The following is a 57,671-nucleotide window of genomic DNA, read 5'->3' as shown; positions in this document are numbered from 1 at the left end:
GTTTCCGTCACCTGATCGAGAAAATCGTCAACCTCGTCGACATCATAGCCTTCCTTGAAACGCACGGTCTGGAAGGTATGCTCCCGTATATCTTTAGGCGTCAAAAGAGCCATAAAACTTACACCTCGCTTTGGGCACGATGCCTCGCTGTGTTGGTATCACCTTCCGATGCTAGCACGAACCCTGAAAGAACTCTCGCCGTATGCGTGATTACGGCGCGATTTACACCAATATTCTCAAGGCGGCAAGTGCGGTGTACAGCACGATGAAGCTGACGTCCATCGCTATAGGCCCCATCGGTATGGGCCGGATGTAGCGTCGCAGCCAGCGCAACGGCGGCTCGGTGAGCTGGTAGACGACATTGATCAGCGATGCGACGACGCCCTTGGGATACCAACGCGGCGCAAGCACCGACACCCAATCCAGGATCATACGGACGAACAGCACCGTGATATAAGCGTCGATAATCCAGTCAATCACCAGACGCACTATTGTGAACACCATGCCTTCCAGCCTATCAAAGCGGCATACAGCTTCATTGCCGTCAGCTGAACGTCAACTGGGCATTACCGCCGCCGCTGTTATGACGACGAATCGTCTACAGCCGCCAATCCGGCCGACCGCCGGCAGATCAGTCGGCGAACAGGTCGTGCGCCGAGGACGGCGCCTGCGGCTCCTCCACCTTGATGTTCACCTGGGCCGGGCTGAGCAGGAACACGCGCGGAGTGACACGCTCGATGGACCCGCGCACGCCGAAGACGACGCCCGCGGAAAAGTCCACGATGCGGTACGCCACGGCCTCAGAGACACCGGTCAGGTTGAGCACGACGGGCACGCCGTCGCGGATAGCACGCCCCACCAGCTGCGCGTCCTCGTAGGACTTCGGATGAATCGTGGTGATGCGGCTCACGCGACCCTGGAACGGATTCGACTCACGGCTGGGCGCGGATGTCGGCGACGATGGCGCAGCCTGGGACACCGGAGTGACCGAATGATCGTCGTCGAATCCGGGATCCTCATCCTGGATGTCCATCGGCTCATCGTCTTCGGCAACATCCGCCATGCCCAGATACTGCATCGCGTTCTTCATAAACCCAGCCATGACTGTTCAGTTCCTTTCGGCTCAGCGCAGAAAATCAGGGATATCGAGGTCGCCCAGGTCACCGGAGGAGACGATATCGTGCTCGGAGGTCTCGTCATCGATCGGCATCGACGCGGGGCCGCCCTTGCGCAGCGCGAAATCCGGCACCTGACGCGCCGCCGGATTGGTGGTGGTCATGGGCGTGTTCGCGGACGGCTGCGTGCGCACGGGGATGCTCGGCGCGACCGGCTGCTGCTGGTCGTGCGCGTGCGTCGGCGTGACGGGGTCCGTGGTGTGGGAAGCCGGGATGGATGCGGCGGTCGTGGTGCCCTTCATCGAGGGCACGTTGGTGTTCTTGGAATCGGCGTCGAAACCGGCCGCGATGACCGTGACGCGGACCTCGTCGCCGTAGGCGTCGTCGAGCGCGAGACCCCAGATGATCTGGGCTTCGGGGTGGATGGCCTTGCGCACCAGCTCGGTGGCCGCAGAGGCCTCCTGCAGCTTGAGGTCGGTCGGGCCGGCGATGTTGATGAGGGCTCCGTGAGCCCCTTCGACGCTGGATTCCAGCAGCGGCGAGCTGATGGCGATCTCGGCGGCCTGCGTGGCGCGGTCCTCGCCCCGCGCGGAGCCGATGCCGAACAGCGCGGTGCCGGCGCCGCGAAGGATGGCGGTGACGTCGGAGAAGTCGACATGGATGTACGAGTTCATCGTGATCAGGTCGGTGATGCCCTGCACACCGGCGAGCAACGCCGAATCGGCGGTCTTGAAGGCGTCGACGATGCCGATCGTGCGGTCGGACAGCTCAAGCAGCCGGTCGTTGGGGATGACGATCAGGGCATCGACCTCCTTGCGCAGGTTCTCGATGCCCAGATCGGCGGAGGCGGAACGCTGCGGTCCCTCGAACGTGAACGGCCGGGTGACCACGGCGATGGTCAGCGCCCCCTGCTGATGCGCCGCGCGGGCGACGATGGGGCTCGCGCCGGTGCCGGTGCCGCCGCCCTCGCCACAGGTCACGAAGACCATGTCGGCGCCCTTGAGCGCCTCCTCGATGTCGGACTGGTGATCCTGCGCGGCCTTGCTGCCCCGCTCGGGATCGGCGCCGGCACCCAATCCACGGCTTGAAGCGTCATTCAACGAGATCTTCACATCGGCGTCGGAGCGCAGCAAATCCTTGGCATCGGTGTTGATGGCCACGAACTGCACGTTCTGCAGGCCTTCGGCGATCATGCGGTTGACGGCATTACCGCCGGCTCCACCGACACCGACGACTTTGATGTTGGTCCTGTCGTTGAAATTGTCAGTCTGGGCAATCTCGCTCACCATTGTCTCCTGTCACTCACGGTTACGCATAACTCTATCGCAGAACCATTGATTATAAAGCTATTTTCTCGGCGTGTATCAACGTTTTTCCATCTCATTTGCACAAAACGACACACCATGGCCGCATTCGGCCCATGACCCGGATGCCGTCTCAGTATCCGGCGTCCATCGGATCGTCGCCGAACAGCGTCTCGCGCTCCTCGTGCGTGGTGAACCGAGAGTCGAGCCAACCGTACGGCAGATGCACTTTTTTTGCAAAGCGAACACGGCCGCGCGGCTTGTCCTTCACCCGTTCGGGGAAGGTGATGGCGGGATCGAGACGCGAGGTCTCGCGCTCCACGTCGGCGAGGTTCTCGCACTCCATGAACGCCCTGCGCGTCGTCCCTCCGACGGGGAATCCCTTGAGATACCAGGCGATGTGCTTGCGCAGGTCGTGCACGGCCATGCGCTCGTCACCGTCATAGAACTCGACGAGCAGCCGGGCGTGGCGCATGATCACGTCGCATACGGCCCCCAGCGTAGGGTTGACGCGCTCGTCGCTGCCCGCGAAGGCGTTCCTGATATCGGCGAACAGCCACGGCCGGCCCTGGCATCCGCGCCCGATGGCGACCCCGGCGCATCCCGTCTCGCGGACCATCTCCAGGGCATCGTCGGCGCCCCAGATGTCGCCGTTGCCGAACACCGGGATGTCCAGCGCGCCGACCAGTTCGCCTATGCGGCTCCAGTCCGAATGGCCGCCATAGTATTCCGCCGTGGTGCGGGCGTGCAGCGTGACGGCCGCGCACCCCTCCTCCTGCGCGATGTGGCCGGCTTCCATGAACGTCTCATGGCTGTGATCGATGCCGACGCGGATCTTGGCGGTAACGGGGATGTTCGCCGCCGAGCACACCTTCACCACGCGCTGAATGATCTCGCGGAACAGGTCGGTCTTCCACGGCAGCGCGGACCCGCCGCCACGACGGGTGACCTTGGGAACCGGGCAGCCGAAGTTCAGGTCCACATGGTCGGCCATGTCCTCATCGACGACGATGCGCGCGGCCTGCTCGACGATGGCCGGGTTCACGCCATACAGCTGCAGCGACCGGATGCGCTCGCTCGGCGCGAACCGGCACAGGCGCAGCGCCTTCGGATTGCGGGCGACCAACGCGCGCGCCGTAATCATCTCGGCCACGTACAGGCCGTCCGGGCCGTATTCCTCACACAGCACGCGGAACGGCCAGTTCGTGACGCCCGCCATCGGGGAGAGCACCACCGGCGTCGGCACGTGGATCGGCCCGAGATCGACTGGTGCCATCGTGACCGGTTCCTTCCCGGCCGGTGCGTCGGTGCGCGGGTCGAGCACGTCGGTCTCATGCGCGTCGACGGCGATGGTCTGTTCAACGGTGTCTGTCACGGCTCTCCCCCACGAATCGGCACGGCTCATGCCATACATGTCTTGAATGTACAAGAGCCCCCTTGGTGAAAAGGGGGCTGTCCGAATGATGTTCAGCACCCGGCCCGGTGTAGTCGGGCCGGGTATCGATCAGTACAGGCCACCGGCCTCGGCGACCTTGACCGGGGCGGACTCGTCCACGCCGGTCTCCTTGGCGACGTCGGTGCCGCCGTCGGCGGCCTTGGTGCCGGTGATGCTGACGGGGCCCTCGGGGTAGCGCACGCGCTTCTCGGACACGCGGGCGGCCACGTAGTCGGCGACCTTGTCGAGCGCGACGCGCTCCTGCTGCATCGTGTCACGTTCGCGGATGGTGACGGCCTGGTCGTCGATCGTGTCGAAATCGACGGTGATGCACAGCGGCGTTCCGATCTCGTCCTCACGACGGTAACGGCGGCCGATGGCACCGGCCTCGTCGTAGTCGATCATCCACTCGTGCTGACGCAGGTCGGCGGCCAGATCGTGGGCGATGGACTGCAGCTCGGGCTTCTTGCTCAGCGGCAGCACGGCGGCCTTGACCGGAGCAAGTCGCGGGTCGAGACGCAGCACGGTGCGCTTGTCGACGCCGCCCTTGGTGTTCGGCGCCTCGTCGACGTCGTAGGCGTCAACGAGGAACGCCATCAGGGAACGGGTCAGGCCGGCGGCCGGCTCGATGACGTACGGCACGAACTTCTCGCCGGTGGCCTGGTTGAAGTAGCTCAGATCCTCGCCGGAGTGCTTGGAATGCGCGCTCAGGTCGTAGTTGGTGCGGTTAGCGATGCCTTCGAGCTCACCCCAGTCGGAGCCCTGGAAACCGAACTTGTATTCGATGTCGACCGTGCGCTTCGAGTAGTGGGAGAGCTTCTCCTTCGGGTGCTCGTAGTGACGCAGGTTCTCGGGGTTGATGCCCAGGTCGGTGTACCAGCGGGTGCGGGTGTCGATCCAGTACTGGTGCCATTCCTCGTCGGTGCCGGGCACCACGAAGAACTCCATCTCCATCTGCTCGAACTCACGGGTGCGGAAGATGAAGTTGCCGGGCGTGATCTCGTTGCGGAAGGACTTGCCCATGTTGGCGATGCCGAACGGCGGCTTGGAACGCGAGGAGGTCATCACGTTCTTGAAGTCGACGAAGATGCCCTGCGCGGTCTCGGGGCGCAGGTAGTGCAGGCTGTTCTCGTCCTCGACCGGCCCGAGGTGGGTGCGCAGCATCATGTTGAAGTCACGCGGTTCGGTCCACTCGCCGCGGGTGCCGCACTCGGGGCAGACGATGTCCTTGAGACCGTTCTCGGGCAGCTTGTCGCCGTGCTTTTCGGCGTAGGACTCCTCCAGCTTGTCGGAACGCTGGCGCTTGTGGCACTTGAGGCATTCGATCAGCGGATCGTTGAACACTGAGACGTGACCCGAAGCGACCCATACGGCCGGCGGCAGGATGATGGATGTGTCCACGCCCACCACGTCGCCGCGGGTGACGACCATGGAGCGCCACCATTCACGCTTGATATTGTCTTTCAGGGCGACGCCGAGGGGGCCGTAATCCCATGCGGAACGGGTGCCGCCATAGATTTCGCCGGCGGGGAACACGAATCCGCGCCGCTTGGCGAGGGATACGACTTCATCGAGTTTAGAAACAGCCACAATGCACCTTCTGGTTTGAACGGTTTGGGGACTTAGTATGCTCGCACGAGTCTAACGGCAGACGGTGACAGCATGCCGCCTTGTTCGGCAGCATCCAACCTGCGGATATGCGGGTGCCCCGCCGGCATGATCGTCGACGGGGCACCCGGGGAGACTCGCGAGAGTCTCGTGTGGGTCAGGAGCGCTTGCGGCGCAACGCCATGACGCCGGCACCGACCGCCAGCATCGCGGCCGCGACGGAGGCGATGATGGCGACGGATGCGCCGGTCTTGCTCAGTGCGCTGCCATCGATGATGGCGATGATGCGGCCGGGCTTCTCCTTGAGCGCGGCGCGGGCGTCGTTGAGCATCGACAGCGCGTTGTCGATGTCGAACTGCGTGGAGTTGGCGTTGCCGATGACGGCCTTGGCATGCGCCAGGGCGGTCTCGAACGCCTTCCACGACTCGGCCGTGTACTTCGACCCGTCCAGCTTCTCGGCCTCGACCTTCTTGACCGCCTTATCCAGCGCCGTCTTGTCGACGGTGCCCGGTTCGGGCTTCGGGTCGGGCTTGACCTCGCCCTTCTCGGTCAGTCCGTCGCGAGCGGAGGTCAGGGCGCCAAGGGCCGCGTCCACATCCTGCTGGGTGGCGGAATCGCTGGCGATGACGGCCTTGGCATGCGCCAGGGCGGTCTCGAACGCCTTCCACGACTCGGCCGTGTACTTCGACCCGTCCAGCTTCTCGGCCTCGATCGCCTTGATCTTCTTGTCCAGCTCGGACTTGCTGACGGGGGCGGGTTCGGGCGTCTTCTCGGTCAGCCCGGCGTAGGCGTCGGTCAGCGCCTTGAGCGCGTTATCGACGTCCTGCTGGGTGGCGGAATCATCCGCGATGACGGCCTTGGCATGCGCCATGGCGTCCGCGAAGGTCTTCCACGAGTCGGCCGTGTACTTGGACGAATCCGGGTTCTTGGCCTCGATCGCCTTGATGGCCTTGTCCAGATCCGTCTTGCTGACGGTCGGGGCGGGCTGCGAGACGGTGATGTCGATGACCGCGGACTTGCCCTGGTAGGTGACGGTGACGGTCTTGTCGGTGACCTTGAGCTTCGCGTCGAGCGCAGGCTTGAACGTGAAGTCGCCGGCCGTCTGCGTGTTCCAGGTCACGGTGCCGGTGCTGTCGTCGTCATAGTTGAGCTGCAGCACCAGTCCTGCCGGGTCGAACTTGTCGTCGACCACATAGGTCAGCTTGGAAGGCTTGGTCTTGACGCTCACCGAGGTCAGCGTCGGTTCCGGCGCCGGGGCGTTCTTCAGTTCGATGGTGAACGTCTTGGCGACGGTGCCGGAGTACTTGTCGATGCCGCGCACGGTCACCGTGGCCTTGCCGACGGCGGTGTTGCCCGCGTAGTCGAGCAGGTAGTCCACGCCGTAGCGCAGCGTGGCGTCGCCCAACGTCACCGTCACGTCCTTCGTGGCGAAGGTGGCGGGATGGTCGGTGTCCACCCGGTCGACGGTCAGCTTGGCGGGCACGGTCACGGTCGCGCCGCTGATGTCGGTGGTGTCGAAGGCCTTGCGCAGGCGGATTTCGGAGGCGGACATGAACTTGTCGTTGCCGGAATCCGCATAGGTGTGGACGGCCTTGAGCCGCACGTGCTTGGTGGTCACCGGCTGATTGAACTCGGCGAGCTTCCAGCCGTAATCGGTGGTCCATGTGCCGGAGCCCGCGTCGGTCCAGTTGGTGCCGTCATCGCTGACCTGAACCTTGTATTCGGTGACGGAACCGTTCTTGCTGCCCGCGGGGCGCGGCAGGTAGCGCAGCGCGTCGAGCTTGGTGGGTTTCTGGAGCTCGAAGGCGATCCACAGGTCGTTCACGGTGGTGGGCGTCCAGTTGGAATGCCAGTACGTGCTGGTGTTGCCGTCGACCGCGAATTTCTTCGGGCCTTCGGTCGCGGTGCCGGACGTCTGCTCGCTGCCCGCGGTGACCGTCATGTCGGCGGCCGGGTAGTCGCGCTCATCGGAGTCTGCGGGGAATTCCTGCTCCGTGCCCAGGTTGATGGTGAAGGTCTTGCGCGTGACGTGGTCCTCGGACTCGGTGATCACGCGGATCACGTTGTCGTGCGCGGGCAGCACGGTGACGCTGGCGTTGCCTTCGCCCTCGGCTTTGACGTCCGCGATGATCGCGGGCGTGTTGTAGGAGCCGGCGGCGAGCACGGAGTCGGAGACCTTCGTGCCGTTCACTGTCAGCGACGAGAGCGCGGCGGACGTGTTCGTGACGAACTTGCTGGTCGCGGTCTTCAGCTCGATCTCGGTCAGGCCGGCGCAGACCACGCCGCTGGGGGTTGTGGTGTCGGCGTTGGTGACCGTGACCTTGACGAACGTGGCTCCCACCGGAGCGAAGTCATAGGTGTACGGCTTGACTCGGTCGGACGACTCCTGGGCCGCGATGGTCTCCGTGGCAGCGAGATCCGTCCAGTTCTTGCCGTCCGCGGAGATCTGGATCTTCGTCTTGCCGGCGTCGGGGAACCTCACCGCGTTGCTGTCGCGGAAGAAGTACATGACAATCTGGCCGAGCTGCTGCTCGGTCGCGTACTCGAAGGTGATCTCGGCGGTGTTGTGGCCGGCCTTCGAGTACGCCCAGTTGGTCCATGCTGACGGGTTCGCGCCGCCGCCGGTATTGGCGTCGACGGTCGTGGAGCCGTCCTTGATGGCGTCCAGCGTGTCGGACTGCTTGTCGGCGGGGATGTTCTGAGTCAGGCGCAGCGCATTGCCGGAGACGCTGCTGCCGATGGTGACCTGCGACCGCTGCACGCGGATCGTCGCGGTGACCTTGAACTCCTTGCCGAAGACGGTGGCGGTGCCGGGGACCTTGACGGTGCCGGCCGTGTTGTACACGGTGTCGGCGGGCTTGGTCCAGTGGACGGCGAAGTTCGCGCTGGTCACGGTGCCGTCGGGCAGCACGGCCGGACGCGAGCCAGGCAGCACGGCGGGCGTGCCGACCGGTGTGCTGGCCGAATAGTTGAGCAGCGCACCGATCTCGTCGATCATCGTCACGCGCACGGAGATCTTCTGCCCGGCGACCGTGCCGGCCACGCTGAACGAACCGGCCTTGGCGATCTGGTCGTCGCTGACTGCGTCCCATGTGACGTTCTGACGGTCCGACGTGCCGTCGGAGTAGCGCACCTCGACATCACTCGGCAGAATCGGCTTGTTACCGGTCTTGACGTAGTAGTTGCGCGAGTAGTAGAAGCTGCGGACCGTCTTCTCGGTGCTGGTGCCGGGGACGGCGGTGGTGGCGATCTTCACTGTGGATGATTGCAGACCGTCGGCCTTGGCGGTGACGGTGATCTCGCCCGCCTCCTTGGTGGACTGGACGATGGCGAGCACCTTGCCGCTGAACGCCTTGCGGTTGTCGGCCTGATAGGAGTCGTGATCCGGCGAGCTGCCGTTGTCGACGCCGACCAGTTTGCCGGCGCCCTTGACGTCGAAGGTGACGCGGTTGGCGGCATCGGGGACGATATGGCCGTTGGCGTCGGTCACGTCGACCTCGATGTACGACAGGTCCTTGCCGTCCGCGGTGATCGTCTTGCGGTCGGCATCGGCTTTAAGCTTCGCGGCCTTGCCGGTGGTGGTCACCGACGCGTTGCCCTCGGTGGACCCCTCGGGGATCAGCCTGTTGTTCTCGTCGTATGCTTCGGCGGAGATGGTGCCCTCGGCCCACGGCACGTTCCAGGTCAGGTACATGTTCTTGTGGGCGGTGGAGTCCTTGTCGGTGCCCTCGTAGACCTGATAGGTGTATCCGGCCGCGGTGGTCTTCTTGGTGAAGGACTTCTCTCCGATCAGTCGCTTTTCGGTACTGCCCTTCGGTGTGAAGTACAGCTTGACCTTGGCCGCGTCGGTGTAGACGACGACCGGCACCTTGTTGCCGGAGCCCTTGGCGACGACGTTCTCGTTCCATGCGGGGAGGATGTGCAGCGTGTGCACGTCGTCGTTCCACTGGCTCTGATAGAAGTAATAGGTGTCCTTCGGGAATCCTGCGGTGTCGACGATGCCGAAGTACGAGTTCTTCGGCGACGGCCAGGAGCCCACGGCGCCGGAGCCGGTGCCGTTCCACGGGGTGGGTTCGCCGAGATAGTCGAAGCCAGTCCACACGTATGTGCCGGCGACGAAATCGCGCTGGACCACGTCGTACCAGGCGGAGCTGGCGACGGCACCCCAGCCGACTGCGGAATTGTCATAGCTGGTCAGCTGCTTGTCGCTTGACTGGGCGCCGCCGGTGGTGCGGTTGTAGATGCCTCGGCTGTTGATGGCGGACGCCGTCTCAGAACCGTAGATGGCCCATGAGGGGTGGGTCGTGCGGATCTTGTCGTAGTTCGCGCCGTCGGAGTAGTTGGTGCCGACCACGCCGCCGTTGGCGGTCAGGTTGTCGCCCATGGTGTTCGACTCGTTCCAGTTGGCCTTGATCTTGTTGTCGCCGTAGGTCATCGGGCGGGTGCTGTCCGCGGCCTTCGTCCATGCGACCAGCTTGGCGGAGGTAGCCGGAAAGTCCGAGACGCTGCCGCTGATGCCTTCCATCATCTCGTTGCCGAGCGACCACATGATGACGGACGGGGCGTTCCTGTCGCGGTTGATGGTGCTGGTCAGGTCGAACTTGGCCCAGGTCTCGTCCTTGTCGCCACCCAGGACGGCGTTGTCACCGGCGATGGTCTGGCCGAACCACTTGCCGTAATCCTCGGTGTTGCCGTTCTTCGACCGGTTCCACATGTCGAAGACCTCTTCGACCACGAGGACGCCCTTCTCGTTGCAGACGTCAATCAGCGCCTTGGCTGCGGGGTTGTGCGTGGTGCGGATCGAGTTGACGCCCATCTTCTGGAGAATCTCGACCTGGCGCTCGATGGCGCGGCGGTTGGCGACCGCGCCGAGCGATCCCTGGTCATGATGCATTGAGACGCCCTTGAGCTTGACTTTCTCGCCGTTGAGCGAGAAACCGCTGGTCGCATCGAAGCCGGTCCAGCGGAAGCCATATTCGGTGTCGTAAGTGTCGAGCACCGTGTCGCCGTTGAGCACTTCGGTGCGCACGGTGTACAGGTTCGGGTTCTTGATGCTCCACAGCTTGGGCGAAGCGGCGGTGATCGTGGAGGTCACGTCCGCGCTGGCACCGGCCGCGATGGACTTGGATGCGGTGGTGACGGTGCCGATGGCGGCGTCGGTCTTGCCTCCCTTGGGGAACACGGTCTGCTTGAGGGTGATGTTCGCCGCGGCCTCGGTGTCGTTGGCGACCTTGGTGGTGAGGTTCATCGTCACGTTGCCGCCGTTTTGGGTGGCGAGGCTCGGGGTCTTGATGGCCACGCCGTTATTGCCGACGTGCACGCCGTCGGTGACGGTGAGGGTGACGTCGCGGTAGATGCCGGAGCCGGAGTACCAGCGGCTGGACGGCAGCCTGTTCTCGACCTTGACGACGATGGTGTTCTCCCCACCGAACTTGGCGTTGCCGGTCAGGTCGAAGGAGAACGGCGAGTAGCCGTACGGATGGGTGCCGAGCTTGACGCCGTTGAACCAGACGGTGGCGTTCATGTACACGCCGTCGAAGTTGATGGCGATGCGCTTGCCGGCGAGGTCCCGGTCGATGGTGAAGGACTTGCGGTACCAGCCGGTGCCGCCGGGAAGGTATGCGCTTTCGGCCTCGTTGCTCTGCGAATACTTCTGCGTGATGCTGTAGTCATGCGGCAGGTCGACCTGCTGCCAGGCCGAATCGTCGAACGCCGGATCCTGCGCCTGCACGGAATCGGACAGCATGAACTTCCAGTTGGCGTCGAAATCCGAGGTGCGATTCTGCTTGGAATCCACGGCGCTGGAGTAGACCACCTCCGGCGTGGAGCTCATCTGCGTGGTGGAGTCGGATCGGGTGGCGTCCTCGACCGCCCACGCTGAATTTGTTAACAACCCTAACGGTATTGACAAGGCCACTGTGGCGGCGAAAGCCACGATGCGGCCACCAAGTCTGCGAACTGCCATAAACGTTCCTTCTTCATTGAATCCACGAGCGCCTGCCGCGCCGCTCTGTTGCTGTTAGTGTATACGCACCAATGCGATATCCACACGGTGATCATGAGAATGATATCTCATTACCTGTATTTCATGTAAATGCCATTAACAAAAACGGCGTGTCGCCATCGCCAATCCTGTATCCCCCATACAGGGCCGGAAAAATCGCAACGCAACGCATGCCGGCAACGAAAGGGCGCCACTACCACGTACCTTCAAGAAACGCAAGACACAATGTCCATATTGGGCCATAGCGTTGAAGGGCACAATGCAGGGGAACCCGCAGCAGTACGCGAGTTGAGAAAGGCCACACGCCTGACCCTTTGAACCTGTTGGTCAAGACCATCGTAGGGAGCAATGATTATGAGCGAGGAATCGCCGAACACGCGGATATCGCCGCAAACACAGCCATCACTGCGTGAGCAGATAGCGGACGCGGTGCGCACGGTACGCGAGACTACGCCGCTGGCGCAGTCCTTCACCAATTTCGTCACCATCAACCTTGTCGCCAACGCGCAGCTCGCCGCCGGCGGCGCGGCGGCCATGAGCTTCCTGCCGGACGACATCATCGACACCGCCACGATCAGCGGCGCCGACTACATCAACGTCGGCACCCTGCTGCCGTTCTACAAGGACGCGCTGCCGCAAGTGGCGAGGGCGTTCCACAACACTGGCCATCCCTGGGTGCTCGACCCCGTCGCCGCCGGCATTGGAGAGACCAGAACCGCCATATTGCAGTCATTCAAGCGCTATCCGCCGACCGTGATCCGAGGCAACGCCTCGGAGATCATCGCGCTCGACGCCATGTGGGGGCTGAACGAGGAATCCGCGACCGCTACCGCATCCAAGCCCGCCGGCGTGGAATCCGTCGACGACGTGGAATCCGCCATCGCACCGGCGCAGCGGCTCGCACGGTTCATGGCGAGGCACGGCGCCAACGGCACGGCGGCGGTGGCCGTCTCCGGTGCGACGGACATGGTGACCGACGGCGAACACGTGTACCGGCTGGCGGGTGGCAGCGCCATGATGACGAAAATCACCGGCGCCGGATGCTCGCTCGGCGGCGTCACCGCCGTGTATCTCGCCGTCGCGCAGCCGCTGATCGCCGCGCTCGCCGCCACATCGCTGTACAACACGGCCGGCGAGATAGCCGAGAAACGAAGCAACGGCCCCGGTTCGTTCCAGGTGGCGCTGCTGGACGCGCTGTGGAACGTTACCGCCGAGGAGGTGGCAGACCGCGCGATCGACATGCGATAGCCGCCCCTCCCGGTGCTCCCGATGAGTGGCGCCGGCATCATATTCTTCCAATAGGCATCATATTCTTCCAATAACACAATTAAAGGAACAACAGATGAGCAATGAATACCCATTCGCGTCCATGCGCGATTCGTTCGACCTGAGCGCGTACTTCGTGGTCGGCCCCCAGGACTGCAAGGACCGGCCGCTGACCGAGGTGATCGATCAGGCCTTGCATGGCGGCGCCACCTTCATTCAATTGCGAGCCAAGGGCGCCGACGCCTCTGAGCTGACCGAGATGGCCCGCGACATCGCGCAGATCATCGAGGACAACGAGAAGTCCGACTCCGTGGCCTTCGTGATCGACGACCGCGCCGACGTGGTGTGGCAGGCCCGCCGCAAGGGCATCAAGGTCGACGGCGTGCACATCGGCCAGAGCGATATGGAGCCGCGCGAGGCCCGCGCCCTGCTGGGCGACGAAGCGATCGTGGGACTGTCGGCTGAGACCGAGTCCCTGGTCCGACTCATCAATGAGCTGCCCGACGGCTGCATCGACTACATCGGCGCCGGACCTCTGCACGTCTCCTCCACCAAGCCGGAAGCCTCGGTGGGCGGCAACGACGGCTCCGGCAAGACCCTGGATGCCGCGCAGATCAACACGATCTGCTCCGCCAGCGAGTTCCCGGTCGTCGTCGGCGGCGGCGTGACCGCGGCTGACATGGCCATGCTGGCCGGCACGAAGGCCGCCGGCTGGTTCGCGGTCTCCGCCATCGCAGGCGCCGAAGACCCCGAGGCCGCCACCCGCGAGATGGTCTCCGGCTGGAAGGCCGTGCGCGCAGACGAGCGCCACGGATACGCCCCGCGCATCGTGACCCACACCCCCGCCACCGACACGCAGGCCGCGCAGGAAGGCAGCGCCGCCGCCGGAGCCGAGGCCACCGAAAAGAAGTTCACCAACGCCAAGGACGCCAAGGACGCGCAGAAGCTCGCCAAGCAGCAGCGCGTCGACATCGCCGCCCGTGGGTCCAAGCAGCGCGACAAGGCGCACATCCGCAAGACCAAGTCTGTGCCGTTCTCCTACGAGTACGGCTCCTACGACCTTGAGGTACCCTACACCGAGATCAAGCTCTCCGACACCCCCGGAGTGGGCCCGAACGCCCCGTTCCACGACTACAACACCGAAGGCCCCAAGTGCGACCCGAAGGAGGGCCTGAAGCCCCTGCGCCTCGACTGGATCCGCGACCGCGGCGACATCGAGGACTACGAGGGCCGCCGCCGCAACCTGCAGGACGACGGCAAGCGCGCCATCAAGCGCGGCCGCGCCACCAAGGAATGGCGTGGACGCACGCACCAGCCGATGCGCGCCAAGGACCACCCGGTGACCCAGATGTGGTACGCCCGTCACGGCATCATCACCCCGGAGATGCAGTACGTCGCCACCCGCGAGAACTGCGACGTGGAGCTCGTGCGCTCCGAGCTGGCCGCCGGCCGCGCCGTGATGCCCTGCAACATCAACCACCCCGAAGCCGAGCCGATGATCATCGGATCCGCCTTCCTCACCAAGCTCAACGCCAACATGGGCAATTCGGCCGTCACCTCCTCCATCGATGAAGAAGTGGAGAAGCTCACCTGGGCCACCAAGTGGGGCGCCGACACCGTGATGGATCTGTCGACCGGCAACGACATCCACACCACCCGCGAGTGGATCCTGCGCAACTCCCCCGTGCCGATCGGCACCGTGCCGATGTACCAGGCGCTCGAAAAGGTCGAGGATGACGCTTCCAAGCTGTCTTGGGAGCTGTTCCGCGACACCGTGATCGAGCAGTGCGAGCAGGGCGTGGACTACATGACCATCCACGCCGGCGTGCTGCTGCGCTACGTGCCGCTGACCGCCAACCGCGTCACCGGCATCGTCTCCCGTGGTGGTTCCATCATGGCCGACTGGTGCCTACGTCACCATCAGGAGAGCTTCCTGTACACGCACTTCGACGAACTGTGCGACATCTTCGCCAAGTACGACGTGGCGTTCTCGCTCGGCGATGGTCTGCGCCCCGGCTCGCTGGCCGACGCGAACGACGCGGCCCAGCTGAGCGAGCTGATGACCCTGGGCGAGCTCACCGAACGCGCGTGGGCCAAGGACGTGCAGGTCATGATCGAGGGACCGGGCCACGTGCCCTTCGACACGGTGCGCATGAACATCGAGCTGGAGAAGGCCGTGTGCCACGGCGCCCCGTTCTACACGCTGGGACCGCTGACGACCGACACCGCGCCGGGCTACGACCACATCACCTCCGCCATCGGCGCCACCGAAATCGGCCGTTACGGCACCGCCATGCTGTGCTACGTGACGCCCAAGGAGCACCTGGGCCTGCCGAACAAGGATGACGTCAAGCAGGGCGTGATCGCCTACAAGATCGCCTGCCACGCCGCCGACATCGCCAAGCACCACCCGCACGCAATGGACCGCGACAACGCGATCTCGAAGGCCCGCTTCGAGTTCCGCTGGCTCGACCAGTTCAACCTGAGCTACGATCCGGATACCGCCATCGCCTTCCACGACGACACGCTGCCCGCCGAGCCGGCCAAGATGGCGCACTTCTGCTCGATGTGCGGCCCGAAGTTCTGCTCGATGGCCATCTCGCAGAACATCCGCAAGGCGTTCGGCGGCGAGGCCGCCCAGCAGCAGATCGTCGCGGACGCCGTCGCCGGCAAGATCCCGGAGGGCGTCGAGACCCCGGCGAACACGGTCACCGACGACACCGTCGTGTCCGCCAACGTCCTAAGCCCCGAGGAGATCCTTGCCGGTATGGACGCCATGGGTGAAAAGTACCGCGCCCAGGGCGGCAAGCTCTACTCCAAGGCCAGCGAGTAAGCTCCAGCCTTCATCGGTAATGCCCCCCGCTAGCGGGGGGCATTCGTATTTGCGGCTCTTCCTCTGACGGGCGCCATCCCGTATCATGGATATACGTTGCTCAATGTCGAGAAAGGGATTCCATGAGTACGACGAACAACAGCCTTTCCATACTGTCGAAATCCGGTTCGTGGATACGCGGCAATCCCGGACGATTCGCCTGCATGCTGATCGTAGCCGTCCTTTACGGCCTGCTTCTGGCCTGTATAGTTCAGCCCGATTATGAGGGCTTCATGGCCGCTGCACTGATGATCAACTTCCTTGTTCCTCCAGTATTGCTTATCATCAATATCGCGGCTGCCTGCTTCAGGAAAAGCACTTGGAAATTCCCTCTCGGATGCGTAGCGGTCTCACTCCCGCTGCTGTTCGCTCTGATCCACGGGTTCGAAGGCGGTCCTTGCGCGAAGGCCGACGTCTGCACCTCGATTGGCGGATGGCAGCTTTCATGGGGCTGCATGGAGCAAATCGGATACTTCATGCTGGTATTCACCGTATTCTCATTCGTGGGATTCGCCTTGGTGCGACTCATCAAGCACTTCCTGCGGGCGCATCGGTAGCGCATCAGGTCGTCGCTCTCCCGCCGGTCGGTGACGGTTATGCGGGTGCGGCTGTGCGGATGAGGCTGTGCGGGTGCAGCCATGACGGCGAAGTCGCTGCCACACCAGGACGAAAAACACGTTTTTGACCGTGGTGTGGTACACGCCCGATACGGGAGGATTCGCACCGGACAGCGGAATCGGCCATTTTTCAAGGATTGCCGATATTCCTCTTGTACCACGGCAGCGCATGTAACCGGTTAAAACCGATTCCGCAGCAAGGTCCTGTGCCACACCACGCGCAAAACCGGCGTTTTCGACGTGGTGTGGCACAAAATCCTCGACTTGTCTCACACTTTGGAACAAAAGACTCCACATCCCAATCAGACCAGCAGACAAGACCCATCCCCTCCCGCTGGCGGGAGGTGGCACGCAGCACCGGAGGGTGGACAAACGGCAGAACGGATGCAAAACCGACGAAACACAAGACCACACCATCGCCCGCTACGCGGGAGCCCTCCGGGCCCTGCAATCAAGGACGGCCTGCGGCCGCCAGCGAGGGCAAGAACCAACCCTTACCGCAAGCAGGAGCCGAGAATCGAGCTCGCACCTAGTGCCGGCGTGCGCGGAACTCGGGCCGATGCTCGACGCGCTCGAATGCGGTCATGAGGTCACCGGCGCGGATCGCGGCACGCTTGTCCTTGGCGGCCACCAGTGCGGCTTCGGTCCAGATGGCGCACACTTCGGCGCCGCTCCAGCCCTCGGTGCGCTCGGCGACGTCGGTCAACGGCAGCTCGCCCTCGCATGACAGCGATGCGGCCTGCACCTGCAGGATACGCAGACGGTCATGCTCGCTCGGCATCGGGAACGGAATCTGCCAATCGAAACGCCCCGGGCGCAGCAGGGCCGGATCCACGTCCTCTATGCGGTTCGTCGCGGCGACCACCACCACATTGCCCTTGGACTCGAAACCGTCCATCAATGTGAGCAGCTGCGCCACCAGGCGCTTGCCGACGCCGTTCGTGTCGGTCTCGCGCGAGGAGGCGATCGAATCGATCTCGTCGAAGAAGATGATCGCGCGCTTGTCGGACTGCGCCGCGGCGAAGATCATGCGCAGCGTCTCCTCACTGTCGCCGACGTACTTGCTGACGATCGTCGGGCCGGAGACAAGGTAGAACTGGGCGTCAGCCACGTTCGCGATGATGCGGGCCAGGTGCGTCTTGCCGGTACCCGGCGCGCCGGTGAAGATCACGCCCTTGATGGGCTTCGCGCCGATCGCCCGCATCTGGGCGCTGTTGCCCAGCTGCGTCTCGATCAGCTCCTTCGCGCGGGCGATCACCCGCTCATACCCACCGAACGCCGCGAACGTGAGCGACGGATCGGCGCTCGGCGTGAGGCGGTACTGCTTGATGTCGTCATCATGGTCGGACTCCCCCGGCCGGATCGCGGTCGGCCACAGCACCCGTTCGATGCCGAACAGATCGGTGAACTCCACCGTGTTTCCGGGCGCGATGTCGACCGGATATTCGCCTTCCAGCAATTCCAGACCATCCGAGGTCTCGATGACCACGCAATCCTCCAGCGCACGGCGGATTACGCCGACACGCGGCTTGACCGGCCACACCGAGGGCGGCACCTTCGTATAGAAGTCCTTGCCGACCAGCAGCACGTCGCCGATGTCGAAGATCTCCTGGCTGGGGAACGTCAGCTGCGTGCTGTGGCCGTTCGGCATCACCGCATAATATGCGGTGCGTCCTTCATCGAAGCCGGTGATACGCGCCAGAACACCATCACGCCGAAGGATATCGTCATTCGCCATCTCGCCGCAGCTCTCCTTTATCCGTGGTCGCCGATCCATGGTCGGCGATTGCAAAACGACTCCATCTCACCATAGAAACAGCGCAATTTCAAGACCATCCGGCTACAATGAACGGCATGACAGAGCAACTTGACACAACGGCGGCGCAATCCACGCTGCCTCCGGTGCTGACCATCGCCGGCAGTGATTCGTCCGGCGGCGCAGGCATTCAGGCCGACCTGAAGACCATGCTCGCCAACGGGGTGTTCGGCATGAGCGCGATCACCGCGATCACCGCACAGAACACGATGGGCGTGACGGATGTGCAGAATATCACACCGGACATGGTCGCCGCACAGATCGACGCGGTGTACACGGACATTCCACCGGCCGCGGTCAAGATCGGCATGGTATCGTCGGCGGAACTCATCTGCACGATAGCGGACCGGCTGGAGGCCCATCACGCACGTCATATCGTGCTCGATCCGGTGATGGTCGCCACGTCCGGCGCCAAGCTCATTGATGACGACGCCATCACTGCACTCACCGAGCGCCTGTTCCCCCTGGCCGAGGTGATCACGCCGAACATCCCCGAAACCGAGGTGCTGCTTGACCTGATCGCCCACCGGGGAGCCTCGCTGGACCCTGCGAAATGGGCTGAGGACACCGACCGTGAGAGCACGCGTATCGTGAGCGATACGGCGATGGAGGACGCCGGCCGCACCGTGTCGGAGCATTACGGCTGCGCGGTGCTCGTCAAGGGCGGGCATGGCGTGGCCGATGCGAGCGACCTGCTGTATGCCGATGGCGTCGCGACATGGATTCACGGCGTGCGCGTGGACAATCCGAACACGCATGGCACAGGATGCACGCTGTCGTCGGCGATCGCCTCGAATCTGGCCAAAGGCGAGGCACTGCCCGACGCGATCCGTCATGCCAAGGACTATCTGACCGGAGCGCTCGGCGCGCAGCTGAACCTCGGCCACGGTTCCGGGCCGATGGACCACGCATGGCACTGGCGCTGACCTGCACGCGGCAGGCGGATCCCTTATGGCGACGCCGGCCGGAACATACCGTATATACAGACCATCCAACACAGCAACAACCAACCAATCAGGGGGCATTCATATGACCATCGACCGCAACGCCGTCACGCAGGAAGTGCCGATCGACCCGGAAACCGGCAAGCCGTATCTCAACACCGTGGCGGCTATACAGGTCTCCGCGAACGGCGTCGGCTCCGAGGTGTCGCCATATGTGGCGCAGGCCGTCGAGGTGATTCGCGAATCCGGCCTGCCGCAGGAGACCAATGCGCTGTTCACCAATGTGGAAGGCGACCTGGACGAGGTGCTCAAAGTGGCCGGCGAGGCCGCCAAGAAGCTCGCCGAGCAGGGCTACCGCACGAGCCTCGTGCTACACATGGACATCCGCCCTGGATTCACCGGTCAGCTCACCGAGAAGCCGAAGATCGTCGACGCCATCCTCTCCGGCAAAAGCGAGTGACCGGCGACGAATAACCGCCGCCCTGCCTGTGCCCGCGACCGCCGCCAGATGACCGCCACCGAGCGATTGCATGGCACCGGCAGGCGGATGTCAATAGCGTGAACAATCCTGCGAAACCCGCGGATTGCGTGTATCGTTCTGCCTATGACGACGATGAAGGAGGTCGCCGAGAGAACGGGGGTGTCGGTCTCTACCGTTTCCTTGGTATTGAACGATCGCGACGAGGGCCGGGTCAAACCCGCCATCGCCGAACAGGTGCGCGCCACCGCCAAGCGGCTCGGCTACCGGCCTAATCCGCTTGCACGCTCGCTGCGCACCAGCAAGACGCGCATCCTGGGTTTCATCAGCGAGGAGATCGCCGCCACGCCCTATGCGGGCGGAATCATCCTCGGCGCGCAGGACGCGGCCAGCAAGTTGGGGTATATGCTGCTGACCGTGAACACCGACGGCAACAGCGACGAGGCGAGGGAGATCGCCACGCTGAAACGCTATGGGGTGGACGGGTTCCTTTACGCGAAGATGTCGAACCGTTTCACCGACGTGCCGAAACCGTTGCACGATTATCCGCTGGTGCTCGTCGACGCCACGGATCGCACCGGCCGGTATGCCAGCATCGAACCGGATGAAACGCTCATCGGCTACGACGCGACCAAGCGGCTGATCGACGCCTGCTGCGCGAGCATCGCCTATATCGGCTGCTCGGAGCCGATGCTCGCGCAGCAGGGACGGCTGGAGGGGTATCGCCGTGCACTGTTGGAGGCGGGCATGCCGTTCGACGAGTCGCTGGTGGTCGCCGTGCCGAACAACGGGCCTGCGTTGCAGACCGTGACCGACCTGTTCGAGCGGAGGCGGCCCGACGGGTACTTCTGCTTCAATGACGCCCGCGCATGGTACGTGTACGAGAACGCGGCGAGACGTGGCCTGGTCGTCGGCCGGGACGTGTCCGTGGTCGGTGTGGACAACCACCGGGTGTTCGCCGAGACGCTGGAGCCGCAGCTGACGACCGTGGAGCTGCCGCATTATGAGATGGGGTATTGGGCGACGCGCAAATTGGTATCGCTGATCGAGGGTCGGGAGCCGGACGATGACGAACCGGAGACGACCGCTCCCCTGCCGCCGTTGGACGCCTCAATACCGGCGAAGATTCATTGCACGCTGATTGACAAGCAATCCGTGGCGCAGCGCTGATTCGCGGGGCCCGCTTCACGGCGTGCACGGCTCATTCCATGTGCGGCGGTTCGCGCCCCGGGCATGTTGGCTGTGACGGCGGCGGCATGCATGATGCCGCCGTCGATATCGTCCGCTGGTATCGTGCCGGCGGACAGGCCGGATCAGCGTCCCTTGCCGAACGCCCGAAGCCGGATGCCGTTCCAGTCGGGGCTTACGGTGAGCGGTGTGGCCGCGTTCATGCCGGCGGTCTTGGCGGCGGACTGGACCGTGCTGGAACTCGCCGCGCCGGTCCTGCCGGGCTTGGGGGTCAGCACCCAGAAAGGGCCATCATCACCGACGACCGAATAGGCGTCCACGATGGTGTCGGACAGCTCGTCCTCGTCATCACCGTCCCGCCACCAGACAATGGCTCCGTCGACTGCGGAATCATAGTCCTCGTCGACCAGATCCTCGCCGGTCAGATCCTCAATCTTGGCGCGCACCGAGTCATCGACGTCGTCATCCCACAGCCATTCCTGCACGATGTCGCCGGACTGGAAACCAAATTCTTCACCGTTCTGTGATGCCGTTTCATTCACGGTGAACACATTACCAAAACGCTGGGAACAGCGACGTTAACACTCCGAAAAACCGGATGTTTTTTGGGATTTTCTCGCAATTGATACGGGACATGCCGATGGACGCGTCCGTCTCATGGCCGATTCCCGGCCGTCCCGCTGCCGCATGGACAGGCCGGTTCCGTGCCTCGTCCGGACGCGTTCCGGCGGGCCGGGATGGGCGACTCACGATGCGGTGCAGCCGGCCAATCCGTCGGTGTGCCCCTGACCGATCGCCACCAGAGCCTGATACGCCTCATCGAGCGTTGACACCTTGACGACACGCAGGCCCTGCGGCACGTGCCCTACCACCTCATTGCAGTTCGACTCGGGAGCGAGGAACCATGTCGCGCCGTCACGCAGGGCGCCCAGCATCTTGAGTCGAATGCCGCCGATGGCCCCGACCTTGCCCTTCGCGTCGATCGTGCCGGTGCCAGCGATGGTCTTGCCGCCGGTCTCATCGGCTTCGGTGAGCTTGTCGATGACGCCCAGCGCATACATCATGCCTGCGGACGGGCCGCCGATGTCGTCGACATGCATCGACACCTTCACGCCGGAGACGTCCATGCCCTTGCCCTTAAGATACGAGAGCGCGGCATTGGTCGCCGACGACTGGGATGAGTCCATCTCATGGGAGGATTCCTCGGCGTACTCCTCGCTGGTCTGCCCGACCGGGAACACGACCTCCTGCGGCATCACGGTCTGCTTCGGATCAAGCCATGCGACCAGCGCCTGAGCGTTGGTGACGGGATACCCGGGCACGCCGGCGGCGTTGACGGTGACGAGCAGCAGCTTGCCGGAATCCTTGTGGGTTTCAGCGCCGGAGATGCTGATCACATCGGAGCCTGACGACGAGCCGAGCACATCCTGCGTCGGCCCCGGGCCCTCTACCGTATACGCGGACGGCAGCATCATCGTCACCACTGCCAGTATCACGGCGATGGCGCCGGCGAAATACCTGAGCGAGTGCGAGCCGAGGTAGTTGCGGATGCGCGAAAGTGCGCTGTGCGCGTGAAGTTGGTTGTTTTCATGCATATTCGCCATACCTCCCATAATATGGAATCAACTGACGTTAACACATAAGGCGGGAAACACCATGGATGAGAACGCGATGCGGCAATGGTTCATCGATTGCTTCGGACCGGTGCAGGGCGAAATGGCATGGAACCAGCTTTCGCAGCTGCCCGACGAGATCCGCGAGCAGCTGATGAGCCAGGATATCGGCAAGCTCCCCAAGCCCGAGGAAGTGCAATCGCTCATGCAGGCGTTCACCGCCGGCGGACTGAACACGTTCGGAGACATGAAGCAGACCGTGGAATCCGGGCCGATCAACGTGAAACTCGCCAAGTCCATCGCATTGCAGAAGGCGAACGCCGACGGCTCGCAGGGAACGGTGAGCGCGCAGTCGGCCGACATCGCGCGGCGGGCGCTCAGCGAGGCCAACCTGTGGCTGGACACGGCCTGCACGTTCGACCCGACCTCAGGAGAGACGCAGATGCTCACACGGGCCGGCTGGGTCGAGGACACGCTGGAATCGTGGGCGAAATTCGCCGGGCCGGTCGCGCAGTCGATGAACGACGCGCTCGCCTCGGTGATCTCCGAGCGTCTCGGCAACTCGTTCAACGGCGAGATCGCGGGCATGTTTGCCGGACCGGTGCCGATTCCCGTCCCCGATGGCATGAAGGATCCCGGGCAGCTTATCAAGCTGCTGGGCAACACGTCATTCGCCATGCAGCTGGGGCACGCCGCTGGAGACCTGTCGCACGAGGTCAACGGCAGCTTCGACCAGGGCATCGCGCTGCTCAAGAACCCCGCGGGCGGACTGATCATGCAGAACATCGAGGAATACGCGACGTCGCTCGACATCCCCGTCGCGGAGGTGACGGCGTTCCTGGCGCTGCGCGAAGTCGCGCACGCCCGTCTGTTCGCAGGAGTGCCGTGGCTGATGCCGCGGTTCGAGGCGCTGATCGGCAAATACGCGCGTGGCATCACCATCGATCTCGACGCGATGGAGGAGCAGCTTCGCGATGCGGGCGCGATGGATCCGGAGTCGATCTCCGGCGCGGTGAACCTGACCAAGGTGGGCATCCCCGATACGCCCGAGCAGCGTGAGGCACTGGTCTCGCTGGAGACGCTGATGGCGCTTGTCGAGGGCTGGGTGGATTGCGTGACGTGGCGCGCCGGCATGGCGCACATTCCGCATATCGAGCAGCTTCGTGAGATGATGAGGCGCAAGCGCGCGGTGGGCGGCCCGGCGGAACGCACCTTCGAGTCGCTGCTGGGCATGCAGCTGCGCCCCAAGCGCATGCGCGAGGCGGCAGCCCTCTGGGAGCAGATCACCGCGGAGCGTGGTGTCGAAGGGCGCGACGGCGCCTGGTCCCACCCCGATCTGCTGCCGGCATTGCCCGATGAGGCCAAGACCGTCGACTCCGGAGCCGCGGGGGACACGGCCTCAGGCGTTACGAGGGCCGGAACGGATGACGGAGCTTCCGTCGCAGGTGACGCGAAGGACAGCACAAAGGACGACGCGAACGGAGCCGAGGCGCAGAACGATGGCGGCGCCATCGACTGGGACGCCGAACTGAGCAAACTGCTCGGCGAGGACGGCGGCGAAAACGACGAAAACGATTCCGCCAAGTAACATCACCACACACAAGCGTGCCCCCGCCAGCGGGGGCACGCGACATGCGCCTTGGGTCAGCTGAGGAAGCGGCTGGGGAAGCGATTGGGACGGGAGCCCTCGTCCTTGGCCCGCGCGTACGACATGTGCAATCCGTCCTCGGCGCGGGTGACACCGACATACAGCAGCCTCCGCTCCTCCTCCAAAGCCTCGCCCGCAATCGATGCGCCGTAGGGAATCAGCCCCTCCGAGCAACCGACGATGAACACGTACGGGAACTCCAGACCCTTGGACGCGTGAATCGTCGAAACGGTCACCGATGAGGCTGCGGCGCTCAATCCCTTGGCCTCCAGCAGGGCCAGACGGCTCTGAGCATCATCCGCGAGCGCCGAGTTCTGCCATCCGGAGTCACGCCTCACCCGGTATCGCAATCCCTCGGCCCGAAGCGCGGTGCAGATCGCGGGCTGCTGTGCGTTGATGCGCGTCAGCACCGCGCAATCGCCGGGATCCACACCGCCGGCGACCAGACGCGCTATCCGCGCGGCGATGCCCCGCGCCTCCTCCTCATCGGTGTCATAGCATGTGTGGCCCACGCGCGGCCCGCCCGAACGCGCCGAACGCAGCACCAGATACTGTTCCCGTTCTGGCGCGGCGGCCAACACCCGGTTCGCATACCGCACCACCTGCGGCGTCGAGCGGTAATCCGTGTTCAGAGTGACGTCGGCGGTCAGCGGGCGGAACTCGTCCGCGAAATGCAGCAGGTCATAGCTGCTCGCCCCGGCGAACGAGTAGATCGTCTGCGCCGGATCGCCGACCACGCACACGTTGCGGTTGTTTCCGAGCCACAGCGTCATCAGCCGATGCTGCAACGGCGACACGTCCTGATACTCGTCGACCGTCAGCCAGCCAATCGACGAGCGGATCGAGGCGGCCAACTCTTCGTAATCATCCATGACATGGCACACGAGCAGCAGAATGTCATCGAAATCGATCTGTCCGCGGACCGTCTTCTCCCACTCGTACGCCGTGATGACGTCGGCGAAACGCTGCGGATCGAGCTCCGCCGGCGGCTGACGGCGCGTCGCCGAGCACACGCGCGGATAGTCGTCGGGCGCCACCAGCGACACCTTCGTCCAGTTGATCTCCGCCCTGACGTCACGCACCTGCTGCGCATCGATGTCCGCGGCATTGGTGACCCGTCTGATCGCCCTCTCCACGTTCTCGCGCTGGTCGGAGGTCACGTGCGGCAGCGGCGTCTCGAAGATGTCGTCCCACACACGCCTCAGCTGCTGCAATGCCGCAGAATGGAACGTCGCAGCGGTCACGTCGTCGCCGACCCCCAGCGTCTGCAGCCGCGCGCGCATCTCCGCGGCCGCCTTCACCGAGAACGTCACGGCGAGCACCTTGCGGGCATCCCAATCCCCCCGCGCGCACGCATAGGCGATGCGACGGGTCACCGTGCGGGTCTTGCCCGCTCCGGCCCCCGCGATGATGCGCACCGGGCCGTCCAACGCGGTAACGGCCGACATCTGCGCATCATCCAGCCCCTCAAGAATCGTCTCGCTCGATGCACTCATATCCTCCATTGTGGCGCATGCCCGGCCGATGCGCTGCCAGCATAGTGGGCAAACCGTGATTTTCCGCGAGTCATACGGCCAATTGCCTCCCGCGAGGCGCGACATTGTATTAGTGTGGGAGTGTGACTCAACGAAGCAAGCTTATGTTGGCGGCACTCGCCTCGGCGGCGATGCCCAGCATCGTCATGGCCGGCGTGCGAGACAGCGAACGGGCCAACGACACCGACGACGCCGCGGGCATCGATCAGGCCGTGCTGCAGGATGCCGCAGGCAGGATGTATGACATATACGCATGCGACACCGAAGACGGCCGCAAGCGCCTGACCGGGCGCGTGCAGGCCGCCAGGACGCTGGAGCGCGCCAAGGATCCGGGCGGTCTCGGATTCGCCCTGGATACGGTGCTTGCATTCGTTGACGGCAAGGAGAAAAGCACGCTCACCGGCGGCGCGACCGTGATGGTGGCGGCGCACAACGATGGCGTCGCAAGACCCCTCGATCTGCTTACTTTGGATGATTGCGCGGCGATGGGCACGGCCATCGGCGCCATTCACCGGCTGCGGCCAAATTTCCTGCAGGCCGAATCGTATCCGGTATTCTCCACCGGGCAGATTCGCGCCCAGCTGACCGCCTGGATCAAGCGGCTGCGGCAGGCGGGCCATGTGCCGCCGGAAATCACGTCGAGCTGGGGCCGGATCATCGAGACGGAGGGCCTGTGGTCGTTCGTCACCTGCCCGGTGCATGGCGGGTTCTCGGATGGCGACGTGCTGTTTTCCGGCGCGACCATCACCGCGGTGACGAACTGGCAGAACATGCAGGTCAACGATCCGGCACGCGATCTCGCGTGGATTTTCGGCAAGCTTGACGAAGATCACCGCAATGCGGTGCTTGCGGCGTATGGCCGCATGATGGGTTCTCGTCTGGACGATCTGATCATGCTGCGCGCGAACCTGTGGCTGCAAATGGAGCAGGTCGGCGAGTTCATCGATGCGTTGAACCGGGCCGATAGTCAGAAAATCATCCAGTTCAAGGCGCAGGTGGAGCGGCTGGCCCACCAGCTCGGCGCATTCACGCGTAAGACCGCGCCCGCGACGACGTCGGGTGCCCAGTCGTCCAAGCCGCCATCGACCATCACCGTCGGCACGCTGCTCAATGACGCCGACCGGCGCAAGGCCGCGGCCGCGACACAGGCCGGAGCGCGTGTGCCCGACGACATCGCCGACCCGAACGACAACACCGACGAGACCGACCGCACCGGTTCCGCGGACATCAAGGCGGCCGGGGAGTTCGATCCGCAGACCATGGGAATTCGGTACAGCGCTGAGACGGAACATGTCACGGCAACGGCGGGCACGACATCGGAAACGATGACGCTGAGCCGCGGGGACAGCGACGACACGGGCGATGCAGACGCAACAGGCGCCACGGACGATACAGACGACCGCACGCCGAACGCGACGCCGGCCGCCCATATCGAAGACGCCCCGTCCCAAGCAACGCCGGACCGACAGGACGGCGCGTCGGCGGCGCGCGACACCCCGACCATCGTCATCCCGCTGCTCGAACGTGAGGAACGCGCCATGCGCGACGCCCAGTCCGAGCTGCAGTCATCGCAAGGCAAGTAGCCTACAGCGAAAACCGTCACGCACGTCGATGGGAGCAATGCACAATGGCTTTCATCGGCACGCGTGCATGCGACTGAAAGCCCGTGGCGCAAACGGGCGTCGGACACATCATCCACCCAGCGCCTTCAACAGCGCATCATCCCGAGAGGAGCAAACATGGACATCGAATTGGGCATCGCCAATGTGGCGCGACCCGTCACCTTCAGCACCGAGGAGGACGCGGCCAGCGTCACCGAGGCCATCGAATCGGCGCTGTCGGCCGGAACCCCGATCAAGCTGACGGACGACAAGGGCCGTCGCATCATCGTGCCGGCGAACGCGCTCGGATACGCGCTCATCGGCTCCGAGACCAAGCACGCCGTGGGCTTCGGGGCGCTCTGACCGAACGCCGGGCTCAGCTGGCTCCCCTCTCCCGCCTTTGTGCGTAGGCGGGAGTCGGCCGGATATGCAGTGACGACCGGGAGCGACCGGAGGGTTTGAACGCCCTGCGGCCGCTCCCGGTTTTGTGTTTTCTCTACAGCCGGGGTCGGTGGTCGGTGTCAGACCAGCGGAATCGCCCCTCGCCGCACGATCTCGGCCACGGTCTCGTCATCAGTCAGGTTCTCGCCCAGATGGTTCGGCTTGCCGGCGCCATGCCAGTCCGATCCGCCGGTGACCAGCAGCTGATGCGCCTGCGCGATGGCATACAGCCGTTCCCGCTGCTGCGGCGGATTGTCCCGATGCCATACCTCCAGCCCGTCAAGCCCCTCTTCGATCAGCGTCTCGATCTGGCTGTCGGACAGCAGTGTCACGTTGCGATTCACCGCGCCCGGATGCGCGATGATCACCACGCCGCCGGCTGCGGCCACGGCGGCGAGCACCTCGTGCGTGGTCGGGGAGGGCGTGGGGATGTAATACTTCGATGTGGCGCTCACCGCGTCGGCGAACGCCTCGGACCGCGTGCGGTACACGCCCGCGGCGACCAGCGCATCGGCGATGTGCGGACGTCCGATCGTGGTCCGCTCCCCCTCGTGCACCTGCTCCAGCACGGACTGCCAGCTGATCGGATAATCCTCGCCCAGTCGCGCCACCATGGCCTTGGTTCGCTTCAGCCTCGCCTGACGTGTGCGCAAGAACAGGTCCGACGTATGACGGTCGTTGGGATTGTACTGATACGCGAGCATGTGCACCGACACCGGCCCATCGCACGCCGTGATCTCCGTGCCGCGCAGCAGGCGCATGCCCTCCTCACGCGCCGCGGCCTCGGCATCCGCCCATCCGCTGGTCGTGTCATGGTCGCTGATCGAGGCCCCGTGCAGGCCGATATGGCGGCTCAGTTCGACCAGGGACGCCGGGGTCTGCGTCCCGTCCGAATACACCGTATGGCAGTGGATGTCCCAGCCCGACTTCGGCGGCGCGGCGGCAAGTGCTAAACGAGTCATGTATCCATCGTAAGCTGTGTGCTGTCGGTTATTGCACAAGGCGCGTCATAACCCCGCGAAAATTTAAGAACCACCGTGATATCGCCGCGTTGTCAGCCACCCTCATCACGGTCTCCTCGAACGTAAGGATGATGTATGACTCACAACAGCGATGCAGTCAAACAGGCTGACATCAGCGTCGACGCCGGGCTCACCGGCTGGCGTCATGGCGCGGTCTGGACGTATCTGGTCATGTTGGCCGCCTCCGCGGCGGCATTGTTCGTCTCCCTCATGCTGTCGGCGGAGACGCTGCAGCTCGCTCGCAATCCCGGCGTCAAGCTCGGCTGCGACGTGAATGCCGTGGTCTCCTGCTCGACCGTGGCGGAATCATGGCAGGCGGAGTTCATCAGATTCGCCGGATTGAGCTTCCCGAACGCCTTCTTCGGCATCGCCGCCGAATCCGTGTTCGTCACGATTGCGGTGATAGGCCTGTCCAAGGTCGTCGTACCGCGCTGGTTCGCGCTTTGCACATGGCTGGGCGGGCTCGCGGCCTTGGCGTACGCCTACTGGCTGTTCGCCCAATCGATGTTCGTGATCCGCGCCCTGTGCCCGTGGTGCCTGGGCCTGATGTTCGCCACGACGATCCAGTTCATGGCGCTGTCGCACGCTACGGTGAGCGTGCAACGGATGCCGGCGAAATCCAACGGCCTGCGCAAGTACTACCGGCTGAATTTCGATCTGATGGTGGACGTGGTCTGGATCATTGCGCTGATCGTGCTGATTATCGTCGTGGATGGGCCGGCGATTTTCGCCTGATACGAAAACGAGGCTCTCAAAACTCGAAGATAGGGAACCGCCATTGTTGGAAAATGGCGGTTCCTTTTTTGTATCTTCGAGTTTTGAGAGCCTCGATCGATCAGATCAACGTCACGTCCGCGACCAGAGTGGCCGAACCGGTGAGCGCGACGGTCTCATCGGCGACATCCACCCGCACCGTGCCTCCCCGCACGGTGATGTCCCAGTGATCTATGCCGGTTTTGGCGCGCAGCGTGATCGCGGTGGCGCACAGACCGGTGCCGCAGGACAGCGTCTCGCCGCAACCGCGCTCATTGACGCGCATGGTCGCCTCTCCCGTCCCTGCGGCAGCGTCGATCTCGTCGACGCGCACGAACTCCGCGTTCTGGTCGGATTCCAGCACCGGTGAGACCTCCGGCTTGGTCACAAGATCCAGATCCTCGACCCTTGGCAGCGTGGATATCGCGTCTTCGATCACGCAGACCACATGCGGATTGCCCATGTCCACGAACGTGCCGCGGACGGCTCCCGGCGTGCCGGGAATGGTCACCGTGAAGGTGTCAAGGTCGCCGCGCCGCCATGAGCCCATGTCCACGCGGAACACATCCCTGCCGTATGGCGCCACGTCGCCGAGCGGGCGCAGCGTCTTGACGCCGGCGCGAGTTCCCAGGCGGAACGGCTCCCCCACCTGCGTCGACGCCACGCCGCACCGCTGGGCGAACAGCGTGATCGCCCTCGTGCCGTTGCCGCACATCTCTGCGAGCGATCCGTCGGCGTTGCGATAGTCCATGAACCACTCGGCGTCTCCGTCATCGCACGCCGCGACCTGCGCCTCGCTCAGATCGGCGACGTACTGCGGTTTCGTGAGCCTGAGCAGGCCGTCGGCGCCGATGCCGAAATGCCTGTCGCACAATTGCCGCACCTCATCGGCGGTCGGCTCGAAACGGCCGTCAGAATCCAGATACGCGATGAAATCATTGCCGGTCGCATGCGCCTTGGTGACGCTTTTCGGGATACTCATGACTGCCAGAGTACTCCCAGCCCGCGAATGGGCTGACCGTCCGATGCATGGCTGCACAGCCGATGCGTTGCTGCACGACTGCTGCGCTTGCGGCCGTGCGACGACATCGTGCGCTGCGGCCGCAAACGCATGCGCCGGATAACAGTGTGCGATAGTATGGGGGCGTTCGATGACACGGCCTCCCGGCAGGAAGGCTTGGCCGCTAGACGTTGGAAAGGCGATGGGACATGACTTCGACGGCACCGATCGGCGTATTCGATTCCGGCTTGGGCGGTATTTCGGTGGTGCGACAGATCGTGCAGGACATGCCTCACGAGCGGGTCCTGTATTTCGGGGATTCCGCGAACGCGCCATACGGCACGAAGACCCCGCAGGAGGTGCGTCGGCTGAGCTTCGACATCATGGAGAGGTTCATGAGTCAGGGGGTCAAGGCGGTGGTCATCGCCTGCAACACCGCCACGTCCGCGGCGGTGAACGCGTTGCGCGACCATTACGACATTCCGATCATCGGCATGGAGCCCGCGCTGAAGGTCGCCTGCGATCGGGGCGACACCGCCGCGGGAGACGGGACCGCGCCTGCACGGCACATGCCGCAGCACGTCATCGTCGCGGCCACGCCGCTGACGCTGCGCGAGCACAAGTTCGCCGCACTGATGGACCGTTTCAAGGCGAACAACATGATTTCGCCCCAGCCGTGCCCCGATCTGGTGGAAATCGTCGAAAGCGGAAGGCTTTGCGACCATGACCTGGTGATGCGCACCCTGCACCGGTATTTTGACGGCTATGACCTTCCGTCCATCGACTCGGTGGTACTCGGCTGCACGCATTTCGTGTTCTACCGCAACTACTTCCGTGAGCTGCTGCCGTCGACGACCGCGATTATCGACGGCAATCGCGGAACGGTCCGGCATCTGGGCATGGTTCTGGAATCGTTGGGGAAGCTTGCTCCCGAGGAGATGGACGGCGGCGTCGAGATCGCGAATTCCGATAGCGGCGAACGCATCGCCGCGCTGTCACGAGAACTGCTGCACAGCTAGATCGGGCGACCCTGGCAGACACCGTAATTGTCTGCATAACGGGCGTACACTTGGACGACACTACGAAAGGGGACGACGATGACGGTGAAGGCGACGGACAACGGTCACAAGGCCACGGCACACGCGGATACGGGCGCACGGGACGCGGGTGCAGCCGAGACGGTCGAATCGCAACGCACCGACACACAGCGCAGTGATGTATCCGCACAATCGAAACCCTCGCACAGGACGGCGCTGATCGATGTCGGCGGAGGCTTCCGCGCGATATTCGGAGCCGGCGTGATGGACCGCTGCCAGGAGGAAGGCATCACGTTCGACCACTGCTATGGCGTCTCCGCAGGCAGCGCCAACATGGTGTCGTTCCTCGCCGGCCAGCACGGCCGCAACCACAAGTTCTACACCGAATACGCCTTCCGCAAGGAATACGCCAGCTTCGACAGCTATGTCAAGCACCACAATTTCGCGAATCTGGATTACGTATACAGCACGCTGAGCAATCACGACGGCGAATATCCGGTGGATTATGAGGCGTTCGCGGCGAACCCCACCGGGTTCACGGTGATCGCGTGCAATGCGTTGGACGGTTCCGCGAAGTACTTCGACAAGTCCGACGTGCATTACGATGATTTCAACATCATGAAGGCTTCGTCGGCCGTGCCCGTGGCCTGCGAGCCGTATGTGATCGACGGCGTCCCGTATTTCGACGGTGGCATCGTCGATCCGGTCCCCGTGCAGAAGGCCATTGACGACGGATATGACCGCATCGTGCTGGTGCTGACAAGGCCGAAGGACGTGCTGCGCGAGCAGAAGCGCGACATCGCGCCGGCGCGAATCCTTCGGCATTCCTATCCGACCGCCGCTGAGCGACTGCTGAACCGATACGCCACCTACAACGACGAGGTTGCCTTGGCCAAGGAGTACGGGCGCGACGGCCGCGTGCTCATCCTCGCGCCCGATGACCTGTGCGGGCTTTCGACACTGAGCAAGTCCTTCGAGGGACTGGAACTCATGTACCGCAAAGGCTACGCCGCCGCCGGCGCGATCGCCAACTACCTGGCAAACTGAGGCGTGGCGCACACCCCCAATTATCGTGTCGGGTGGGGAAGGCCACTCCTCCCCCACCCGACGAAAGTCCCATTCCGACATGTTCGGATGGGACTTTCGCGGATAATGCCAGCGACTGGAATATCAGCCACTAGCTGCGGAGCCGTTAAGCGGGAAGCCCGGTGGGCTGTCCATAGGCGATGCCGAGGCACGACAGTGCCGAGGAAACATGACGGTCTGCCGAAGGCAGTCCTTGGCTACTCCAGTTCCACCGCGCCGGTATAGAGCTGGTAGTACTCCCCACGTTGCGCGATGAGGTCGTCGTGCGAGCCGCGTTCGATGATGTTGCCGTGGTCAAGCACCATGATCACATCGGAGTTGCGCACGGTGGACAGGCGGTGGGCAATGACGAAGACCGTGCGGCCCTTCATCAGGTTGTCCATGCCGGCCTGCACGACCTCCTCGGTGCGGGTGTCGATCGACGACGTGGCCTCGTCGAGGATCAGCGCGGGCGGATCGGCCACGGCGGCGCGGGCGATGGAGATTAGCTGGCGCTGGCCCTGGGACAGGCCGGAGCCGTCGCCTTCGAGCACCGTCTGGTAGCCCTTGGGCAGCATGCGGATGAAGCCGTCCGCGTTCACCAGTCGCGCGGCCTCGATGCATTCCTCATCGGTGGCGTTCAGTCGGCCGTAGCGGATGTTGTCCATCACGGTGCCGGTGAACAGGTTCACGTCCTGCAGCACGATGCCCAGCGAACGGCGCAGATCCGGCTTCTTGATGCCGGCTACGGAGATACCGTCGTAGAGGATCTGGCCCTGCTGGATGTCGTAGAACCGGTTGATGAGGTTGGTCACCGTGGTCTTGCCGGCACCGGTGGCACCGACGAGCGCGATCTTCTGACCGGGCTTGGCGAACCAGGTGATGTCGTGCAACACCGGCTTGTCGGGATTGTAGCCGAAGGTCACGTCGGTGAAGCGCACATCGCCGCGCAGCAACGTGTAGCGGCCGTCCGGCGAGGTAATCGCCTGCTCCTTGGCCTTGACGGCCACTTCGCGCGCGGATCCGTGCAGTTTCTCGGCGGCCTTGAGCGACCTCGTGCCGTCGTCGCCTTCCTCGCGCTTCCACGCCCAGTGGCCGGTCTCGTGGTCGACCTCCCGCATGGTACGGCCGTCCTCGCCGAGCTCGACGTTGACGAGCGTGACGGTGCCGTTGTCGGACTCCACGGGCTCGTCCATCAGCTTGAAGATTCGGGAGGCGCCGGCGAGCGCCATCATCACCATGGTCATCTGCTGGGAGACCTGGCCGATCGGGTTGATGAACGAACGGGAGAGGGTGAGCAGCGAGACGAGGGTGCCGAGGGTGAGCGGCTTGACGCCGGTCAGGCCGAGATCATTGACGCCGGCCAGCGAAACGGCTGCGCCGATGATGGCGAGCAGGATGTAGAGCAGGTATCCCATGTTGCCGACCACCGGCATGGTGACGTTGCCCCAGGTGTTCGCTTCGGCGGACGCCTCGAACAGCTCCTCGTTCTTCTCGTCGAAGGTCTTCTGCGTGGCGTCCTCGTGGTTGAAGACCTTGATGACCTTCTGGCCGTTGACGGACTCCTCCACGAAGGCGTTCACGTCGCCGATCCACATCTGCTGCTTGACGAAGTAGCGGCCGGAACGGCTCACGATCTTGCGCACGATGAAGTAGAGCAGCACGGTGAACACGATCACGAACGCGGTGAACGGGATCGAGAGCCACAGCATGGACAGCAGCGCCGCCAGCGCGGAGATGATCGAGGAGAACATCTGCGGGAACGACTGCGAGATCGCCTGACGCAGCGTATCGGTGTCGTTGGTGTAGTGGCTCATGATGTCGCCGTGCTCATGGCTGTCGAAGTAGCGGATCGGCAGCTTCTGCTGGTGGGCGAACATGTCGTCGCGGATCTTCTTGAGCGTGCCCTGTTCGACGGTGACGATCAGCCACTGCCAGGCCCAGGACGCCACGATACCGGCCAGGTACAGGCAGCCCATAAGCGAGATGGCGCGCAGCAGCGGCGCCCAGTCGGGATTTGTCTCCCCCACCATCGGCAGGATGTACGTGTCGATGAGGGACTGGAGGAACAGCGCGGATCCGGCCTGCGCGGCGGCGCCGATCAGGATGCAGATCACGATGGCGACGACGCGCCACTTGTATTGGAAGATGTAGCTGAAGATGCGCTTGATGGTGTCAGGTTCGGCTTTGCCCATGCCGGGTTTGCGGTTCTTGAAGCTCTGGTCGTTGCTCATCGCGTCTCTCCTTCCTTGGCCTCGGTCTCAGATTGCGCCCCGGCCGGCTCCGCGGCGACCAGCTCCTCGGGTCGGGCCTGGTTCTTGGTCTGGGATTCGTAGATGGACCGGTATTCGTCGCAGGTGGCGAGCAGCTCGTCGTGCGTGCCGGACGCCATGATGCGGCCGTTGTCCATGACGAGGATCATGTCGGATTCCTCGACGGAGGCGACACGCTGGGCGATGATGATCTTCGTGGTGTCGGGGATCTCGTTGTGGAACGCGTTGCGGATCAGCTTGTCGGTCTTGGTGTCGACGGCGCTGGTCGAATCGTCGAGGATGAGGATCTTCGGCTTCTTCAGCAGCGCGCGGGCGATGCACAGGCGCTGGCGCTGGCCGCCGGAGACGTTGGTGCCTCCCTGCTCGATGTAGGTGTCGTACTTGTCGGGGAATTCCTGCACGAATCCGTCAGCCTGCGCAAGCTGCGCGGCGTGGCGGACCTCCTCGTCGGTGGCGTTCGGGTTGCCCCACCTGAGATTCTCGGCGATGGTGCCGGAGAACAGCACGTTCTTCTGCAGTACCATGGACACCTGGTCGCGCAGGGCTTCCAGATCGTAGTCGCGCACGTCCACGCCACCGACCTTGAGCGAGCCGGAGCTCACGTCGTACAGTCGCGGCACGAGCTGCACGAGGCTCGACTTGGCGGAACCGGTGCCGCCGACGATGCCGATGGTCATGCCGGAGCGGATCTTCAGGTTGATGTCGTCGAGTACGGGCTTTTCGGAGCTGTCGGAGTAGCGGAAGGTGACGTGGTCGAATTCGATGGACCCATCGGCCATGTCGGTCACCGGATTGGCCGGATCAGTCACGGTGCTTTCCTCCTGCAGCACCTGACAGATACGCTCGGCGGAGGCCTGGGAGATAATGACCATGATGAAGATCATCGACAGCATCATCATGGCCATGAGGATCTGCATGGCATAGGTGACCAGTGCGGTCAGGTCGCCGGTGGTCAGGCCCACGGCGGCGTTGTTGCCGGAGGCGACGATCTGCTGCGCGCCCATCCATGCGATGAGGATCATCGAGGCGTAGACGCACACCATCATCAGCGGGCTGTTGAAGCTCATGATGCGCTCGGCCTTGGTGAAGTCCTTGAAGATGCGCTGGGAGATGCGGCCGAACTTGCCCACCTCGAAGGATTCGCGGTTGTAGGATTTCACCACGCGGATGCCCTGCAGGTTCTCGTCGACCACGTTGTTGAGCGCGTCGTAAGTGTGGAACACGCGCTCGAACACGGGGTGCACGAGCACGGCCAGACCGCACAGGCCGATCGCCAGGACCGGGATGCAGGCCAGGAACACCAGCGAGATGGACGGGGAGATGCGGAACGAGAAGATCCAGGCCACAATCACCATGATCGGTGCACGCACGCCCAGACGGATAATCATCATGTAGGCGTTCTGCAGGTTCGTCACGTCGGTGGTCAGTCGGGTCACGATCGAGCCTGTGGAGAACCGGTCGATATTGGTGAAGCTGAAGCCCTGAACCTTCTTGAACTGGTCCTGGCGCAGGTTCTTGGCGAAGCCCGCGCCCGCGATGGCCGCGAACTTGCCGGACAGGAAGCCGGCACCCAGCGAGACCATCGCACAGATCAGCAGGATCACTCCGAACTTGATGGTAGACGGCATGCTGCCGCCGGTGATGCCCTCGTCGATCAGCGAGGCCATGATCGTCGGGATCAGGATTTCCAGGATGCCTTCGACCGCCACGAGCGCCGGGGCCAGCAGACTGGCCTTCTTGTACTCGCGGATCGACTTGCCCAGCGTGCGCAGGACATGTTTCGGCTTGTCCGGTTCCACGGCTTTGCGCGCTTGCGCAATCGCTTCTTCGGTGCTGCTCACTTGTTCTCCTCCTTCGTGTTGATGACCTCCGCTTCCGAGTATTCGGGAGCCGCCGTTGACGGCGTCTGGGAGGATGTCTGATGTTCAAATTCATGTTGTGCGCGCTCGATGTTGGCACGCATGCGCTCCACGTAGTCATGCAGCGCATCTTGCTCCGTTTGCGTGAAACCGTCGACCAGAAGACGCTCCACACGCTCCCCGTTCGCTTTGAGATCGGCGACGATGGCGTCGGCTTTATCCGTCAGCACAATGCGCTTACATCGTGCGTCGTGCGCCACGGATTCACGGGCAATCAGCCCTTTCTTCTCCATCAGCGCCAGCACGCGGGATGCCGTGGAACGGGTGATGCAGAATTTCTGCTCGATGGTGTGCTGATAGATCTCCCGATCCCGATTGCGCGCCAGGAACATGATGATATGCGCGTTGCCGCCGGTGGTCTCCTTGGCGGAGAGCGGCATGCTTTCGCCCAAATAACGGTCGACGGCCTTACTCACCGCCCGTATTTCAATGCTGAGAATACGTTGCTCCATACCCCTCCATACCATGTCTGTCGATGCGAAAATCGCATTCCGAACATTCAGGCAACATAACATGATAATGCATACCATATACAACAGTTGCATATACAACAATCGGCGTGTTGAACAATTGCTCCCATCCGTCGAAAGTCCCATTCCAGCGTCCGCAAATGGGACTTTCGCGGGAATATAGGGTAATCGACAGCGAGAGAGCGGCTAACAGGCATAGCAAAGGGGTCTCATGGCTGACCATGAGACCCCTGATTGCTTGTTACGGGCGGGTGCCCGTCATGCCGTTACCGGCGGCGGCGAACGACGTTCACCGTGACGAAGCCGGCAGCTGCGAGCAGCAGCATGGCAACGCCGATGACGGCGACGCTGGCGCCGGTCTTGGACAGACCGTTGCCCTTGTCGTTGGGCTTGCCCGCGGAAGGCTTGTCGCCATCGTCGGGCTTGCCGGTGTCGCCGGCCTTGGCCAGCGCGGCAGTGGCGGACTTCAGCGTCGTGAGCGCGCCGGAGATCTGCGCCTCGGTGGCGTCCTTGTCCTCCAGCACGGCCTTGGCGTTATCGAGCGCCGCGGCGAACACCTTCCACGAGTCGGCGGTGTAGTCCTTCTCGTCAAGCTTCGACGCGGATTCGACCTCCTTGCGCAGGTCGGCCTTCGGATCGGTCGGTTCGGGCTTGGGCTCAGGCTCGGTCTTGGCGGCGACCTTGAACGTCACCGTCGCCGTATCCGCCGACTTGTCCGAATACGTCACCGTCACCGTGGCCGTCACCGTCTTGCCCGCCTGCGCGTCCGTCGGCGTGAACGACACCGTACCGTCCGCGGCGACCGTGAACCCGTCACCCGCGACCGCGAACGTCGTGCCCGCCGGGGCATCCGCGGCGGCGGCGCCCTTCGTGAACGACACCGCGGCGGTGGCCTTCTCGCCCACCTTCGCCGCAACCGAAGCCGGATACGCCGCAGCATACTGCTCCGACAGGCCAGGCTCGGGCGAAGGCTCGGTCTTGGCGGCGACCTTGAACGTCACCGTCGCCGTATCCGCCGACTTGTCCGAATACGTCACCGTCACCGTGGCCGTCACCGTCTTGCCCGCCTGCGCGTCCGTCGGCGTGAACGACACCGTACCGTCCGCGGCGACCGTGAACCCGTCACCCGCGACCGCGAACGTCGTGCCCGCCGGGGCATCCGCGGCGGCGGCGCCCTTCGTGAACGACACCGCGGCGGTGGCCTTCTCGCCCACCTTCGCCGCAACCGAAGCCGGATACGCCGCAGCATACTGCTCCGACAGGCCAGGCTCGGGCGAAGGCTCGGTCTTGGCGGCGACCTTGAACGTCACCGTCGCCGTATCCGCCGACTTGTCCGAATACGTCACCGTCACCGTGGCCGTCACCGTCTTGCCCGCCTGCGCGTCCGTCGGCGTGAACGACACCGTACCGTCCGCGGCGACCGTGAACCCGTCACCCGCGACCGCGAACGTCGTGCCCGCCGGGGCATCCGCGGCGGCGGCGCCCTTCGTGAACGACACCGCGGCGGTGGCCTTCTCGCCCACCTTCGCCGCAACCGAAGCCGGATACGCCGCAGCATACTGCTCCGACAGGCCAGGCTCGGGCGAAGGCTCATCGGCATCCGTGTAGGTGATGACCGGGCTGATGTGGATCGACGACTTGGAGGTGCCGGCCGCGGCATCCACCGAGAAGCGCAGCACATCGCCGACCGCGACCTTGACCGTGCCCTTGGCGGACGCCAGGCATTCGTTGAACCCGGTCGCCGTCGCGAAGGAATTGGTCATCGTCGCGGAGCAGATCACCTCGTCGTTCTTCAGCAGCTTCAGGACCACATCCTTGCCGTTGCTGTTCGACTGACGGATGTACGGCTCGACGTTCGCTCCGGTCACCTCGTCCAGCGTGACCTTCACGGAACCGGCCTTCGGCGCGGTCCAGGCCATCGCCGTCGCCGCGGAATCACCCGGATTGTCGGCAATCAGGCCGTGGATGGCGCTGCGGTCGGCCGGAAGGCTCTTGTTCTGATAGTCCACACCGACGCCGTAGTACTTGTCGTAGTACGTCTGCGGGTACACATCGGAACCGAAATCGGTAATCGTCTGCCATTTGCCGGACACCTGACGCTGCGACGTCCAGATCGGGCCCTGAGAGTCGGTCTTGAAGTCGTCGACCCAGTTCCAGGCGTTCTTCTGCACGACCGTGTAGTCGGCGGTGAAGGTGGAGCCGTCGGCGTAGAAGCGCAGCACGTCGCCGGCCTTTACTGCCGCGGCGTCCTCCAGCTTGGTGCCGTCGCGGTACACGGCCTTGAGGGCCGAATCCGGCTCGGCGGTCACCAGGGCCAGCAGATCGGCGACGGTGGTCGGGGTCTTCGAGGTGAACGGCACATAGATGACGTTCGCGCCGTCCGCGGTGCCGGTCTCCAGCTTGGAGGTGCCGAGCGCCGCCGGAGCGGTCACGGTGAACGTGGCCGTCGCCTCGATGGACTCGTTGGTGTCGGAGAAGGTGACCGTCACCGGCACGGTGATGGTGCCGGCCTGGGTGCTGGTCAGCGTGACCTCACCGGTGGCGGCGTTCACGGACGCGCCGGCCGGGGCGCCCGTGCCGAGCGCGAACTTGGTGCCGGCGGGGATGGACGCCGCGGCGCTGTCCGCCTTGAGCGTGAACTTGGGCGTGCGCTTGAGCGCGACGCCCGCGCCGCCGGACACGGCCGGGTACAGCACGTTGTACTTCTGCGCATTGGACTTCTCGACGTTGAAGGTGACGGTCGCCTCGTCGGTGGTGTCATCCGAGTAGGTGACGACCACGGTCGCGGTCTTGGTGGTGCCGTACGCATTTGCGCCGGGCGTGTAGGTGACCGCGCCGGTCGCGGCGTCCACGGACACGCCGTCGACCGCGGTCTTCAGCGCGTAGGACTTGACGCCGGTCGGGGTGGCGGCGGCACCGCCCTTCGTGAACTTCACCGTAGCGGTGGCCTTGGTGCCGACCTTGGCGCTCACCGCGTCGTAGGAGGCAGCATACTGCGCCGTCTGGGACTCGACGGGTGCCACATCCTGATAGGTGACGACCGGCGAGACGTACAGGTCCGGAGCGGCCGCGCCACTGGCCGCGGTCGCCGCGATGCGAATCACGTCGCCGGCGTTCACCTGCACCGTGCCCTTATCCGATTTCAGGCAATTGACGAAGTCGTCGTTCTTGGTCTGCGCGGTGGAGATGTCTGCAGTGCACAGCGTCTCGCCGTTCTTGGTCAGTGCGAGCGTCACCGTGCCCGAGGCGTTGGCGTTGCGCCGCTGCGGCTCGTTGTCGCGGCCGAGTGTGACCTTCACGGTGCCGGCCTTCGGGGCCTTCCACACGATGGCGGTGCCGCCGGCCGCATCCGGGTCGTCGACCAGCAGGCCCTGACGCCCGGGGCGGGCAGCTCCCACTGCCGGCAGGTCCGACAGGTTGCCGGTGAGTCCCGCGCCGTAGTACTCGTTGTACTTCGACATCGGGTACTCGGTGGAGAACGTCGTGATGTCCGTCCAGTCACCGTCGGCGCCGTTCTGCTTCTGGGAGTTCCAGACCACGCCCGTGGCGGTCTTGAACTCGTCGACCCAGTTCCATGCGTTCTTCTGAGCGATGGTGTATTCGATCGGCGTGTTCGAAGTGCCTTCGACCTCGAAGCGCAGCACGTCGTCGGCCTGGATCGCCGCGTCGGCCGTCAGCTTGGTGCTGCCGCGGTACACGTTGGCGACTGATCCGTCACCGACCGTCAGGCCCGCGCGAAGCTGCTTGACTGTGGTCGGGTTCTTCGCGGTGAACGGCACGTAGACGACCTTGGAGCCGCCGACCGTGGCGGTCTCGTACGCGTTGACCTTGCCGGAGACGGAGAGCACGTTGCTTTCGACGGCACCCAGGTCCGGGGTTCCCTTGATGGTGTTGCCGAAGAAGTCGTTCGTGACCGCGTAGTCGTTCATGTCGGAGATGACCTTGCCGGCATTGATGGCCGGGGAGCCGTCAACGGGCTTGTATCCGTCGAACTCGCTGCCGGAACGGCCATAGACCGAACCGGTGGCCTTCGGCGCGCTCGGCGCGTGTCCGGCATTGGCCAGCACGGTCTTCACATCGGCGACCTCGACGGCGTTGGAATCGGAGGCGGGCTTGTTCGCGTAATTGACGTACATGTTGTTGTCGTACGTCTGGCCGCCGTGCTGGTTGCCGCGGTTCCACGTCTCGGTCTTCTTGGTGTCGGACGCGTTGATGAAGATGTTGTTCTCGAACTTCGCCTGGCTGTTGGATCGGTCGGTCAGCACCGCGCTGTCCTTACCGATGTAGACGGTGTTGTTGTAGATGTGGTTGCCCGGACCGTTGCCCGGCAGGTCGAACACGCCGCGGCGGTCGTTCTGCGAGATGTTGTAGCGGAACGTCGTGTTGATGGCGTACTGGTTGCAGATCATCAGCGAGGCGAACGAGTTGCCGTACGAGTAGTTGTACTGGTACAGCGTGCCGTCGCCGTAATCGGCGTCCCACGCCTGGCCGTCGCCGTTGCCGTGTTCGGAGTTGAGGTTGTTGTACATCTCGTTGTACTGGAAGATCGGGTCCTTGCAGCGCCAGGGCCAGATGCCCGCCGCGACCCAGCCGCCGTACCTGCCGCCGTGCTCGCGGTCATGCGGGTAGTCGACGTCGTTCATGTGCTTCGAGACGCTGTCGCCCACGTTGTACTGGATGACCGGACGGTCGCAGTACATGAGGGTGATGGCGTCGCCGCCCGCACCCTTGACGTAGTTGTTCTCGATGGTCACGTTGGTCTGGCCGTACTTGGCGATCAGGTCGTCGTCGATGCTGCCGTCGCCCCACGTCGCGTCGATGAAGTTGAGGTACGCGGTGTAGCCCACGGCGATGCCCCAGCGGTCCACGTCCTTGACGATGTTGTTCTTGATGGTTATGTGGTCGAAGCGCGAGATGTGGTTCTGCAGCCACGTGTTGTCCGCGGCGCTCTTGTTCTCGCGGGCGTAGTGAGCCATGAAGTAGATGCCGCCGTTGGCCATGTGCTTGTTGTAGATGTTGCCGTCCACGTCGTGGATGTTCAGGCCCTCAAGCGTGACATGGCTCATCGTTGTGCCGTTCTCCGCGATGCCGGCCACGCCGGTGCGGTCCATGCGGTCGGCCGAGCGGTCGAGCTTGGTGCCATCCGAATCGGCCGTGTCGGTCCACTTCCACGTGTCGATCGGGTCGTAGACGTCGGGGTCGTCATTGGTGATCTCCAGGTTCTTCACCGTGATGTACGACACGTCCTTGAGCAGGATGGCCGAGGAGACGGTGCCCTTGTTCTGGTGGTTGCCGACCGACGCACGGTAGTTCTGGTACCACCGGCTGCCCTTGACGCCGTTCGCCGCGATGACCGGCTTGGCGGAGGCGTCGCCGTAATCGGCGATGGTGATGGGCGCGTCGGCGGTTCCCGACGTGTCCTTGATGTGCAGATACTGGTCCTGGAACGTGGAGCCACGCTCCAGCAGCACGGAGTCGCCCGGCTTAAGGTCGGTCGCGATGGCGTTGACCTTGTCCAGCGTCTTCCAGGGATGGTTCTGATCGGTGCCGGCGTTGCCGTCATCGCCATGCGTCGATGACACGTAATATGTCGTTCCGGTCGACGCCGCCGCTGGCGTCGCATCGCCCGCGAGCGCCGAAGACGGCGCGATCAACGCGAACGCCGTCCCCAAAGCAACCGATGCTGCGATCATCCGTGATCCTACATGAGGTTTCATCGTTGTCCTTACTGTTATTGGAGAGTCTCCGTTCCCCTCCTCGTTGCGGGGGGACATGTCGGCGATCCGGTCATCCATGACGATGCCCCCTTCCGGGGTCATTCACGGACTCGCCACCCACCAATATGTAAAGAGACTTTACAAGTTCACAAGTATAGCGGTACCCATAGGCTACGGCAATGGGGGTATGGCGTATTCGGCATTTCGTTAACTGTCATAACGTCACCCTTGTACCCCCTGAACGGAACCCGGGAAATCGGTCGCAATGTCCAGCATTCGGACGCAAACCAGCTATCGATTCTTTGTATAACGGCACCGCCGTGGCCGATGGAATCTACAGGTACGATATGCCCCATGACGACACCGAGAATCAGTTACGCGCATCTGCTCGCCAAGCCGAATCCCAAGCACATCGACAGTCTGCTGCGATTCTTCGAGGAAGGCCGTTCCAAACGCGGCACGGGCGGTTTCGGCGTGGAGATCGAACATCTTCCGGTGCACAACGGCGACGACACCGCCGTCAGCTACTACGAGGAGAACGGCGTCGAAACGCTGCTCAAGCGCATCGCGCCGTACTATGACAAGGAGAAGGAGTACTGGGAGAACGGCCATCTGGTCGGACTCGGGCGCGAAGGCATCGCCGTGTCGCTGGAGCCCGGCGGTCAGGTGGAGTGCTCGCTGGGCATCCTCAAGACGCCGCAGGAACTGCTGACGCTGTATCGTTCCTTCCGGCGTGACATCGATCCCGTGCTGGACGAGTTGGGCTTCCGTCTGGTCAATTACGGCTACCAGCCCAAGTCGGGCTTCGCCGACGTCAAGGTCAACCCGAAGGACCGTTACGACGCCATGACCCACTACCTGGGGCGGGTAGGCCAGTTCGGCCCGTGCATGATGCGGTGCTCGGCCTCCACGCAGGTGAGCATCGACTACGTCGACGAGCAGGATTCCATCGACAAGCTGCGTCTGGGCACCATCATCGGGCCGATCCTCGCCTGGTACTTCCGCAATACGCCGTATTTCGAGGGCGCGCCGAACCCGTGGCCCCTGCTACGCCAGCGCATGTGGGACTATCTCGACCCCCAGCGCTCGAACGTGATTCCCGGACTGTTCGACAAGCGGTTCGGCTGGGAGGAGTACGCCATCGACGTGCTGTCCACGCCGCTGATGTTCGCCGATCTGACGCATACGCCGGAGGCCAAGGGCCTGAGCGGCAAGGAGCTGCATCACCCGGCGTTCTATGAGAACGCCGGAGAGGTGTATCCCGACCGCGAGCTCAACCCGTACGAGATCAACCACATCATCTCCACGCATTTCAACGACGTGCGTATGAAGAACTTCATCGAGCTGCGGCATTGGGATTCGCTGCCGATCGAGCGCGCCGAGCGGCTGACGGAGATCATCGCGTCCCTGTTCTACGTGCCGGAGAACAGGGAGCGGCTGGAAAGCTACTTCGAGGATATCCGCGAAGAGGACGTGTTCGAGGCGAAGGCGAACCTGCAGGCGCGCGGCGCGCAATCGGCGCCGTATGGCCAGCCGCTCGAATTCTGGAAGGAGTTCCTAGGATTGGAGGGCCTGTTGGCCGACGAGCCCGGCGATCCGAAGCATCCGGACGTATTCCAGGAATAACCGGAATCCAAGGCGACGACCGGCGGACATGATTGTGGGGGCGTTCCTGCGCAATGCGGGCGACACCCCGCAATCATGTCCGTCGCGTATCATGACGGCATGAAGCAGTCACGAAAATGCGGATCAGGCTCTCCCAGCAAGGCAACGGACGGGAGCGGCCGTGACGCCGCGAAGATGGGGACGAAAACCAATACGAGAACCCGCGCGATCATCGTCGTCGCGACCATCCTGCTGATTGCGGCCATCGTCGGCACCGTCTTTCTCGTCCGTTCGCTCACGGCGAGCCCCGACTCGTCAAAGACGGACGACGCGCAAGCCAACGCGACGCAGGCCTTCCCGAAATTCTCCTTCGGCGACACCACCATCACGCAGGCCGAATTCACCCAGGCGTGGTCGTCGCAGCGCACCGCCGCCGTCAGCTATTTCAAGCAGAAGCACGACGTCAACCTCAACGCCCGGGACGCCGACTGGACCGCCTCATACGGCGGCGAGAAGCCGGTCGAATGGCTGACGAAACAGACTATCGACACGCTGCGCTTCCGTCACGCGGCGTACCTGATCGCAGTCTCGTACGGGCTGGTCGACGACGACTCGTACACCGGCATCGTCAAGCGCATGGAAACCCTCAACGCGAACAACCGGCAGAAACGTGAAGCGGGGCAGGTCATCTACGGGCGCAGCGAATACGACATCGCCTCATACATCGACTACGAGATGACCGCGCTGAAGAACGACTACGTCGACGACGCCACGAAACCGGGCATGAACCCGAGCGAGACCGAGGTGCAGGAGTATTACGACGCACACGACTGGACCGTGGACGGGGTCGAGGGCAAGGCGCCGCTCGCCGATGTGAAAGCCAATGTGAAGACGGCGCTGCGCACGGAACGCTACCGCGAGAGGGTTCAGAGCAAGGCCGACAAGATAGACGTGTCGACCCTGCCATGGAAGAGGCTGTACGCCTACGCGGCGACCCTGGTCGGCTGATCGCCGGGCCGAGGCTGATCCGTCAGTCGGCCGCGGCCAGCTTCTGGTGGTTCTTCTTCGCCGCGGCGATCATCAGCTTGATGCGGTTGAGCTGATTGGCCTGTGAGGCGCCGGGATCATAGTCGATGGAGACGATGTTCGCGTCCGGGTGCAGACGGCGAATCTTGCCGAACATGCCGCGGCCGGTCACATGGTTGGGCAGGCAGGCGAACGGCTGGGCGCAGATCACATTCGGGCAGCCAGACTCGATGAGCTCCAGGATCTCGGCGGTCAGCAGCCACCCCTCGCCGGCCTGCACGCCCACCGAGGTCACCTCGGAGGCCTTCTTGACCAGCTCGGGCATCGGCAGGTCCTGGCTGAACTTGCCATGCGCCAGATCTATGGCCGCGCGCACCGGGTTGAGGTAACGGTCGAGACCCCAGCGCATGAGCGAGTACAGCTTCTTGTTGCCGCCCATGCCGAGGTTCTTCTCGTTCCAGTCGGTGATGTACGGACGCGTGGTCATGAACTCCATGATGCCGGGGACCACGGCCTCGCAATCCTGCGATTCGATGACGTCGACCACGTGGTTGTTCGCGTCGGGATGGTACTTGACGAGGATCTCGCCGACGACGCCGACGCGCACCTTGCGAGGGATGTCGCGCAGCGGCAGTGCGTCGAACGATTTGACGATCTCCTTGAGCAGCGTCTGGTACGGCAGGTAATGCTTGCCGATCTTCTTCTTCGCGGTATCGGAGAAGCCGTGGTGCTCGATGGTCTCGCGCACGATGGTGTCCCACATCTGGTACAGCTTGTCGGCGCTGCCCTTCTCGACCTCGTACGGGCGCACGCGCATCAGGCATTTGAGCAGCAGGTCGCCGACGACCAGCGCCTTGATGGCGCGGTGCAGCAGCGTGGGCGTGGCCTTGAAGCCCGGGTTGTCCTCGAAGCCCTGCGTGGACAGCGCGATGACCGGCACCTGCGGGTAGCCGGCGTCGATCAGCGCCTTGCGGATCAGGCCGAAGTAGTTCGTCGCGCGGCACATGCCGCCGGTCTGCGTGATGGCGAGCGCCACATGGTCGGGATCGTACTTGCCCTTGACGATGGCGTCGACGAGCTGGCCGATGACCATGATCGCCGGGTAGCAGGCGTCGTTGTTGACGTACTTGAGGCCGAGTTCGACGTCCTCGCGGCTCGCGGTCTTGAGGATGTCGAACTTGTATCCGCCGGAGCGGATGACCGACTCGACCAGCGACATGTGGATCGGGCTCATCTGGGGGCCGACGATCGTGTAGTCCTTCTTCATCGACTTGCCGAACGGCACCTTGTTGGCGTACTTCGACATGGTCGCGGTGTTGTGGCCGGATTTCTTGGCGGCCTTCCTCGCGGACTTGCTGTTCGGCGAGGTGTCGGCGAGCCGCGACTCGGCCTGCGCCGCGCGGTGGGAGGCGTCCTTGACGGCCTTGGTGAGCTGCGGGTTGCTCTTCATCACCGTGTCGAGCATGACCTGACGGCCGGGCGTGGGCGCCTCGGATCCGGTCTTGCGGAAGCCCGTAGAATGCGGGGCCGGCTGCTCGGCGGCGTTCTTCTGCTTCTCCGCGGCCTCGACGGCGGCCTGCGCGGCGGCGAGCTGGTCCTGGGCGGCCTTGAGCTGCACCTCGGCGGCCGCGAGCTCCTCCTTGGCCTGACGCTGCGCCGCAAGCTCGGCCGCACTGGGGCCGACCGGTTGGTCCTGCTTGTTCGGCAGCACCTGCTGGCGGGATTGGGACTGGGCCTGTGCGGCCAGACGCCGCTTGTTGGCCTCGCGCTCCTCGACGGCGGCCTTGAGCGAACGCAGGCGGATCTTCGCCGCTCCGAGGTTGCTCACCTCATCGATCTTGAGCAGCGTGTACACGTCGGCCTTGTCGGCGAGGATCTCGGCCACCTGATCGGTGGTGATGGCGTCCAAGCCGCAGCCGAAGGAGTTGAGCTGCACGAGTTCGAGACCCGGGTAGGACGCCACGAAATGCGCCGCCGCGTAGAGCCGCGAATGGTAGGCCCACTGGTTGGTGACGCGCAGCGGCATGCGGGAGACGGTCACCTTGCGGTCGCCGACGTGGCGGAAGCCGTTCGCGTTCTTCTTGCGCGGGTCCTCCTCGCCTTCCGACAGGTAGTCGCTCAGATGCAGGTTCTCCCCCGGCTGCAGTTCGCAGATCGAATCCTCCGAGAGCACGACCATGCCGAGCGCGCAGATCGTCTCAGGGATGCCGTGGTTGACCTCGGGGTCGATGTGGTACGGGCGCCCGGCGAGCACGATGCCCCGGCAGTTGTGCTCCTTCATGTAGGCGAGCGCCTTGAAACCTTCCTCCTGCACGTCGTTCTTGAAGATCTTGTCCTCGGCGTACGCGGCCTTGACCGCGGTCTCGGCCTCCTCGCGGCTCACGTTCGCCCACGCGAACTCCTCGACGATGCGGTCGACCATGAGCTCGTGGTTGGCGAGGTTGAAGTACGGGTGCATGTAGCGGATGCCGTCCTCGCGCAGTTCGGGCATGTTCGCGCCGATCACCACCGGGTAGTTGGCCACGACCGGGCAGTTGTAGTGGTTGTCCGTATTGGGCACGAGGTTGTCCTCGTAGCTCACGCACGGGTAGAAGATGTTCTTGACGCCCTTGCCCAGCAGCCACTTGATGTGGCCGTGCACCAGCTTGGCCGGGTAGCAGATGTTCTCGGAGGCGATCGATTCGATGCCGGTCTCGAACAGCTCGTGCGAGCTGCGGCCGGAGATCATCACCTTGAAGCCGAGCGAGGTGAGCAGCGTGAACCAGAACGGGTAGTTCTCGTACATGTTGAGCACGCGAGGGATGCCGATCTCGCCGCGGGTGGCCTTCTTGTCGGTGAGCCTGCGGTAGGCGAAGCAGCGCTTGTACTTGTAGTCGTACAGGTTCGGCCTGTCGGAGCGCTTCTTCTTCGCGTCGCCGCCGCGCTCGCAGCGGTTGCCGGTAACGTAGCGCGAGCCGTCGGCGAACGTGGTGATGGTGAGCTTGCAGTGGTTCTGGCACAGCTTGCACACGTCGCGCTCGGAGGTCATCGACATGTTGTCGAGGTCGTCGCCGGACAGGATGTTGGACGCCGTGTGGTGCACGCCGTCGATGACGACCTCGTGGTCTTGCTCCGCGCTGACATCGTCGCTGCCGGCCATATCGGCGGACTGGCCCTCGGAGACTTCGGCGTCGTGGTCGTGCGCGTCGTCGGCCACGTCCTCGTAATGCATGCGCGCGGTCAGGGCGGCGCCGAACGCGCCCATCAAACCGGCGATGTTCGGGCGGGTCACCTCGCGCTCGGTGAGCAGCTCGAAGGCGCGCAGCACGGCGTCATTGAGGAACGTGCCGCCCTGCACGACGACGGTGTCGCCGAGCTCACCGGAGTCACGCAGCTTGATGACCTTGTACAGCGCGTTGCGCACGACCGAATAGCACAGGCCGGCGGCGATGTTCTCCATCGACGCGCCTTCCTTCTGTGCCTGCTTGACGGACGAGTTCATGAACACCGTGCAGCGCGAGCCGAGGTCGACCGGATGGTCGGAGTTGAGGGCCGCCTGGGTGAACTCCTGGATGGTCAGACCCATCGACTGCGCGAAGGTCTGCAGGAACGAGCCGCAACCGGACGAGCACGCCTCGTTGACGGCGATCGAGTCGATGACGCCGTCGGTGATGGCCAGGTATTTCATGTCCTGGCCACCGATGTCGATGACAGCGGTGACGCCGGGGCTGACCATTTCGGCGCCGCGGTAGTGCGCCATGGTCTCGACCACGCCCTCGTCCAGGTGCAAGCCGGTGGTGATCAGTCCCTCGCCGTAGCCGGTCGCGCAGGATCGGGCGATCCACGCGCCTTCGGGCAGCTCGGACTGGATCTTCTTGACGATGTTGATGGCGGCGGTCAACGGGCTGCCTTCGTTGGTGGCGTAGCTGGACCATACGATCTCGCGGTCGTCGTTGACGAGCGTCGCCTTGATGGTGGTCGAACCCGCGTCGATACCGAGGAAGTGCGGGCCTTTCGCGCCTTCGAGCGTGCCGATGTGGATGTGTTCGCGATGGTGGCGCTCGTTGAACGCCTCGCGCTCCTGGTCGGAGGAGAACAGCGGGGGCATGGTCGGCGTGTTCGCCGGCAGGTTCTTCAGGCCGTCGAGGGCGGCGATGATGTCGTCACAGGTGCGCGGCTCGAAATGCACGCCGTCGACGTCGATGCCGTCCGGCTCCCCAGCGATCAGCGCGGAGCCGTATGCGACGTACAGGTGGGCGTCGGTCGGCACGATGAACTCGTCGACCTTGCCGGCGAGCGCGCGGTGGAACGCCTCGCGCAGCTCGGACATGAAGAACAGCGGGCCGCCGAGGAAGATGACCGTACCGTGGATCGGGCGTCCGGAAGCCAGGCCGGCGATGGTCTGCGTGGCCACCGCGGTGAAGATCGACGCGGCCAGATCGGGCTTGGCGGCGCCGTCGTTGATCAGCGGCTGCAGGTCGGTCTTCGCGAACACGCCGCAACGCGACGCGATCGGGTACAGGGTCTTGTAGTCCTTGGCGTAATCGTTGAGGCCGGAGGCGTCGGTGTCGAGCAGCGTGGCCATCTGGTCGATGAATGCGCCGGTGCCGCCCGCGCACGAACCGTTCATGCGCTGTTCGGGAGTGGGCTTCAGGTACGTGATCTTGGCGTCCTCGCCGCCGAGCTCGATGATGACGTCGGCCTGCGGGTATTCCTCGTCGATCGCGCGGGTCTCGGCGATGACCTCCTGGATGAACGGCACGTGCAGGTTGTCGGCGAGCGTCAGGCCGCCGGAACCGGTGATGGCGAGACGAATGGGCTCGTCGCCGCGGCCGAGGTCGACGAGCGTCTGATGGATGTCCTTGAGCAGTCCAGCCACCGTGGCGCGGACGTTGGCGTGGTGACGTCGGTAGTCGGAGAACAGCACGTCATTGAGCGCATTGGTCTGATCGAGCACCACGGCCTTGACCGTGGTCGATCCGATATCCAGACCCACGCGCAACGGCTTACTATCGTGGCTTTCGGCCGCGGTATTCGCTGTATCCACCATCTGTTACCTCTGTCTTCGGTTCGGGACTTCCCGCTACTTCCTTATGTAATGTAGTCCGAGACCCCTCCTAACGAGCCGTCGTATGGCGTGATTTCGCTAACAAACGCAAAACGGAAACTCGACGGTTTCCCCACGATTGCGGCGTTACCCCCCATTATCGCGCATTCGGGGGGTGAGCCGAGCATGCCAGCAGGCTGGTGGTCTTATGGACCAGTGCTATTGACCACCCCAGTCCCGCTCAAATCCCTGATATGGCGGCCACGCCGGCGACGACGGCGGGCCATACCCCGGCCGCAGTATCCGAGACCTCCAGCGGACCGGGCACGCTGCTGCCCGCGAAAACGTCGACCACGCCGTCCCGCACGCCGCGCATATACAGAGTCGTCCGCCCCAATCCGGTGCCCAGCATGCGCGAGCACCTTTCCCGGAAACAGAGCATCATCACATGGAACAGCGGACTCACGCGAGGCCAGATGAATGCGGGGAGAAGCAAGGCCATGCCGATGGCGGGCGAGACTGTCAGGATGGCCGCGATCAGGCCGACGGCATCGAATCCACTGGATGGATGGCAAGGCCGGCGGCGCCGTCACGACGCCTGTGCGCCCTCGCCGACCTCGCGATCCTTGAGGTACATTTCGGGGATGTCGCGCTCCTGGTCGTGGAGCTTGGCCCAGACGACAGGCCTGCCGGCGGCCAGCGAACGCGGTACGTCGAGGATGCGCTGGTTTCTGGATCCGCGGAACTGCAGGAGGGAGTCGTGCTGGTCCTTGAGGTAGCGGCCGTCGACGAGGATGTCGATGAGCTGCAACAGTTCGAGCTTGTCCGGCGTCTCACCGGGACGCATCAGCTCCTCCCACGTGTAGCCGGTCCAGCACCAGATGTCTTTGTCGTGGCCGAACTCGCCGCGGATGCGCCGGGCGAGCGGCAACAGGACGGGCGTATTCAGCATGGGTTCGCCGCCGAGGAACGTGATGCCCTGGATCCACGGCGCCTTGAGGTCGTCGACGATCTTGTCTTCGAGCTTCTGCGTGTATTCGTGGCCGGCCTGGAAATCCCAGATCGACGAGTTGAAGCATTCGACGCAGTGGAACGGGCAACCGGAGACGTACAGCGAATTGCGCACGCCTTCGCCGTCGGTGACGATGAAGGTCTTGTAGTCGGCAATCATGCGCTTGGACATGCGCCGCCCGTCCCACTGGCCGGAACGGGGGTTGTTGGTCAGTGATGACGGCACTCCGGGTCCGCGGCCGGTCTCACCGGCCGCGAAATCATGCAGCGTCGACTTCCTGTCCATCATCATCCTCCCTGTCCAACCGTAACGTTGCGCGCAACGAGCGAGGGTCGCCGGTATATGTTGTCTGACCGTAAGCTCGGCCGAACGGCCTTGAGTGTGTCAGACAACATATACCGACGACCCTCGCGGACAGCACAACGCGCGGTACCGGCAGTTACTTGGCCTCTTCGAACCACTCGCGCTCGGAGCCGTCCGCCAGCGTCACGTGACCGGTCTCGCCGCTCATGTGCTTGACGCGGTGGGAGATCTCCTCGTGACGGCCATGCACCATCGGGCGCTGCACCGGGTTGCCGAGGTAGCCGCAGGTGCGCTTGGTGACGTTGCACTTGTCAGGGTCGCAGTTGCCGCACTCGGGGCACTTGAAGCCCTCGTCGGTCGGCTCGAAGTCGCCCTGGAAGCCGCACACGAAGCAGTGGTCGATCGGCGTGTTGGTGCCGAGGTAGCCGATGCCGATGTTGTAGGCGTAATCCCACACGGCCTCCAGCGCCTTCGGGTTGTCCTGCAGGCACGGGTACTCGCAGTAGTTGATGAAGCCGCCGGACGCGAAGTACGGGAAGTCCTTCTCGTAGTTGAGCTTCTCCATCGGGGTGGGCTGCAGCCACACCGGGTAGTGGAAGGAGTTGGTGTAGAAGTCGTGGTCGGTGACGCCCTCGATGCGGCCGAACTTCTCGCGGTCCATGCGGTTGAAGCGGTCGGTGAGGGATTCGGCCGGTGTGGAGTATACGGAGTAATGGTAGCCTTCGGCCTTGCTCCACTGCTTGCACAGTTCGCTCATGCGCTTGACGATCGACAGCGCGAACTCCTTGCCCTGCGGGTCCCAGCCGTGGTCGCGGATCCAGTCCTTGCCGTAGAAGACGGCGGTGGCCTCGGCCAGGCCGATGTAGCCGAGCGACACGGTGGCGCGCTCGTTCTTGAACAGCGTGTCGACGTTGCCGCTCGCGCCGAGGCGACCGAAGGCGCCGAAGCGGAACAGGGTGGGCGCGTTGACCGGGGTGGCCTGCTTGCAGCGCATGATGCGGAACTGCAGCGCCTGGTGGGCGACCTCCATGCGCTCGTTGAACAGCTTCCAGAAACGCTCCTTGCTGCCGTGGGATTCGATGGCGATGCGCGGCACGTTCACGGAAACGACGCCGAGGTTCATGCGGCCATCCTCCTCGTCCTTGCCGGTCTCGGGGTTGATCCAGCCCTGCAGGAAGGAGCGGCAGCCCATCGGCGCCTTGAAGGAGCCGGTGATCTTGACGATGTTCTCGTAGAACACGACGTCCGGGTACATGCGCTTGGTGGCGCATTCCAGGGCGAGCTGCTTCAGGTCGTAGTTCGGGTCGCCAGGGTCGGCGTTCACGCCGTGGCGCACGGTGAACACGAGCTTCGGGAAGATTGCGGTGTGGTGGTCCTTGCCGAGGCCGCGGATGCGGTTGAGCAGGATCGCGCGCTGCACCTCGCGGGCGAACCAGTCGGTGCCCAGGCCGAAGCCGACGGTGACGAACGGGGTCTGGCCGTTGGAGACGCGGTTGGAGTTGATCTGGTACTCCATCGTTTGCATGGCGTCGTAGATGGACTTGCGCGTGCGGACCTTGGCGAGGATCTCACGCTCCTGCTCCAGCTCGTCGACGTCGGTGTGGAACGGCGTGTCCATGGGCAGCGGCTCGCGGGAGCCGAAGTGCAGCTTGGCGGGCTCGTTGGCCTTGGCGTTCTCGACCTGACGACGGGCGAACTCCACCGGCATGCCGTCGGGGATGGTCTCGCGGGCTTCTTCGAGGAACTTCTCGTAGTCCTTCTTCGCGTAGGCGGCGAGGTGCTCGTCGGCACGGTTGGCGGTCTGGCCGCCGTACTGGCTGGAGGCCACGTCCTTCATGATCTGGGTGATCTGCGTGGCGGCGATGGCGATGGACTTCGGGGAGGCCATCGGCGCGTTGCCGAGCGTGAAGCCGTTGGCGAGCATGTCCCAGAAGTTGGGCAGCGAGCAGTTGGACTGCGCGGTGAACGGCGAGTAGTCGGCGTCGTGGAAGTGGATGTCGCCCTTCATGTGCGCGTTCGCGACGGCCGGGGGCAGCATGTTGAACGCGGCGGCCTTGGAGACGGCGCCGGCGAGCAGGTCGCGCTGAGTGGCGTAGACGTTGGCATCCTTGTTCGCGTTCTCGTGGATCAGCGTCGGATCCTGGTTGATGAAGCGGGAGACGGCCTCGTTGACGTCCGTGGCCTTGGCGCGCTGGATGTCCTTGTCGAGACGGTAGTTGGTGTAGGCGCGGGCCACGTCGTACAGGTGGGCGTCGATCAGGGCGTGCTCGACGAGGTTCTGGATGTCCTCGATCTTGGCGGGGCCGTTGTAGCGCTCCGTGATCTCGCCTTCGATCTGGTCGGCGAAGCCGCGGATCAGCTTCTCCTCCTCCGGGCCGACCTGCTTGTCAAGGTCGGCGAAGGCGGACTTCACGGCGCTGATGATGTTTATCGGGTCGAAGTCGACGACGCGACCGTCACGCTTCTCCACCAGCACCTTGGAGGAGGTGGCGGTACTGGCGTTCATCAGCAGAGCATCCATGTCCTAATCCCTGTCCTTTCGTGATTCCCGGCATGTCTTGCGGCGGTCACCGAGCCGAAATCACACGTGTGTAAGTTGTTTGTTCTCTGATGACTATACGACATGCCACCCCTAGATATAGTGGGGAAACGCCGAAAACAATCCTAGATATGCACATTTCGGCGAAATAGAGCCGAAAAGAACATCCGTGTGATTTACTTCACGGTATGTCGTCAGCGTGTCGCGGCGAGACCATCACCGAAAAGCCGGCCAACAATGATACCGTCCGACGGCGACGCTCTCGCAGGCAGAAAAACTTGTCCTTTCTGTACGTAAACCTTGAAGGCATGAATCAGGAACAGGACCTTGCAATCGCGACGCAGCGGCCGTCGGAGGGCGGCGGGGAGCGCATCCCCAAGCCCTTCGACCAACTGCCGCGCCTGGCAGCCGAGACCACCGCGGACAACCCCTGGCCGGTCAGCGTACTGAGCCAGAAATTCCATACCGCGGTGGAGCGCTGGCCCGCCGCGTGGATCGCCGGGCAGATCACGGAGATCAACACGCGCCGCGCCGGCTCGGCGTATCTTACGGTGCGCGATGACGTGGAGGACATCGCCATATCCGTGTCCGGCTGGCGGGCGTTCGCCTCGAAGGCCGCCTCATTCAAGCAGGGCGACCGCGTGATCGTGCATGGCAAGGCTGACATCTGGGTCAAGCAGACGCGGTTGAGCTTCATCGGCGACGACATCCGCAAGATCGGCTCCGGCGGCGGACTGAAGGAGCAGATCGACCAGTTGCGCATGAAGCTCAAGGGCGAGGGCCTGTTCGACGCGGACCGCAAGCTGCCGCTGCCGGAATTCCCCTCCTGCATCGGACTGATATGCGCCCCGCACGCACGGGCCGAAGGCGATGTCATCACCAACGTGCGGCTGCGCTGGCCGACGGTGCGGTTCAACATCGTCCATGCCTTCGTACAAGGGCCGCAGTGCCCGCAATCCATCGTCGAGGCGATTCACCGGCTAGACGCCGACCCGGACGTCGACGTGATCATCGTGGCGCGAGGCGGCGGCTCGTTCGAGGACCTCATCGGATTCTCGGACGAGGCGGTGGTGCGCGCCACGGCGGGATGCGAGACGCCGATCGTCTCCGCCATCGGGCATGAGGACGACTGGACGCTGATCGACCTGGCGGCGGACCTGCGGGCCTCGACGCCGACCGACGCGGCGAAGAAGGTCGTGCCCGACGTGCACGAGCAGTGGCAGCTGATCGGCAATGCCATCGACCGCATGCGCATGCGCATCGACGCGCGCGTCGGCAACGAGATACGGCTGGTCGAAGGGTACGCGAACCGGCCCAGCCTGACGCAGCCGCTGACCATGCTGGAGCCGTACCAACGGTTCGTCGACGACGCGCGCCGCCGCATGGACATCGGCCTGACGCGCATCGTGGATGACGCCAGCCTGACCGTGGAGAAGCTGCATGCCAGCCTGACCGCGCTCAGCCCGCAATCCACGCTCGACCGCGGATACGCCGTCGTCCAGAACGCCGACGGGCACGTCATCGACGACGCCGGAAAGGTGAGCGCGGGAGACCATCTCACGCTGACGCTGCGCAAGGGGGTCATCACCGCCACCGCCCAGTAGCGGAGTGCCGCACGGCAGCAGAGTGCGGGGCAGATATCAGCCGCATAACCATATATATATGACCGTTATCCAATCGAATACGACACGCATACACGACAGAAGGAGACCATCATGACCAGCAAGAACGCATCGGCGGCGAGCGAGCCGGCGACCAGCCTGACCGACAAGGAGCGCGAGGCCATCGCGCAGATGCCGTACGAGGAGGCCCGCGACAAGCTCATCCAGGCCGTGCAGGCGCTGGAGGCCGGCGGATTGAACCTCGACCAGTCCATGCGCCAGTGGGAGATCGGCGAAGCGCTTGCCAAGCGTGCGCAGAGCCTGCTGAACGAGGTCAAGGCCAAGCTCGACGCCGCCCAGGCCGAGCAGGCCAACAGCGCCGACACCGCCGGCACCCAGTCCAACCTGGACTGACGGGGCACCCTACGCGGGACGTTGCGTCCATAAGCGCGCGCCACGGCGAAGCCCGCGCGAACTTATGGACGGAAAACACGAGGTTTGCGCCCATATGTGCGCGCAGCCGTCGTTTGGGCGAGCACTTATGGACGCAACGATGGCGTGCCGAGACCATCTATGTTCCCATATGCGTGGTGACGCACCGCCGTAGTGCCACGCACCGTAGTCGCACTACGCGGCATCCGTCATCGTCCGACGCCTACCACAACATGACAACGTCGCCGTAAGGTACCGCCCCGATCAGCCGGCCGTCACCGCCGTCACTGCACGACGATGGTGGCGAGCAGCGCGGCGTGATCCGAGCCGGCGACCGACTTGACCTGCATCTGACCGGCGATGATGTCCTTGTCCAGCACGATATGGTCGATGCCGGCGAACCGCGGCAGCGGCAGCTTGTTGGACGGCCAGGTGAACGTGAACCCGTGCCCCGACTGCCGTGCGGCGTCCGAGAACCGGTTCCCCAGGATGTTGCGGAACGGCGTGTGGTCGGTCGTGGCGTTGAAATCGCCCATGAACACGTAGCGCGAACCTTCGCGCGAGCGCATGGATGCCAGCTCGTCCAACGAGCGCTTCCACCGGCTCCAGTAGCCGGGAATCGGCGCGGTGGTATGCACGGAGACGAATCGCAGCTGGGCCTTGCCGCCGCCGAACGTCACGGTGCCGCCCGGCATGAACGACGCGCTCGACCCGACCTCGTCATCGACCGGACGCCCGAGCTCGGTCGCGGACCAGATGCCGTTGCCGTAGACACCGTCCGACGACGAAACCTGCGAATACGGCAGATAGCTGTGGATGCCCGCCTCGTCGAGCTTCTTGACGAAATCGTTCGTCGTCTCCTGCAACGCGAGCACTTCGACGCGCTGATCCCGCACGATGTCGACGATGGCCTTCGCGTCCGCATGGCCTTTGTAGACGTTGAAGGTCATCACGCGGGCGATCATGTCGCCGGTGTCCGCCCGGGTCGATGCCATGGCCGCGTCGACGGCCGCCGGCAGCTTCGTGGACGCGCTGAAGAACGGCCACTGCCACCACACCTGGAGGCCGATGCAGGCGAGCGCCATCAGCATGGCGATCCAGCGGCGCGAGATGACCGACAGTATCAGCGCGAGCACGGCGAGAATCACGAACCACGGCGTCGCGGATACGATCACGGGGATGTACGGCAGCGCCTGCAGGTCCTCGGGGAGCATGCGCAGGACGCTGCACGCCAATGCGAGAGCGGCGAATATGACCGACAAGACGCCAAGGAGACGGTGGCGTCGGCCGCGTGGGGCGCTTGTTTTCGCGGCGGGCCTTTTCGCAGTGCCGGACGACGCGCCGGACCGCCGAGCCGCTGAGCCGTAGGCGTTCCGTGATGATCCT

37 protein-coding genes, 2 pseudogenes and 1 riboswitch (2 of these 40 only partly in view) are annotated in these 57,671 nt (G+C 64.0%); of the genes and pseudogenes, 16 read left to right on the top strand and 23 right to left on the bottom strand.

Translation table 11 applies throughout. The features are described from left to right. The 7 genes from MMB49_RS02635 to MMB49_RS02605 all read right to left on the bottom strand — a co-directional run. On the bottom strand, window positions 1–113 hold the 5' end (the start) of the coding sequence (locus MMB49_RS02635; protein WP_003812192.1) for a DivIVA domain-containing protein. The gene continues 1,189 nt to the left of window position 1, outside the view; 113 of the gene's 1,302 nt are visible here — the first part of the coding sequence; the start codon lies at window positions 111–113; its stop codon lies off the left edge, out of view. 109 nt (window positions 114–222) lie between these two features. Next, window positions 223–504, bottom strand: coding sequence for a YggT family protein (locus tag MMB49_RS02630; protein ID WP_047271666.1), 282 nt, complete (start codon window positions 502–504; stop codon window positions 223–225). Between the two features lie 127 nt (window positions 505–631). Continuing rightward, a complete protein-coding gene (locus MMB49_RS02625) occupies window positions 632–1,102 on the bottom strand; it encodes a cell division protein SepF (RefSeq protein WP_003812187.1) in 471 nt (156 codons plus the stop codon). Window positions 1,103–1,123: 21 nt separating this feature from the next. After that, window positions 1,124–2,401 carry a cell division protein FtsZ gene (gene ftsZ, locus MMB49_RS02620; RefSeq protein ID WP_082247880.1) on the bottom strand — a complete coding sequence of 426 codons (1,278 nt, stop codon included), beginning with the start codon at window positions 2,399–2,401 and terminating at the stop codon, window positions 1,124–1,126. Window positions 2,402–2,552: 151 nt separating this feature from the next. Then, window positions 2,553–3,833, bottom strand: coding sequence for a tRNA dihydrouridine synthase DusB (gene dusB, locus MMB49_RS02615; protein ID WP_229940950.1), 1,281 nt, complete (start codon window positions 3,831–3,833; stop codon window positions 2,553–2,555). A gap of 90 nt (window positions 3,834–3,923) precedes the next feature. Then, complete coding sequence (locus MMB49_RS02610; protein WP_047271662.1) at window positions 3,924–5,444, bottom strand: glycine--tRNA ligase; 1,521 nt, start codon at window positions 5,442–5,444, stop codon at window positions 3,924–3,926. Window positions 5,445–5,619: 175 nt separating this feature from the next. Further along, the gene (locus MMB49_RS02605) at window positions 5,620–11,355 is read right to left on the bottom strand and encodes a discoidin domain-containing protein (protein WP_232782771.1); all 5,736 of its coding nucleotides are present in this window, start codon (window positions 11,353–11,355) and stop codon (window positions 5,620–5,622) included. Between the two features lie 364 nt (window positions 11,356–11,719). Further along, window positions 11,720–11,828: riboswitch (TPP riboswitch) on the top strand. On the opposite strand from MMB49_RS02605, the gene MMB49_RS02600 reads away from it, so the two are divergent. From MMB49_RS02600 to MMB49_RS02590, 3 genes are all read left to right on the top strand, one after another. Next, window positions 11,815–12,714 carry a hydroxyethylthiazole kinase gene (locus MMB49_RS02600; RefSeq protein ID WP_162864396.1) on the top strand — a complete coding sequence of 300 codons (900 nt, stop codon included), beginning with the start codon at window positions 11,815–11,817 and terminating at the stop codon, window positions 12,712–12,714. Its footprint overlaps the riboswitch before it by 14 nt. A 94-nt stretch (window positions 12,715–12,808) precedes the next feature. Continuing rightward, complete coding sequence (thiC, locus tag MMB49_RS02595; RefSeq protein WP_047271657.1) at window positions 12,809–15,565, top strand: phosphomethylpyrimidine synthase ThiC; 2,757 nt, start codon at window positions 12,809–12,811, stop codon at window positions 15,563–15,565. A gap of 122 nt (window positions 15,566–15,687) precedes the next feature. After that, complete coding sequence (locus MMB49_RS02590; RefSeq protein ID WP_003812159.1) at window positions 15,688–16,161, top strand: hypothetical protein; 474 nt, start codon at window positions 15,688–15,690, stop codon at window positions 16,159–16,161. A gap of 589 nt (window positions 16,162–16,750) precedes the next feature. Here the strand turns inward: MMB49_RS02590 and MMB49_RS02585 are convergent. After that, a complete protein-coding gene (locus MMB49_RS02585; protein ID WP_003817324.1) occupies window positions 16,751–17,959 on the bottom strand; it encodes an ATP-binding protein in 1,209 nt (402 codons plus the stop codon). A gap of 107 nt (window positions 17,960–18,066) precedes the next feature. On the opposite strand from MMB49_RS02585, the gene thiD reads away from it, so the two are divergent. The 3 genes from thiD to MMB49_RS02570 all read left to right on the top strand — a co-directional run bounded on the left by thiD (window position 18,067) and on the right by MMB49_RS02570 (window position 20,629). After that, window positions 18,067–18,963 carry a bifunctional hydroxymethylpyrimidine kinase/phosphomethylpyrimidine kinase gene (gene thiD / locus MMB49_RS02580; protein ID WP_047271655.1) on the top strand — a complete coding sequence of 299 codons (897 nt, stop codon included), beginning with the start codon at window positions 18,067–18,069 and terminating at the stop codon, window positions 18,961–18,963. A 103-nt stretch (window positions 18,964–19,066) separates the two neighbouring features. After that, window positions 19,067–19,441: an MTH1187 family thiamine-binding protein gene (locus MMB49_RS02575; RefSeq protein WP_003812153.1), complete on the top strand. Its 375-nt coding sequence runs from the start codon at window positions 19,067–19,069 to the stop codon at window positions 19,439–19,441. A gap of 144 nt (window positions 19,442–19,585) precedes the next feature. Beyond that, window positions 19,586–20,629 carry a LacI family DNA-binding transcriptional regulator gene (locus MMB49_RS02570; RefSeq protein ID WP_047271652.1) on the top strand — a complete coding sequence of 348 codons (1,044 nt, stop codon included), beginning with the start codon at window positions 19,586–19,588 and terminating at the stop codon, window positions 20,627–20,629. A 143-nt stretch (window positions 20,630–20,772) separates the two neighbouring features. On the opposite strand, the gene MMB49_RS02565 is transcribed toward MMB49_RS02570, so the two are convergent. Both MMB49_RS02565 and MMB49_RS02560 read right to left on the bottom strand, forming a co-directional pair. Then, on the bottom strand, window positions 20,773–21,189 hold the full coding sequence (locus tag MMB49_RS02565; protein WP_003812151.1) for a DUF3052 domain-containing protein: 417 nt from the start codon (window positions 21,187–21,189) through the stop codon (window positions 20,773–20,775). Between the two features lie 204 nt (window positions 21,190–21,393). Continuing rightward, complete coding sequence (locus tag MMB49_RS02560) at window positions 21,394–22,242, bottom strand: PDZ domain-containing protein (protein ID WP_042995895.1); 849 nt, start codon at window positions 22,240–22,242, stop codon at window positions 21,394–21,396. 61 nt (window positions 22,243–22,303) lie between these two features. Between MMB49_RS02560 and MMB49_RS02555 the strand changes: the two genes are divergently transcribed. Further along, window positions 22,304–23,848 (top strand): zinc-dependent metalloprotease, encoded by a 1,545-nt coding sequence (locus MMB49_RS02555; protein ID WP_047297666.1) that lies wholly within the window; start codon window positions 22,304–22,306, stop codon window positions 23,846–23,848. Between the two features lie 56 nt (window positions 23,849–23,904). Here MMB49_RS02555 and MMB49_RS02550 read toward each other — a convergent pair whose 3' ends face one another. Beyond that, a complete protein-coding gene (locus tag MMB49_RS02550) occupies window positions 23,905–25,404 on the bottom strand; it encodes an ATP-dependent helicase (protein WP_080958830.1) in 1,500 nt (499 codons plus the stop codon). A 143-nt stretch (window positions 25,405–25,547) separates the two neighbouring features. Between MMB49_RS02550 and MMB49_RS02545 the strand changes: the two genes are divergently transcribed. Together MMB49_RS02545 and MMB49_RS02540 are read left to right on the top strand one after the other, a co-directional pair. Continuing rightward, complete coding sequence (locus tag MMB49_RS02545; protein ID WP_021648423.1) at window positions 25,548–27,026, top strand: phosphotransferase; 1,479 nt, start codon at window positions 25,548–25,550, stop codon at window positions 27,024–27,026. Window positions 27,027–27,182: 156 nt separating this feature from the next. Next, window positions 27,183–27,407: a DUF3107 domain-containing protein gene (locus MMB49_RS02540; RefSeq protein ID WP_003821409.1), complete on the top strand. Its 225-nt coding sequence runs from the start codon at window positions 27,183–27,185 to the stop codon at window positions 27,405–27,407. Window positions 27,408–27,565: 158 nt separating this feature from the next. On the opposite strand, the gene MMB49_RS02535 is transcribed toward MMB49_RS02540, so the two are convergent. After that, complete coding sequence (locus tag MMB49_RS02535; protein WP_022173396.1) at window positions 27,566–28,447, bottom strand: PHP domain-containing protein; 882 nt, start codon at window positions 28,445–28,447, stop codon at window positions 27,566–27,568. 135 nt (window positions 28,448–28,582) lie between these two features. On the opposite strand from MMB49_RS02535, the gene MMB49_RS02530 reads away from it, so the two are divergent. Then, window positions 28,583–29,242: a vitamin K epoxide reductase family protein gene (locus MMB49_RS02530; RefSeq protein ID WP_047271646.1), complete on the top strand. Its 660-nt coding sequence runs from the start codon at window positions 28,583–28,585 to the stop codon at window positions 29,240–29,242. A 100-nt stretch (window positions 29,243–29,342) separates the two neighbouring features. Here the strand turns inward: MMB49_RS02530 and dapF are convergent, their stop codons facing one another. Beyond that, window positions 29,343–30,242, bottom strand: coding sequence for a diaminopimelate epimerase (gene dapF, locus MMB49_RS02525; RefSeq protein WP_047271644.1), 900 nt, complete (start codon window positions 30,240–30,242; stop codon window positions 29,343–29,345). 227 nt (window positions 30,243–30,469) lie between these two features. On the opposite strand from dapF, the gene murI reads away from it, so the two are divergent. After that, a complete protein-coding gene (gene murI / locus MMB49_RS02520; RefSeq protein ID WP_022173398.1) occupies window positions 30,470–31,279 on the top strand; it encodes a glutamate racemase in 810 nt (269 codons plus the stop codon). A gap of 78 nt (window positions 31,280–31,357) precedes the next feature. Then, complete coding sequence (locus tag MMB49_RS02515) at window positions 31,358–32,344, top strand: patatin family protein (protein ID WP_047271642.1); 987 nt, start codon at window positions 31,358–31,360, stop codon at window positions 32,342–32,344. Between the two features lie 236 nt (window positions 32,345–32,580). On the opposite strand, the gene MMB49_RS02510 is transcribed toward MMB49_RS02515, so the two are convergent. The 4 genes from MMB49_RS02510 to MMB49_RS02495 all read right to left on the bottom strand — a co-directional run bounded on the left by MMB49_RS02510 (window position 32,581) and on the right by MMB49_RS02495 (window position 42,717). After that, window positions 32,581–34,596, bottom strand: coding sequence for an ABC transporter ATP-binding protein (locus MMB49_RS02510; RefSeq protein WP_013389613.1), 2,016 nt, complete (start codon window positions 34,594–34,596; stop codon window positions 32,581–32,583). Next, window positions 34,593–36,476 (bottom strand): ABC transporter ATP-binding protein, encoded by a 1,884-nt coding sequence (locus tag MMB49_RS02505; protein WP_047271639.1) that lies wholly within the window; start codon window positions 36,474–36,476, stop codon window positions 34,593–34,595. Before MMB49_RS02505 ends, MMB49_RS02510 begins: the two co-directional genes overlap by 4 nt. Then, window positions 36,473–37,006: a MarR family winged helix-turn-helix transcriptional regulator gene (locus MMB49_RS02500; RefSeq protein ID WP_022173401.1), complete on the bottom strand. Its 534-nt coding sequence runs from the start codon at window positions 37,004–37,006 to the stop codon at window positions 36,473–36,475. The genes MMB49_RS02505 and MMB49_RS02500 overlap by 4 nt, the downstream gene beginning before the upstream one ends. Before the next feature lie 284 nt (window positions 37,007–37,290). Next, window positions 37,291–42,717: a Rib/alpha-like domain-containing protein gene (locus MMB49_RS02495; protein ID WP_265067860.1), complete on the bottom strand. Its 5,427-nt coding sequence runs from the start codon at window positions 42,715–42,717 to the stop codon at window positions 37,291–37,293. A gap of 378 nt (window positions 42,718–43,095) precedes the next feature. Between MMB49_RS02495 and MMB49_RS02490 the strand changes: the two genes are divergently transcribed. After that, on the top strand, window positions 43,096–44,367 hold the full coding sequence (locus MMB49_RS02490) for a glutamate-cysteine ligase family protein (RefSeq protein WP_047271637.1): 1,272 nt from the start codon (window positions 43,096–43,098) through the stop codon (window positions 44,365–44,367). A gap of 99 nt (window positions 44,368–44,466) precedes the next feature. Then, a complete protein-coding gene (gene lnbY, locus MMB49_RS02485) occupies window positions 44,467–45,354 on the top strand; it encodes a lacto-N-biosidase chaperone LnbY (RefSeq protein ID WP_229940928.1) in 888 nt (295 codons plus the stop codon). Window positions 45,355–45,376: 22 nt separating this feature from the next. Here lnbY and MMB49_RS09615 read toward each other — a convergent pair. The 5 genes and pseudogenes from MMB49_RS09615 to nrdD form a co-directional block, all read right to left on the bottom strand. Continuing rightward, a pseudogene (locus MMB49_RS09615) lies at window positions 45,377–48,475 on the bottom strand (acyl-CoA dehydratase activase-related protein); the annotation flags it as partial. A 44-nt stretch (window positions 48,476–48,519) separates the two neighbouring features. Then, window positions 48,520–50,401: pseudogene (locus MMB49_RS09610) on the bottom strand (acyl-CoA dehydratase activase); the annotation flags it as partial. Window positions 50,402–50,639: 238 nt separating this feature from the next. Then, window positions 50,640–50,810 carry a hypothetical protein gene (locus MMB49_RS02475; RefSeq protein ID WP_229940927.1) on the bottom strand — a complete coding sequence of 57 codons (171 nt, stop codon included), beginning with the start codon at window positions 50,808–50,810 and terminating at the stop codon, window positions 50,640–50,642. Between the two features lie 177 nt (window positions 50,811–50,987). Further along, window positions 50,988–51,695, bottom strand: a complete 708-nt coding sequence (nrdG, locus tag MMB49_RS02470; protein ID WP_081291922.1) for an anaerobic ribonucleoside-triphosphate reductase activating protein — start codon at window positions 51,693–51,695, stop codon at window positions 50,988–50,990. A gap of 154 nt (window positions 51,696–51,849) precedes the next feature. Next, window positions 51,850–54,234, bottom strand: a complete 2,385-nt coding sequence (nrdD, locus tag MMB49_RS02465; RefSeq protein WP_003812105.1) for an anaerobic ribonucleoside-triphosphate reductase — start codon at window positions 54,232–54,234, stop codon at window positions 51,850–51,852. 326 nt (window positions 54,235–54,560) lie between these two features. On the opposite strand from nrdD, the gene xseA reads away from it, so the two are divergent. Together xseA and MMB49_RS02455 are read left to right on the top strand one after the other, a co-directional pair. After that, a complete protein-coding gene (gene xseA, locus MMB49_RS02460; protein ID WP_047271629.1) occupies window positions 54,561–55,856 on the top strand; it encodes an exodeoxyribonuclease VII large subunit in 1,296 nt (431 codons plus the stop codon). Between the two features lie 111 nt (window positions 55,857–55,967). Continuing rightward, window positions 55,968–56,267: an exodeoxyribonuclease VII small subunit gene (locus MMB49_RS02455; RefSeq protein ID WP_003812098.1), complete on the top strand. Its 300-nt coding sequence runs from the start codon at window positions 55,968–55,970 to the stop codon at window positions 56,265–56,267. Between the two features lie 302 nt (window positions 56,268–56,569). On the opposite strand, the gene MMB49_RS02450 is transcribed toward MMB49_RS02455, so the two are convergent. Then, window positions 56,570–57,671 carry the 3' portion of an endonuclease/exonuclease/phosphatase family protein gene (locus MMB49_RS02450; protein ID WP_047271628.1) on the bottom strand. 14 nt of this gene lie beyond the right edge of the window, so 1,102 of the gene's 1,116 nt are visible here — the last part of the coding sequence; its start codon lies off the right edge, out of view; it ends in the stop codon at window positions 56,570–56,572.

The organism is Bifidobacterium sp. SKU (assembly GCF_026016405.1).
GTDB lineage: Bacteria > Actinomycetota > Actinomycetes > Actinomycetales > Bifidobacteriaceae > Bifidobacterium > Bifidobacterium bifidum.
Note: the sequence above shows the minus strand (reverse complement) of the source record. Positions and strands in the feature narration are given on the sequence as shown.

What these genes read in the sequence shown, in the direction of transcription:
- MMB49_RS02630 (WP_047271666.1), bottom strand. Translation starts at nt 504, where the DNA reads ATGGTGTTCACAATAGTGCGTCTGGTGATTGACTGGATTATCGACGCT.
- MMB49_RS02625 (WP_003812187.1), bottom strand. Translation starts at nt 1,102, where the DNA reads ATGGCTGGGTTTATGAAGAACGCGATGCAGTATCTGGGCATGGCGGAT.
- dusB (WP_229940950.1), bottom strand. Translation starts at nt 3,833, where the DNA reads ATGTATGGCATGAGCCGTGCCGATTCGTGGGGGAGAGCCGTGACAGAC.
- MMB49_RS02600 (WP_162864396.1), top strand. Translation starts at nt 11,815, where the DNA reads ATGATTATGAGCGAGGAATCGCCGAACACGCGGATATCGCCGCAAACA.
- thiC (WP_047271657.1), top strand. Translation starts at nt 12,809, where the DNA reads ATGAGCAATGAATACCCATTCGCGTCCATGCGCGATTCGTTCGACCTG.
- MMB49_RS02590 (WP_003812159.1), top strand. Translation starts at nt 15,688, where the DNA reads ATGAGTACGACGAACAACAGCCTTTCCATACTGTCGAAATCCGGTTCG.
- MMB49_RS02585 (WP_003817324.1), bottom strand. Translation starts at nt 17,959, where the DNA reads ATGGCGAATGACGATATCCTTCGGCGTGATGGTGTTCTGGCGCGTATC.
- thiD (WP_047271655.1), top strand. Translation starts at nt 18,067, where the DNA reads ATGAACGGCATGACAGAGCAACTTGACACAACGGCGGCGCAATCCACG.
- MMB49_RS02575 (WP_003812153.1), top strand. Translation starts at nt 19,067, where the DNA reads ATGACCATCGACCGCAACGCCGTCACGCAGGAAGTGCCGATCGACCCG.
- MMB49_RS02570 (WP_047271652.1), top strand. Translation starts at nt 19,586, where the DNA reads ATGACGACGATGAAGGAGGTCGCCGAGAGAACGGGGGTGTCGGTCTCT.
- MMB49_RS02560 (WP_042995895.1), bottom strand. Translation starts at nt 22,242, where the DNA reads ATGCATGAAAACAACCAACTTCACGCGCACAGCGCACTTTCGCGCATC.
- MMB49_RS02555 (WP_047297666.1), top strand. Translation starts at nt 22,304, where the DNA reads ATGGATGAGAACGCGATGCGGCAATGGTTCATCGATTGCTTCGGACCG.
- MMB49_RS02550 (WP_080958830.1), bottom strand. Translation starts at nt 25,404, where the DNA reads ATGAGTGCATCGAGCGAGACGATTCTTGAGGGGCTGGATGATGCGCAG.
- MMB49_RS02545 (WP_021648423.1), top strand. Translation starts at nt 25,548, where the DNA reads ATGTTGGCGGCACTCGCCTCGGCGGCGATGCCCAGCATCGTCATGGCC.
- MMB49_RS02540 (WP_003821409.1), top strand. Translation starts at nt 27,183, where the DNA reads ATGGACATCGAATTGGGCATCGCCAATGTGGCGCGACCCGTCACCTTC.
- MMB49_RS02535 (WP_022173396.1), bottom strand. Translation starts at nt 28,447, where the DNA reads ATGACTCGTTTAGCACTTGCCGCCGCGCCGCCGAAGTCGGGCTGGGAC.
- MMB49_RS02530 (WP_047271646.1), top strand. Translation starts at nt 28,583, where the DNA reads ATGACTCACAACAGCGATGCAGTCAAACAGGCTGACATCAGCGTCGAC.
- dapF (WP_047271644.1), bottom strand. Translation starts at nt 30,242, where the DNA reads ATGAGTATCCCGAAAAGCGTCACCAAGGCGCATGCGACCGGCAATGAT.
- murI (WP_022173398.1), top strand. Translation starts at nt 30,470, where the DNA reads ATGACTTCGACGGCACCGATCGGCGTATTCGATTCCGGCTTGGGCGGT.
- MMB49_RS02515 (WP_047271642.1), top strand. Translation starts at nt 31,358, where the DNA reads ATGACGGTGAAGGCGACGGACAACGGTCACAAGGCCACGGCACACGCG.
- MMB49_RS02510 (WP_013389613.1), bottom strand. Translation starts at nt 34,596, where the DNA reads ATGAGCAACGACCAGAGCTTCAAGAACCGCAAACCCGGCATGGGCAAA.
- MMB49_RS02500 (WP_022173401.1), bottom strand. Translation starts at nt 37,006, where the DNA reads ATGGAGCAACGTATTCTCAGCATTGAAATACGGGCGGTGAGTAAGGCC.
- MMB49_RS02495 (WP_265067860.1), bottom strand. Translation starts at nt 42,717, where the DNA reads ATGATCGCAGCATCGGTTGCTTTGGGGACGGCGTTCGCGTTGATCGCG.
- MMB49_RS02490 (WP_047271637.1), top strand. Translation starts at nt 43,096, where the DNA reads ATGACGACACCGAGAATCAGTTACGCGCATCTGCTCGCCAAGCCGAAT.
- lnbY (WP_229940928.1), top strand. Translation starts at nt 44,467, where the DNA reads ATGAAGCAGTCACGAAAATGCGGATCAGGCTCTCCCAGCAAGGCAACG.
- MMB49_RS02475 (WP_229940927.1), bottom strand. Translation starts at nt 50,810, where the DNA reads ATGCTGGGCACCGGATTGGGGCGGACGACTCTGTATATGCGCGGCGTG.
- nrdG (WP_081291922.1), bottom strand. Translation starts at nt 51,695, where the DNA reads ATGGACAGGAAGTCGACGCTGCATGATTTCGCGGCCGGTGAGACCGGC.
- nrdD (WP_003812105.1), bottom strand. Translation starts at nt 54,234, where the DNA reads ATGGATGCTCTGCTGATGAACGCCAGTACCGCCACCTCCTCCAAGGTG.
- xseA (WP_047271629.1), top strand. Translation starts at nt 54,561, where the DNA reads ATGAATCAGGAACAGGACCTTGCAATCGCGACGCAGCGGCCGTCGGAG.
- MMB49_RS02455 (WP_003812098.1), top strand. Translation starts at nt 55,968, where the DNA reads ATGACCAGCAAGAACGCATCGGCGGCGAGCGAGCCGGCGACCAGCCTG.